The 56,392-nt window shown below is 66.6% G+C and carries 51 protein-coding genes and 1 other RNA gene (2 of these 52 running past the window's edge); 17 read left to right on the top strand and 35 right to left on the bottom strand.

Annotation, left to right across the window (positions count from 1 at the left end; genetic code table 11):
- Positions 1-285 carry the beginning of a bifunctional glutamate N-acetyltransferase/amino-acid acetyltransferase ArgJ gene (gene argJ, locus HMPREF9710_RS16670; protein WP_005668258.1) on the bottom strand. It extends 954 nt beyond the left edge of the window, so only the first 285 of its 1,239 coding nucleotides appear in the window; its start codon is at positions 283-285; its stop codon lies beyond the left edge, outside the window.
- A 139-nt stretch (positions 286-424) separates the two neighbouring features.
- Here argJ and HMPREF9710_RS16665 point away from each other — a divergent pair, with 139 nt between their 5' ends.
- The gene (locus tag HMPREF9710_RS16665; protein WP_005668255.1) at positions 425-1,495 is read left to right on the top strand and encodes an N-acetylmuramoyl-L-alanine amidase; all 1,071 of its coding nucleotides are present in this window, start codon (positions 425-427) and stop codon (positions 1,493-1,495) included.
- Positions 1,496-1,542: 47 nt separating this feature from the next.
- Here HMPREF9710_RS16665 and secA read toward each other — a convergent pair whose 3' ends face one another.
- Entirely contained in the window at positions 1,543-4,329 is a 2,787-nt protein-coding gene (secA, locus tag HMPREF9710_RS16660; protein ID WP_005668251.1) for a preprotein translocase subunit SecA, read from the bottom strand.
- A 248-nt stretch (positions 4,330-4,577) separates the two neighbouring features.
- Here secA and HMPREF9710_RS16655 point away from each other — a divergent pair, with 248 nt between their 5' ends.
- On the top strand, positions 4,578-5,069 hold the full coding sequence (locus tag HMPREF9710_RS16655; protein WP_005668249.1) for a DciA family protein: 492 nt from the start codon (positions 4,578-4,580) through the stop codon (positions 5,067-5,069).
- A gap of 79 nt (positions 5,070-5,148) precedes the next feature.
- Here HMPREF9710_RS16655 and lpxC read toward each other — a convergent pair whose 3' ends face one another.
- The 19 genes from lpxC to mraZ form a co-directional block, all read right to left on the bottom strand.
- Positions 5,149-6,084 (bottom strand): UDP-3-O-acyl-N-acetylglucosamine deacetylase, encoded by a 936-nt coding sequence (gene lpxC, locus HMPREF9710_RS16650; RefSeq protein ID WP_005668248.1) that lies wholly within the window; start codon positions 6,082-6,084, stop codon positions 5,149-5,151.
- Between the two features lie 93 nt (positions 6,085-6,177).
- The gene (locus HMPREF9710_RS16645; RefSeq protein ID WP_040777266.1) at positions 6,178-7,020 is read right to left on the bottom strand and encodes a DMT family transporter; all 843 of its coding nucleotides are present in this window, start codon (positions 7,018-7,020) and stop codon (positions 6,178-6,180) included.
- Positions 7,021-7,067: 47 nt separating this feature from the next.
- On the bottom strand, positions 7,068-7,517 hold the full coding sequence (locus HMPREF9710_RS16640) for a GNAT family N-acetyltransferase (RefSeq protein WP_005668246.1): 450 nt from the start codon (positions 7,515-7,517) through the stop codon (positions 7,068-7,070).
- A 52-nt stretch (positions 7,518-7,569) separates the two neighbouring features.
- Complete coding sequence (locus tag HMPREF9710_RS16635; RefSeq protein ID WP_005668245.1) at positions 7,570-8,073, bottom strand: peroxiredoxin; 504 nt, start codon at positions 8,071-8,073, stop codon at positions 7,570-7,572.
- 141 nt (positions 8,074-8,214) lie between these two features.
- Complete coding sequence (gene ftsZ / locus HMPREF9710_RS16630; protein ID WP_005668244.1) at positions 8,215-9,414, bottom strand: cell division protein FtsZ; 1,200 nt, start codon at positions 9,412-9,414, stop codon at positions 8,215-8,217.
- A gap of 143 nt (positions 9,415-9,557) precedes the next feature.
- The gene (gene ftsA, locus HMPREF9710_RS16625; protein WP_005668243.1) at positions 9,558-10,790 is read right to left on the bottom strand and encodes a cell division protein FtsA; all 1,233 of its coding nucleotides are present in this window, start codon (positions 10,788-10,790) and stop codon (positions 9,558-9,560) included.
- A 15-nt stretch (positions 10,791-10,805) separates the two neighbouring features.
- Positions 10,806-11,645: a cell division protein FtsQ/DivIB gene (locus HMPREF9710_RS16620; protein WP_005668242.1), complete on the bottom strand. Its 840-nt coding sequence runs from the start codon at positions 11,643-11,645 to the stop codon at positions 10,806-10,808.
- A 6-nt stretch (positions 11,646-11,651) separates the two neighbouring features.
- On the bottom strand, positions 11,652-12,623 hold the full coding sequence (locus HMPREF9710_RS16615; RefSeq protein ID WP_005668241.1) for a D-alanine--D-alanine ligase: 972 nt from the start codon (positions 12,621-12,623) through the stop codon (positions 11,652-11,654).
- The gene (murC, locus tag HMPREF9710_RS16610) at positions 12,620-14,029 is read right to left on the bottom strand and encodes a UDP-N-acetylmuramate--L-alanine ligase (RefSeq protein WP_005668240.1); all 1,410 of its coding nucleotides are present in this window, start codon (positions 14,027-14,029) and stop codon (positions 12,620-12,622) included. Before murC ends, HMPREF9710_RS16615 begins: the two co-directional genes overlap by 4 nt.
- Positions 14,029-15,120 (bottom strand): undecaprenyldiphospho-muramoylpentapeptide beta-N-acetylglucosaminyltransferase, encoded by a 1,092-nt coding sequence (gene murG / locus HMPREF9710_RS16605; protein ID WP_005668238.1) that lies wholly within the window; start codon positions 15,118-15,120, stop codon positions 14,029-14,031. Before murG ends, murC begins: the two co-directional genes overlap by 1 nt.
- On the bottom strand, positions 15,117-16,334 hold the full coding sequence (gene ftsW, locus HMPREF9710_RS16600; RefSeq protein WP_005668236.1) for a putative lipid II flippase FtsW: 1,218 nt from the start codon (positions 16,332-16,334) through the stop codon (positions 15,117-15,119). The genes murG and ftsW overlap by 4 nt, the downstream gene beginning before the upstream one ends.
- Positions 16,334-17,830, bottom strand: a complete 1,497-nt coding sequence (murD, locus tag HMPREF9710_RS16595; protein ID WP_005668234.1) for a UDP-N-acetylmuramoyl-L-alanine--D-glutamate ligase — start codon at positions 17,828-17,830, stop codon at positions 16,334-16,336. The genes ftsW and murD overlap by 1 nt, the downstream gene beginning before the upstream one ends.
- Position 17,831: 1 nt before the next feature.
- The gene (gene mraY / locus HMPREF9710_RS16590) at positions 17,832-19,001 is read right to left on the bottom strand and encodes a phospho-N-acetylmuramoyl-pentapeptide-transferase (protein ID WP_005668232.1); all 1,170 of its coding nucleotides are present in this window, start codon (positions 18,999-19,001) and stop codon (positions 17,832-17,834) included.
- A 1-nt stretch (position 19,002) separates the two neighbouring features.
- Complete coding sequence (locus HMPREF9710_RS16585) at positions 19,003-20,373, bottom strand: UDP-N-acetylmuramoyl-tripeptide--D-alanyl-D-alanine ligase (protein WP_005668230.1); 1,371 nt, start codon at positions 20,371-20,373, stop codon at positions 19,003-19,005.
- A complete protein-coding gene (locus tag HMPREF9710_RS16580) occupies positions 20,373-21,902 on the bottom strand; it encodes a UDP-N-acetylmuramoyl-L-alanyl-D-glutamate--2,6-diaminopimelate ligase (protein WP_005668229.1) in 1,530 nt (509 codons plus the stop codon). Before HMPREF9710_RS16580 ends, HMPREF9710_RS16585 begins: the two co-directional genes overlap by 1 nt.
- Positions 21,902-23,680: a peptidoglycan D,D-transpeptidase FtsI family protein gene (locus HMPREF9710_RS16575; protein ID WP_005668227.1), complete on the bottom strand. Its 1,779-nt coding sequence runs from the start codon at positions 23,678-23,680 to the stop codon at positions 21,902-21,904. The genes HMPREF9710_RS16580 and HMPREF9710_RS16575 overlap by 1 nt, the downstream gene beginning before the upstream one ends.
- Complete coding sequence (ftsL, locus tag HMPREF9710_RS16570) at positions 23,677-23,949, bottom strand: cell division protein FtsL (RefSeq protein WP_005668224.1); 273 nt, start codon at positions 23,947-23,949, stop codon at positions 23,677-23,679. Before ftsL ends, HMPREF9710_RS16575 begins: the two co-directional genes overlap by 4 nt.
- Positions 23,946-24,926 (bottom strand): 16S rRNA (cytosine(1402)-N(4))-methyltransferase RsmH, encoded by a 981-nt coding sequence (rsmH, locus tag HMPREF9710_RS16565; RefSeq protein ID WP_169331337.1) that lies wholly within the window; start codon positions 24,924-24,926, stop codon positions 23,946-23,948. Before rsmH ends, ftsL begins: the two co-directional genes overlap by 4 nt.
- Positions 24,913-25,341, bottom strand: coding sequence for a division/cell wall cluster transcriptional repressor MraZ (gene mraZ / locus HMPREF9710_RS16560; protein WP_040776953.1), 429 nt, complete (start codon positions 25,339-25,341; stop codon positions 24,913-24,915). The genes rsmH and mraZ overlap by 14 nt, the downstream gene beginning before the upstream one ends.
- A 631-nt stretch (positions 25,342-25,972) precedes the next feature.
- Here mraZ and HMPREF9710_RS16555 point away from each other — a divergent pair.
- The 9 genes from HMPREF9710_RS16555 (at position 25,973) to HMPREF9710_RS16515 (ending at position 33,220) form a co-directional block, all read left to right on the top strand.
- The gene (locus tag HMPREF9710_RS16555) at positions 25,973-26,599 is read left to right on the top strand and encodes a response regulator (protein WP_005668219.1); all 627 of its coding nucleotides are present in this window, start codon (positions 25,973-25,975) and stop codon (positions 26,597-26,599) included.
- 116 nt (positions 26,600-26,715) lie between these two features.
- On the top strand, positions 26,716-27,081 hold the full coding sequence (locus tag HMPREF9710_RS16550; RefSeq protein ID WP_005668217.1) for a response regulator transcription factor: 366 nt from the start codon (positions 26,716-26,718) through the stop codon (positions 27,079-27,081).
- A gap of 286 nt (positions 27,082-27,367) precedes the next feature.
- Positions 27,368-27,625: a hypothetical protein gene (locus HMPREF9710_RS16545; RefSeq protein ID WP_005668215.1), complete on the top strand. Its 258-nt coding sequence runs from the start codon at positions 27,368-27,370 to the stop codon at positions 27,623-27,625.
- Between the two features lie 70 nt (positions 27,626-27,695).
- Positions 27,696-28,727: an AraC family transcriptional regulator gene (locus tag HMPREF9710_RS16540; protein WP_005668213.1), complete on the top strand. Its 1,032-nt coding sequence runs from the start codon at positions 27,696-27,698 to the stop codon at positions 28,725-28,727.
- A 31-nt stretch (positions 28,728-28,758) separates the two neighbouring features.
- Positions 28,759-29,313 (top strand): carboxymuconolactone decarboxylase family protein, encoded by a 555-nt coding sequence (locus HMPREF9710_RS16535; RefSeq protein WP_005668211.1) that lies wholly within the window; start codon positions 28,759-28,761, stop codon positions 29,311-29,313.
- Positions 29,313-30,410, top strand: coding sequence for an acyl-CoA dehydrogenase family protein (locus tag HMPREF9710_RS16530; protein WP_005668210.1), 1,098 nt, complete (start codon positions 29,313-29,315; stop codon positions 30,408-30,410). The genes HMPREF9710_RS16535 and HMPREF9710_RS16530 overlap by 1 nt, the downstream gene beginning before the upstream one ends.
- Complete coding sequence (locus HMPREF9710_RS16525) at positions 30,407-31,180, top strand: ABC transporter ATP-binding protein (protein WP_005668208.1); 774 nt, start codon at positions 30,407-30,409, stop codon at positions 31,178-31,180. Before HMPREF9710_RS16530 ends, HMPREF9710_RS16525 begins: the two co-directional genes overlap by 4 nt.
- A gap of 43 nt (positions 31,181-31,223) precedes the next feature.
- A complete protein-coding gene (locus tag HMPREF9710_RS16520) occupies positions 31,224-32,450 on the top strand; it encodes an ABC transporter substrate-binding protein (RefSeq protein ID WP_005668206.1) in 1,227 nt (408 codons plus the stop codon).
- A 2-nt stretch (positions 32,451-32,452) separates the two neighbouring features.
- Positions 32,453-33,220, top strand: coding sequence for an ABC transporter permease (locus HMPREF9710_RS16515; RefSeq protein ID WP_005668205.1), 768 nt, complete (start codon positions 32,453-32,455; stop codon positions 33,218-33,220).
- A 51-nt stretch (positions 33,221-33,271) separates the two neighbouring features.
- Here the strand turns inward: HMPREF9710_RS16515 and HMPREF9710_RS16510 are convergent, their stop codons facing one another.
- The 10 genes from HMPREF9710_RS16510 to HMPREF9710_RS27225 form a co-directional block, all read right to left on the bottom strand.
- On the bottom strand, positions 33,272-34,240 hold the full coding sequence (locus tag HMPREF9710_RS16510) for an IS1595 family transposase (RefSeq protein ID WP_005668203.1): 969 nt from the start codon (positions 34,238-34,240) through the stop codon (positions 33,272-33,274).
- A 94-nt stretch (positions 34,241-34,334) separates the two neighbouring features.
- On the bottom strand, positions 34,335-35,348 hold the full coding sequence (locus tag HMPREF9710_RS16505) for a Csu type fimbrial protein (RefSeq protein ID WP_005668201.1): 1,014 nt from the start codon (positions 35,346-35,348) through the stop codon (positions 34,335-34,337).
- Positions 35,345-36,850, bottom strand: coding sequence for a fimbria/pilus outer membrane usher protein (locus HMPREF9710_RS26665; RefSeq protein WP_005668199.1), 1,506 nt, complete (start codon positions 36,848-36,850; stop codon positions 35,345-35,347). The genes HMPREF9710_RS16505 and HMPREF9710_RS26665 overlap by 4 nt, the downstream gene beginning before the upstream one ends.
- Positions 36,808-37,788: a fimbria/pilus outer membrane usher protein gene (locus HMPREF9710_RS27985; RefSeq protein ID WP_005668197.1), complete on the bottom strand. Its 981-nt coding sequence runs from the start codon at positions 37,786-37,788 to the stop codon at positions 36,808-36,810. The genes HMPREF9710_RS26665 and HMPREF9710_RS27985 overlap by 43 nt, the downstream gene beginning before the upstream one ends.
- A 14-nt stretch (positions 37,789-37,802) precedes the next feature.
- Positions 37,803-38,504: a fimbrial biogenesis chaperone gene (locus HMPREF9710_RS16495; protein WP_051205129.1), complete on the bottom strand. Its 702-nt coding sequence runs from the start codon at positions 38,502-38,504 to the stop codon at positions 37,803-37,805.
- A 66-nt stretch (positions 38,505-38,570) separates the two neighbouring features.
- A complete protein-coding gene (locus tag HMPREF9710_RS16490) occupies positions 38,571-39,080 on the bottom strand; it encodes a Csu type fimbrial protein (protein WP_005668194.1) in 510 nt (169 codons plus the stop codon).
- Between the two features lie 173 nt (positions 39,081-39,253).
- Positions 39,254-40,747, bottom strand: coding sequence for a glycerol kinase GlpK (glpK, locus tag HMPREF9710_RS16485; RefSeq protein WP_040777258.1), 1,494 nt, complete (start codon positions 40,745-40,747; stop codon positions 39,254-39,256).
- A 97-nt stretch (positions 40,748-40,844) separates the two neighbouring features.
- Positions 40,845-41,193, bottom strand: an RNA gene (gene rnpB, locus HMPREF9710_RS26685) — RNase P RNA component class A.
- 90 nt (positions 41,194-41,283) lie between these two features.
- Entirely contained in the window at positions 41,284-41,838 is a 555-nt protein-coding gene (locus HMPREF9710_RS16480; RefSeq protein ID WP_040777255.1) for a YajG family lipoprotein, read from the bottom strand.
- Positions 41,839-41,852: 14 nt separating this feature from the next.
- Positions 41,853-42,260: a hypothetical protein gene (locus HMPREF9710_RS27225; protein WP_081589948.1), complete on the bottom strand. Its 408-nt coding sequence runs from the start codon at positions 42,258-42,260 to the stop codon at positions 41,853-41,855.
- Positions 42,261-42,514: 254 nt separating this feature from the next.
- Here HMPREF9710_RS27225 and HMPREF9710_RS16475 point away from each other — a divergent pair, with 254 nt between their 5' ends.
- Positions 42,515-44,215: a thiamine pyrophosphate-binding protein gene (locus tag HMPREF9710_RS16475; protein ID WP_005668184.1), complete on the top strand. Its 1,701-nt coding sequence runs from the start codon at positions 42,515-42,517 to the stop codon at positions 44,213-44,215.
- Here HMPREF9710_RS16475 and HMPREF9710_RS16470 read toward each other — a convergent pair.
- A complete protein-coding gene (locus tag HMPREF9710_RS16470) occupies positions 44,212-45,354 on the bottom strand; it encodes a tryptophan 7-halogenase (protein WP_005668182.1) in 1,143 nt (380 codons plus the stop codon). The genes HMPREF9710_RS16475 and HMPREF9710_RS16470 overlap by 4 nt on opposite strands.
- A complete protein-coding gene (locus tag HMPREF9710_RS16465; RefSeq protein ID WP_005668180.1) occupies positions 45,354-48,293 on the bottom strand; it encodes a LodA/GoxA family CTQ-dependent oxidase in 2,940 nt (979 codons plus the stop codon). The genes HMPREF9710_RS16470 and HMPREF9710_RS16465 overlap by 1 nt, the downstream gene beginning before the upstream one ends.
- 441 nt (positions 48,294-48,734) lie before the next feature.
- Between HMPREF9710_RS16465 and ftsY the strand changes: the two genes are divergently transcribed.
- The 4 genes from ftsY (at position 48,735) to rpoH (ending at position 52,897) form a co-directional block, all read left to right on the top strand.
- Positions 48,735-49,835 carry a signal recognition particle-docking protein FtsY gene (ftsY, locus tag HMPREF9710_RS16460; RefSeq protein ID WP_005668178.1) on the top strand — a complete coding sequence of 367 codons (1,101 nt, stop codon included), beginning with the start codon at positions 48,735-48,737 and terminating at the stop codon, positions 49,833-49,835.
- Positions 49,836-49,849: 14 nt separating this feature from the next.
- Entirely contained in the window at positions 49,850-50,521 is a 672-nt protein-coding gene (locus HMPREF9710_RS16455) for a cell division ATP-binding protein FtsE (RefSeq protein ID WP_005668176.1), read from the top strand.
- Complete coding sequence (gene ftsX, locus HMPREF9710_RS16450) at positions 50,518-51,447, top strand: permease-like cell division protein FtsX (RefSeq protein ID WP_005668174.1); 930 nt, start codon at positions 50,518-50,520, stop codon at positions 51,445-51,447. Before HMPREF9710_RS16455 ends, ftsX begins: the two co-directional genes overlap by 4 nt.
- A 559-nt stretch (positions 51,448-52,006) precedes the next feature.
- Entirely contained in the window at positions 52,007-52,897 is an 891-nt protein-coding gene (gene rpoH, locus HMPREF9710_RS16445; RefSeq protein WP_005668172.1) for an RNA polymerase sigma factor RpoH, read from the top strand.
- A 66-nt stretch (positions 52,898-52,963) separates the two neighbouring features.
- Here rpoH and HMPREF9710_RS16440 read toward each other — a convergent pair whose 3' ends face one another.
- The gene (locus HMPREF9710_RS16440; RefSeq protein WP_005668170.1) at positions 52,964-54,571 is read right to left on the bottom strand and encodes a family 43 glycosylhydrolase; all 1,608 of its coding nucleotides are present in this window, start codon (positions 54,569-54,571) and stop codon (positions 52,964-52,966) included.
- Between the two features lie 208 nt (positions 54,572-54,779).
- On the opposite strand from HMPREF9710_RS16440, the gene yghU reads away from it, so the two are divergent.
- Positions 54,780-55,622 carry a glutathione-dependent disulfide-bond oxidoreductase gene (gene yghU / locus HMPREF9710_RS16435; protein WP_005668168.1) on the top strand — a complete coding sequence of 281 codons (843 nt, stop codon included), beginning with the start codon at positions 54,780-54,782 and terminating at the stop codon, positions 55,620-55,622.
- 3 nt (positions 55,623-55,625) lie between these two features.
- Here the strand turns inward: yghU and HMPREF9710_RS16430 are convergent, their stop codons facing one another.
- Positions 55,626-56,392, bottom strand: the 3' portion of a protein-coding gene (locus HMPREF9710_RS16430) for an endonuclease/exonuclease/phosphatase family protein (RefSeq protein WP_005668167.1). The gene runs 91 nt beyond the window's last position; only the last 767 of its 858 coding nucleotides appear in the window; its start codon lies off the right edge, out of view; it ends in the stop codon at positions 55,626-55,628.

Here is a 56,392-nt window from a genome sequence, read left to right as displayed (position 1 = left end):
CTGCTCGCCGGTGCCGGCATTGGCGTTGCCGGTATTGACCACCAGCGCGCGGATCGGCGCGCCGCCGTTCTTCACGGCCTCCAGGTTGGCCTTGCTGACCTGCACCGGCGCGGCGCAGAAGCGGTTCAGGGTGAACACGCCGGAGACGGTCGCGCCCTCGGCCAGCTTCATGATCAGGACATCCTTGCGGTTCGGCTTCTTGATGCCGGCTTCGGCAAAGCCGATCTCGACGCCGTTGACGGGCTTCAGGTCGGCAGCGACTGGCAGGGGGGAATTGACGGCCATGGTGATCTCGTTGGAAAAATTGTCGAATTCGTTATTGTAACGCCAGCGCCCTGGCCATGCTGCGAGGTTTCTGCTGCACATCAACGCGCTCGGATGCCGATAGGAAAAACATGCAGGAGCAGAACCGACGGGAGCCGCCATGTCAGCATCGAACCAGATCGCGTTGAGCGCCGCCGCGCGGCGTTGCCAGCAGCATTTCCAGGATGCCGCGCTTGAATTCGACGTGCCGCCGGCGCTGCTCGAAGCGGTCGCCTGGGCCGAGTCGCGCTGGCATCCGCCATCGCCGCAGGCGGCCTCGCACCACGGCCTGCCGCAGTCCTACGGCATCATGGGCTTGCGCGACGATCCGCATTTCGGCCGCTCGCTGCGCCTGGCCGCCGCCCTGCTCGGCATGCCGTCACGCCGGCTGGCGCTGGACACGCCCAGCAATATTCGTGGCGCTGCCGCCCTGCTCGCGCTGTATGGCGCAGGACTGACGCGCCAGTCGCCGCTGGAAGCCTGGGAAGACGCGCTGGCGCGCCTGTGCGGCATCGCGCAACGCGACGTCGCGCAAATCCACACCTACGACATCTATATGGCGATCCGAGAAGGACGCCAGGGACCGGATTTCGCGGTCACGCGCCTGCCGGTCGACCTCACGCGCATCTATGGCCAGGCCCGGCTGGACGTGCTGTCGGCACCGGCGCTGACCTTGGCCGACTACCCTGCAGCGACCTGGCTGCCGGCGGCCAGCTGCAATTACTCGAGCCGCACGCTGGCGGTCAGCCACGTGACCATCCACACGACCCAGGGCTCGTATGCGGGCGCCATCTCGTGGTTCCGCAACTGCAGCGCCGGCGTGAGCGCCCACTACCTGGTGCGCTCGTCGGATGGCCAGATCACGCAAATGGTGAAAGAAAGCGACAAGGCCTGGCATGCGGGCAGCGCCAACGGCCACACGGTCGGCATCGAGCACGAAGGCTTCGTCGAGCAGCCGGACGCCTGGTATTCGGAACCGATGCTGATGGCCTCGAGCGCCCTGGCGCGCGCCATCCTCGCGGCGCGCGGCATCGCGCCGCGGGTGTATGACGGCACTCGCGGCTGGAACGCGGTGCTGCCGGAGGCCGACTACAACTTGAAAGGCCACGTCAATCACGCCGGGCAGACGCATACCGATCCGGGCGCGGGCTGGGATTGGGAACGCTACCGGCGGATGGTGATGGACGAATGAAAACGGCCGGGTCGCCCCGGCCGTTTCGCATGCTGGCTAGTGGCTGGTTACGCCAGCTTGCCGTGGCACTGCTTGAACTTCTTGCCGCTGCCGCAAGGGCATGGATCGTTGCGGCCGACCTTCACGCCCATATAGCTGTTGTGGTCTTCGGCCGACACGGCTTCGCCGTCGCCGCTGCGGTTCGGGTTCGGATTGAGCAGCTCTTCCGGCGCGGCCGACGGGTTGAAGTCGGCGTGCTGGTAGTTGACGTTTTCCAGCTGCGCGGCCTGGGCCGCCATCGCCGCCTCGGCCGCCTCGACTTCTTCGCGCGACTGGATGCGCACGGTCATCACGGTGCGGATCACTTCGTTCTTGATCAGGTCCAGCATATTGCTGAACAGCTGGAACGCTTCGCGCTTGTATTCCTGCTTCGGATTCTTTTGCGCATAGCCGCGCAGGTGGATGCCCTGGCGCAGGTGGTCCAGCGCCGCCAGGTGCTCGCGCCAGTGGGTGTCCACGCTCTGCAGCATCACGTTGCGCTCGAAGCCGCCGAACGACTCCTTGCCCACCACGCCGACCTTGGACGCATACGAGGCGTCGGCCGCGGCCAGCACGCGCTCGAGGATGTCGTCGTCGTTCAGGTTGGGTTCGTCCTGCAGCATCTGCTGCAGCGGCACATCCAGGCTCCACTCGGACGACAGCGCGCTTTCCAGGCCCTTGACGTCCCACTGTTCCTCGACCGACTCGGCCGGCACGTAGTCGCGCACCAGGTCGGTGAACACGCCCACGCGCAGCGAGTTGATCATCTCGCTGATGTCGGTCGACTCCAGCAGTTCGTTACGCTGGGTGTAAATCACCTTGCGCTGGTCGTTGGCAACGTCGTCGTACTCGAGCAGCTGCTTGCGGATATCGAAGTTGCGGGCTTCGACCTTGCGCTGGGCCGACTCGATCGAGCGCGACACGATGCCCGCCTCGATCGGTTCTCCTTCCGGCATCTTGAGGCGGTCCATGATGGCGCGCACGCGGTCGCCGGCGAAGATGCGCAGCAGCGCGTCGTCCAGGCACAGGTAGAAGCGCGAGGAACCCGGGTCGCCCTGGCGGCCCGAACGGCCGCGCAGCTGGTTGTCGACGCGGCGCGATTCGTGGCGCTCGGTGCCGATGATGTGCAGGCCGCCGGCGTTCACCACGTGGTCGTGCAGCGACTGCCATTCGTCGCGCAGCTGCTGCGCCTGGGTGGCTTTCTGTTCCGGCGACAGGTTGCTGTCGGCTTCGATGATCTGGATCTGCTTGCCGACGTTGCCGCCCAGGACGATGTCGGTGCCGCGGCCGGCCATATTGGTGGCGATGGTGATCATCTTCGGACGGCCGGCCTGGGCCACGATCTCCGCTTCGCGCGCGTGCTGCTTCGCGTTCAGGACGTTGTGCGGCAGCTTGGCCTTGGTCAGGATGCCGGACAGCAGCTCCGAGTTCTCGATCGAGGTGGTGCCGACCAGCACCGGCTGGCCGCGCTCGTAGCAGTCGCGGATGTCGTTCAACATCGCGTTGTATTTTTCTTCCGAAGTCTTGTAGACCTGGTCCTGGCGGTCCTTGCGCTGCGAAGGACGGTTCGGCGGCACGACGACGGTTTCCAGGCCGTAGATTTCCTGGAATTCGAACGCTTCGGTGTCGGCGGTGCCGGTCATGCCCGCCAGCTTGGCGTACATGCGGAAGTAGTTCTGGAAGGTGATCGAGGCCAGGGTCTGGTTCTCGTTCTGGATGCGCACGCCTTCCTTGGCCTCGACCGCCTGGTGCAGGCCGTCCGACCAGCGGCGGCCCGTCATCAGGCGGCCGGTGAATTCGTCGACGATCACGACTTCGTTGTTCTGCACCACGTAGTGCTGGTCCTTGTGGTACAGGACGTGGGCGCGCAGCGCCGCATACAGGTGGTGGATCAGCGAGATATTGGCGGCGTCGTACAGCGACGCGCCTTCGGGCAGCAGGCCCATTTGCGTCAGGATCGCCTCGGCGCGCTCGTGGCCCTGCTCGGTGAGCAGCACGGTGTGCGCCTTCTCGTCCTTCAGGTAGTCGCCCGGGACCTCGATCTTGCCCTTGCCGTCCGGGGTTTCTTCGCCGATCTGCTGGGTCAGTTGCGGCGGCACTTCGTTCAGGCGGTGGTACAGGTCGGTGTGGTTCTCGGCCTGGCCGGAGATGATCAAGGGGGTGCGCGCCTCGTCGATCAGGATCGAGTCGACCTCGTCGACCACGGAGAAATTCAGGCTGCGCTGCACGCGTTCGCGCGCGTCGTAGACCATATTGTCGCGCAGGTAGTCGAACCCGAATTCGTTGTTGGTGCCGTAGGTGATGTCGGAACCGTAGGCCTTCTGCTTGCTGTCGTGGTCGAGCTGCGACAGGTTGACGCCGGTGCTCAGGCCCAGCCAGCCGTACAGCTGGCCCATCTGGTCCGCGTCGCGCTGGGCCAGGTAATCGTTGACGGTAATGACGTGCACGCCCTTGCCCGACAGACCGTTCAGGTAGACCGGCAAGGTCGCCATCAGGGTTTTGCCCTCACCGGTGCCCATTTCGGCGATCTTGCCCTGGTGCAGGACCATGCCGCCGATCAGCTGCACGTCGAAGTGGCGCATCTTGAGCACGCGCTTGGCCGCTTCGCGGCAGACGGCGAAGGCTTCGGGCAGGATATCGTCCAGGGTCTGGCCCTTGGCCAGGCGATCCTTGAATTCTGGCGTCTTGGCTTGCAGTTCGGCGTCCGAAAGCTGCTCCATTTGTGGCTCGAGCGCGTTGATCTGACGCACGGTCTTTTGGTACTGCTTGAGCAGACGCGAGTTACGGCTGCCGAAAATCTGGGTCAGGAATGACATGCTGTGTTCTAGAAAAATACGCCGCAAAAAGAAGCCAAGATGATATCAAAGCGATAAGCACCGTCGACAGAGTTAGGCAAATAACCACCGATTTTATCATGCGATCCGGCCACACTTGGGGATCGTAGGCAGGATAACAAGTCCTGCTGAGCCAGAAACGTTATCAAACTGGCTTCGATGGCGCTGCCACGGGGCCGGATCCGCCACCCGGTCCGCCCAAAGCGCGGGCGCTGTGGTATGTTCCAAGCATGCAGCAATCTCCTCCCAAGCGTCCCTTCCATATTTTCGGGACCAGCACCCGGCAGACCTCGCACGCCGCCACCGACTTCTTGCGCGCCAACGACCGCATGGCCAGCCTGCTGCCGGCCGTCGGCCGCATGGCGCGCCTGCAGGCCGACTGCGCGGCGGCGCTGCCGGCGATCTTTCACAATTGCGACGTGCTGTCGTTCCAGGAGGGCGTCCTGACCCTGGCCGTGCCCAGCTCGGCGCTGGCGGCCCGCCTCAAGCAGCTGCTGCCGAAACTGCAAGCCACCCTGCTGCAGAAAGGCTGGCAGGTGGAATCGACCCGGATCAAGCTGCAGGTGACGCGCGCCCTGCCCGACCGGCCCGAGATGCGCACGCTCGAGCTGCCGCCGCGCGCGGTGCAGGCCTTCGAGGAACTGGCGCAATCGCTGCCAGAGACGCAGCAGAACCGCGACCTGGTGGCGGCGCTCAGGGCGCTGGCGGCGAAGCGCAAATAATCCCGCACACCGGAAAGAACAATGGCTGCGGCCCTTGCAGGACCCGCAGCCATCGTGTATTCCGTGCAGGGCGACAGGCTCAGCTCTGCGCCCACTCCCGCGTCATCTGCCGCACATAGGACGGCGGCGCCGTGCCCAGGTCGTCGAAGGTGACGATCTCGTAGGAATCCGGCTGGGCCAGCAGCGCGCGCAGCAGGTCGTTGTTGAGCGCATGGCCCGATTTGTGCGCGGTATAGCTGGCCAGCAGCGGGTGGCCCACCAGGTACAGGTCGCCGATCGCGTCCAGAATCTTGTGGCGCACGAATTCGTCCTCGTAGCGCAGGCCGTCGGTGTTCAGGATGCGGTATTCGTCCATCACGATGGCGTTCTCGAACGAGCCGCCGCGCGCCAGGCCCATGCCGCGCAGGCTCTCGACGTCTTGCATGAAGCCGAAGGTGCGCGCGCGCGCCACGTCGCGCACATAGGTGATGTCGCCGAAATCTACGGTGGCGCGCTGCATCGTGCCATCGACCGCCGGGTGGTTGAATTCGATGAAGAAGTCGAGCTTGTAGCCGTCGTGCGGCGATAGGCGCGCCCACTTCTCGTTGGCGCCGCTCCCCTGGCGCACTTCGACGTCCTTGAGCACGCGGATGAACTTGCGCAGCGACGTTTGCTCTTCGACGCCGGCCTGCTGCAGCAGGAACACGAAGGACGATGCCGAACCGTCCATGATCGGGATTTCCTCGGCCGTGACGTCGATGTAGAGATTGTCGATGCCGAGGCCGGCGCAGGCCGACATCACGTGTTCGACGGTGGAGACGCGCACGCCGTCCTTCATCACGACCGAGGCCATGCGCGTGTCGCCCACCACGTCGGCGCTGCTCGGGATGGCCACGATCGGATCGACGTCGACGCGGCGGAAGATGATGCCGGTGTCGGGCGCGGCCGGACGCAGGGTGAGCTCGACCTTGCGGCCCGAGTGCAGGCCCACACCCGTGGTGCGGACCAGTTCCTTGATTGTTCGTTGTTTCAGCATGCGCCGATTATAGCCCAGCGTTTACAGCGGCGCTGCCGCCCCCCTCGATTGGCGGGGCCATGGTGGCGCGGTCGCGACAGCAGCCATGCGCACTTAGGGGTGTTCCGCCTCGGCATGGTCTTTTTCGTGGCGGATCAGATACAGGCCGCTGCCGATGATGATGGCCGCGCCCACGATGGTCCAGCCGTCGGGCAGCGCCCGCCACAGCAGCCAGTCCAGGCCCACGCCCCAGGCCAGGGCCGAATACTCGAACGGCGCCACGCTCGAGGCCTCGCCGCGCGAAAACGCCTCGGTGATCGCCAGCTGGCCGATGAAGCCCGACACCGCCAGGCCGCACAGCAGCGGAATCTCGCTGGCGGGCAGCGGCACCCAGTCCGGCGCCGCCAGCACTCCGGCGCCCGCCGCGATCATGACGATCAGCCAGAACACCGTGTGCTCGCTGCGGTCGGTGCGCGCCAGGACCCGCACCGTGATCGCCGACACCGCGTAGCAGGCGGCGGACCCCAGCACCGCCAGGCCGCCGATGGTGAGAAAGCCCGCGCCGCTGGGACGCAGCACCACCAGCACGCCGCACAATCCCACGCCGATGGCGAGCCAGCGCGCCAGGTCGACGCGCTCTTTCAGCAACAGCACCGACAGCGCGGTGATCAGGGCCGGCGCGATGAAGAAGATCGCATAGGCCTCGGCCAGCGACAGCTTCTTGAGGCCGAAGGCGAACAAGGCCAGCATCAGGATGCCCAGCAGGGCGCGCAGCAGGTGCATCGACCAGCGCACCTGGAACACGCCCGTGAAGGCGCCGCGCCAGGCCACGTAGGCGGCGACCAGCGGCAACGAACACATGGCGCGCAGCGCCGCCACCTGCAGCGCCGGATAGCGCGCCGCGAGCAGCTTCATCGCCGTGTCCATCAGGGCGAACATGAAGACGGCGAGCAGCATCGCCTGGATGCTGTACAGGTTGCGGCCGCGCGCCGTCGCCAACCCGGTCACAGGCGCTTCTCCATGAACAGGCTCAAGGGGTCGGGCCGGTAGCCGCCGAACGGCGCGCAGCGACTGAAGCCGAACCCTTCGTACAGCGCGATCGCGGCCGGCTGGTGGATGCCGGTTTCGAGCTTCAATTCGCCCAGGCCCGACATGCGGGCGAACATCGCCAGGTGTTCCAGGAGCTTCTTTCCCGTGCCCAGGCCGCGGCGCGCCTCGTCCACATACATGCGTTTGACTTCGCCATAGGCGCCGCGGTTGGCCAGGGCCGCGCAGCCGACCGCCGCGCCGTCGATGTCGCGCGCCACCAGGAACAGCACGTCGCCGGCCAGCAGCGCGTCGATGTCCAGCAGGTGGTTGCTCTCGGCCGGGTACAGCGCCGCGCAATAGGCGTCCAGCTTGCCCAGCATGGCCCGGACTTCTGGCTGGTCGGGGGTTTCGGTATTGATGATCATAAGTAGGAAACGGCGCCGCAGCGCCGTTCGTCAAGTGCGGATACGGCCGGGATCAGCCGAGTTTCTGCAGCATCGATTCGGCGCTCGACACGTCGACGCCCTTGGCGTCGATGTCCAGGCTCTTGACCACGCCATCCTCGACCAGCATCGCGTAACGCTTCGAGCGCGTGCCCATGCCGTGGGCCGAGAAGTCGTTGTCCAGGCCCAGGGCCTTGGTGAAGGTGGCGTTGCCGTCAGCCATCATGCGCACGATGCCGGTGGCCTTCTGGTCGCGGCCCCAGGCGCCCATCACGAAAGCGTCGTTGACCGAGATGCACCAGATTTCGTCGACGCCCTTGGCGCGGATCGCATCGGCGTGCTTGACGTAGCCCGGCACGTGCTGCACCGAGCAGCCTGGCGTGAAGGCGCCCGGCAGGCCGAAGATCACGATCTTCTTGCCTTTCACGAGGTCGGCCACCTGGAAGGTGTTCGGGCCGAGCGTGCAGCCCGCGGTCTCGTTCTCGATGAATTCCGCGAGGGTGCCTTCCGGCAGGCGGTCGCCGATCTGGATGGTCATGCTGTTCTCCTGTTGATGTTTTGTGAATCTTGCCATTATCGCCGATCCGGATCGGGCGTGCTGGTCTTGCGGCCGTTTCGCGGCGACGCAAACGAAAAGGCCAGCTTGCGCTGGCCTTTTCATCGCGAACGAGCGACCGAATCAGTCGGCCTGCTTGCGCAGGAACGCCGGAATATCGTAGGTCTCGACGCCGTTGCGCTGCATCGCCTGCACCTGCTCGGACGCCTGCTCGCGGCGCCACACGGCCGGCTGCTTCATGCCGCCCAGGGCGTCGGCGCTGGCCTTGCCCGCGGTCAGGCCGCCGGCGACGGCCGCGGCGCCCTGCATCACCGGCGCGTCGTAGGTGCCGGTGCGCAGCTGCTGCTGCGGTTGCACCAGCTGGATCGACTTCTTGTTCTTGCCCAGGCCCGTCGCGACCACGGTCACGCGGATTTCGTCGCCCATCGCGTCGTCGTAGGCGATGCCCTGGGCGATCGAGGCGTCCGGCGCCGCGAAGGCGCGCACGGCGGCCATGACTTCCTTGATCTCCTTGCCTTTGAGGCCGCGGCTGGCGGTCACGTTGACCAGCACGCCCTTGGCGCCCGACAGGTCGATGCCGTCCAGCAGCGGCGACGCCACGGCCTGCTCGGCGGCGATGCGCGCGCGGTCGACGCCGGCGGCGGTCGCGGTGCCCATCATGGCCTTGCCCTGCTCGCCCATGATGGTCTTGACGTCGTTGAAGTCGACGTTGATGTGGCCCGGCACGTTGATGATCTCGGCAATGCCGGCCACCGCGTTGTTGAGCACATCGTCGGCGTGCTTCATCCAGTCGAGCATCGATTCGTCTTCGTAGATGTCTTCGAGTTTTTCGTTGAGGATGACGATCAGGGAGTCGACATGCTTGGTCAGTTCTTCGAGGCCTTCCTCGGCCACGTCCATGCACTTCTGGCCTTCGTAGGAGAACGGCTTGGAGACCACGGCCACGGTCAGGGCGCCCATGGTCTTCGCCACTTCAGCCACGATCGGCGCGGCGCCGGTGCCGGTGCCGCCGCCCATGCCGGCGGCGATGAAGACCATGTGGGCGCCGCGCAGGGCATCCTCGATGCGCGAGCGCGACTGCTCGGCCAACTGGCGGCCGACCTCGGGACGCATCCCCGCGCCCAGGCCCGAATCGCCAATCTGGATGATGTTGTTGGCGCTGGAAACCGCCAGGGCCTGTGCGTCCGTGTTTGCGGCGATGAACTCGACACCGGACACACCTTTATTGATCATGTGCTGAACCGCGTTGCCGCCGGCGCCACCGACGCCAACGACCTTGATCACGGTTCCCAGTGCTGCGTTATCGACCATATCGAACTCCATGATGAACTCCCTAATTTTCAAAATGCGGTTCCAGGGAAGAGGCCTTGGCGTTGCTGGTTCGCTGCCTCAAACCGGTAACTGCGATTGTATTTAAAAACCTTGTACCCGTGACGAATTTTTACAACTGAATTTGTTACTAGAGTTTAGAAATTCCCGGCTATCCATTCCTTCATGCGCTGCCAGACCGCCTTCACCGACCCGTCCTGGCGCGTGACGATGTGTCCGCGCAGGTACTGCTTCTTCGCTTCGAGCAACAGGCCGAGCACTGTCGCGTAGCGCGGGCTGCGCACCACGTCGGCCAGCTGGCCCCGATAGTCGGGCGTGCCGAGGCGCGCGGGCTTGAGGAAGATGTCTTCCGCCATCTCGATCATGCCCGGCATGATCGAGCTGCCGCCCGTCAGCACGATGCCCGAGGACAGCACGCCTTCGTAGCCGGATTCGCGCACGGCCTGATGGACCATGGCGAACAGTTCTTCCACCCGGGGCTCGATCACGGCTGCGAGGGCCTGGCGCGACAATGCGCGTGGGCCGCGGTCGCCGAGACCTGGCACTTCGAGTGTCTCGCCCGGATCGGCCAATACCTGCTTGGCCACGCCGTAGCGGATCTTGATGTCCTCCGCCTCGCCGGTCGGCGTGCGCAGGGCCATTGCGATATCACTGGTGATCTGGTCGCCGGCGATCGGAATGACCGCCGTGTGGCGAATCGCGCCGTCCGAAAACACCGCGATGTCGGTGGTGCCGCCGCCGATGTCGATCAGGACCACGCCCAGTTCTTTTTCGTCGACCGTCAGCACCGCGTCGGCGGACGCCATCGGCTGCAGGATCAGGTCCGAGACCTCGAGCCCGCAACGGCGCACGCACTTTACAATATTTTGCACCGCGGACACCGCACCGGTGACGATGTGCACCCGCACTTCCAGTCGAATGCCGCTCATGCCGATCGGCTCGCGCACGTCTTCCTGGTTGTCGACGATGAATTCCTGCGGCACCGTGTGCAGCAGTTGCTGGTCGGTCGGGATGTTGACCGCCTTGGCGGTCTCGATCACGCGCGCCACGTCGGTGGCCGTCACTTCCTTGTCCTTGATCGCCACCATCCCGCTCGAATTGAACGAGCGGATATGGCTGCCGGCGATGCCAGCGTAGACGTTGCGGATCTTGCAATCCGCCATCAGCTCGGCTTCCTCGAGCGCGCGCTGGATCGATTCGACCGTGGCCTCGATGTTGACGACCACGCCCTTCTTCAATCCCTTCGACTCGTGCTGACCCAGCCCGATCACCTCGTGGCGTCCGTCGGACATCACCTCGGCGACCACGGCCACCACTTTGGAGGTGCCGATGTCGAGGCCGACGATCAGGTTTTTCGCGTCTTTTGTCATTGCTGTTCGCCTGCTTCAGATTTGCTTGGTTGTTTTATTGGGTGTTGCATGTTTGGGTGACTCTTTGGGCTTCTTTGCCGCCTTGACCGGCTTCGTCGCATCCACCGGCACCGTGAGCGCCGCCGACGACAGGGCCAGACCGTTCGGATAGCGCATGTCGATCGTGTCGATACGGCCTTCCTGTAGCCGGGCGACCAGCTGCGGATAGACGCCGACCAGGCGCTGCACGCGCTTCTTGAGCGTGTTGCGATCCTGCTCGCGTCCCAGTGCGACGCTCATGCCGTTGTCCAGCTTCACGGTCCAGGCATACCGGTTGGACAGCGACAGCTCCTGCGGCACCAGCTGCACGGGAGCGAACGCCGTGCGCAGTTCGTTGAAGCGGGCCAGCACTTCCTTCTCGCTGCCGACCGGACCGTCGAAGGCCGGCAGCGCCTGCTCATCCTCGGTCTCGGCCACGTTGGCGGTGAACACGTCGCCCTTCACCGACAACAGGCGGCCATCCTCGCCCCAGGTGCCGAGCGCTTCGTGCTCCTCGACCTCGACCACCAGCGCATTGGGCCACTCGCGGCGCACGGTGGCGCGGCGCACCCAGGGCACGGTCTCGAAGGTGGCGCGCACCTGTTCCAGGTCGGCGGTGAAGAAGTTGCCGCGAATCTTGCCGAGCACGCCGTTGCGCACGGTGAGTTCGTTTACGTGCTTCAACTCGATTCCGTACATGCTCTCCACCGTCACCGAACCGAGCGCGAACATCGGGCGCTGCGACAGCCACCACACGCCCGAGATCAAGGCGGCGAGCACCGTCACCGCCGTCAGGAAACTGGCGGTCGCGTTGAGGGCCCGGACGTCATGCCACATCTGCTTTTATCCTTTTGCCTTCTGGCCCATCTTGAGCCGCGCCGAACGCAGGATCTCGACGCACAGGTCTTCGTAGCCGATGCCGACCGCGCGCGCCGCCATCGGCACCAGCGAGTGGGTCGTCATGCCGGGCGAGGTGTTCACCTCCAGCAGGAAGGGACGCATATCGCTTTCGCGCACCAGCACGTCGACCCGGCCCCAGCCCTCGCAGCCCAGGGCGCGGTAGGCGTTCACCGCGTGGCGCTGGATCTCGTGGGTCAGCTCCTCCGGGAGCGGCGCCGGGCAGTGATATTGCGTGTCGTCGGTGAAGTACTTGTTCTGGTAGTCGTACTTGCCTTCCGGCGCCACGATCTCGACGATCGGCAGCGCGCGCGCCGAGGCGCCATGGCCCAGCACGGCCACGGTGAACTCGCGGCCGGTGACGAACTCCTCGGCCAGCACCGACTCGTCCATGCTGGTCACCAGCGCCACCGCCTCCTTCAGCTGGTCGGCTTGCGTGACCTTGGTGATGCCGATGCTCGAGCCTTCGAGCGGCGGCTTGACGATCAGCGGCAGGCCCAGGTCGGCCACCACCGCATCCAGGTCGGTATCCGCATCGATCCTCACGTAGCGCGGGGTCGGCACGCTCTCCTGCAGCCAGATCTTCTTGGTGGTGATCTTGTCCATGCCAACGCTGGACGCCATCACGCCGCTGCCGGTGTAAGGGATACCCAGCAGTTCGAGGGCGCCCTGCAGGCTGCCGTCTTCGCCGTAGCGGCCGTGCAGCGCGATGAACACGCGATCGAATCGTTGCGCGGCCAGCTCGGCCAGGCTTTGCGTGCCGGGGTCGAAGGCATGGGCGTCGATGCCGCGGCCCTGCAGCGCCGCCAGGACGCCGGCGCCGGAAATGAGCGAGATCTCGCGTTCGGCGGAGCGTCCGCCGAACAGCACGCCGACCTTGCCGAAAGCCGCTGCGTCAAGAGTTGGGGTGGTGGTCACGGTTCAGGCCTCGCATTGATGATAGATTCGTTAGTGAGTTGGTTCGGCACGCCGCTGATCGAGCCGGCGCCCATGGTCAGCACGACGTCGCCGTCGCGCGCCACATTCAGGATGGCGGCCGGCATGTCGGCGATCGTCTCCACGAAGATCGGCTCAAGCTTGCCCGAGGTGCGCAGCGCGCGCGCCAGCGCGCGGCCGTCGGCGGCCACGATCGGCGCTTCGCCGGCCGGGTAGACCTCGGCCAGCAGCAGAACATCGGGCGTGGCCAGCACCTTGACGAAATCCTCGAACAGGTCGCGCGTGCGGCTGTAACGGTGCGGCTGGAAGGCCAGCACCAGGCGCCGGCCCGGATAGGCGGCGCGCGCCGCGGCCAGCGTCACCTCGGTCTCGACCGGGTGGTGGCCGAAGTCGTCGACCAGGGTAAAGCTGCCGCCGGCGGGCAGCGCCACTTCGCCATAGCGCGTGAAGCGGCGGCCGACGCCACGGAATTCCAGCAGGCCCTGGGCGGTGGCGGCGTCCTCGATGCCGATCTCGCGCGCGATCGCGATCGCCGAGCAGGCATTGAGCACATTGTGCATGCCGGGCTGGTTCAGCACGAACTTGGTGTCCGGATAGCCTTCCTGGCGCACCGTGAAATGCATCTGCGTGCCTTCGGCATAGGCGTCCAGCGCACGCACCTCGGCTTCCTCGCAGAAGCCATAGGTGGTGACCGGCTTGGTCACCTGCGGCAGGATCGAGCGCACGTGCGGGTCGTCGATGCACAGCATCACGCGGCCGTAGAACGGCATGCGGTGCGTAAAGTTCACGAACGCGGCCTTCAGCTTCTCGAAGTCGTGCTCGTAGGTGTCCATGTGGTCGGCGTCGATGTTCGTGATCACTTCGATCATCGGCGACAGGTTCAGGAACGAGGCATCCGACTCGTCGGCCTCGGCCACGATGTATTCGCCGCTGCCCAGGGCCGCGTTGGCGCCGGCCGCCGTCAGGCGTCCGCCGATGACGAAGGTCGGATCGAGTCCGCCGGCGGCCAGCACCGACGCCACCAGGCTGGTGGTGGTGGTCTTGCCGTGGGTGCCGGCGATCGCGATGCCGCGCTTCAGGCGCATCAGTTCGCCCAGCATGATCGCGCGCGGCACGATGGGCGTCTTGTTGGCGCGCGCGGCGACCACTTCGGGATTCGCCTCGTTGACGGCGGTCGAGGTCACGACGACGTCGGCGCCGCTCACGTTCTCGGCCTGGTGGCCGAGGTGGACGGTCACGCCCAGGCCGGCCAGGCGCTGGGTAGCGGCATTGCTGCCCAGGTCCGAGCCCGACACCTGATAGCCGAGATTGTGCAGCACCTCGGCGATGCCGCTCATGCCGCTGCCGCCGATGCCCACGAAGTGGATGTTCTTGATCTTGTGTTTCATTAAAGCTGCCCTGCCAATTGTTCGAGTTCGCGCGCGATCGCCTCATTGGCGTCGCGCTTGCCCACGCCATGCGCCGCCTGCGCCATCGCCAGGCAACGCTCGCGCGTCGTGTCTTGCAGCAGGCTCGCCAGCCGCTGCGGATTGAGTTCGCCCTGCGCCAGATGCACCGCCGCGCCTTGCTTGTCCATCCACACCGCGTTGTCGCGCTGGTGGCTGGTGGTGCTGGCGACGAACGGCACCAGCACGCTGGCCACGCCGGCCGCCGTCAGCTCGGACACCGTGATCGCGCCGGCGCGGCAGATCACCAGGTCGGCGTTCGCGTAGGCAGCGGCCATGTCATCAATGAAGTCGACCACGTTTGCGTTGACACCGGCCTGCAAATAAGACGCGCGCAGCGCATCGATATTCTTCTTGCCCGACTGGTGGGTCACGATCGGGCGCAGGGCCGGGTCGATCAGGGCCAGGGCCGCCGGCACGCTGTCGTTCAGGACTTTCGCCCCCAGGCTGCCGCCCACCACCAGCACGCGCAGCGGACCGCTGCGGCCGGCGAAGCGCGCGGAAGGCAGAGGCAGGTCGAGGATCTGCTGGCGCACCGGGTTCCCGGTGACCACCGCCTTGTCGGCCGCCTTGCCGAAGTCCGCCGGGAAGCCGAACAGCACACGCTGCGCCACCGGCGCCAGCGTCTTGTTCGACAACAGCAGCGCGGCGTCGGCGTTCACCAGCGCCAGCGGAATGCCGCGCGAACGCGCGGTCAATCCGCCCGGAACCGTGACGTAGCCGCCCATGCCCAGCACCACGTCGGGACGACGGCTGCCGAGATAGCGGCGGCAGGTGAGGAAGCTCGCCGCCATCTTGAAGGCGCCCTTGACGGTGTGGCCCAGGCCCTTGCCGCGCAGGCCGGCGAAGTCGATGGTGTCCATCGGGATGCCGGCCTTGGGCACCAGGTCGGTTTCCATGCCGTGGGCGGTGCCGAGCCAGCTCACTTCCCAGCCGCGCGCGCGCATGGTCTGCGCGATCGCGATGCCGGGGAAGATATGGCCGCCCGTTCCTGCAGCCATGATCATCAAACGCTTAGTGTTTCTGACCTTCATGTGCGGCCTCCGCGCATCCGCACCCGGTTCTCGTAATCGATCCGCAGCAGGATCGCGAGGCCAATGCAGTTGAACATGACGCCCGAACCACCAAAGCTCATCAGGGGCAGGGTCAGGCCCTTGGTCGGCAACAGGCCCAGGTTCACGCCCATATTGATGAAGGTCTGCACGCCGATCCAGATGCCGATGCCCTTCGCGGCCAGGCCGGCGAAGGTCTGGTCGAGGGCGATCGCCTGGCGGCCGATGTCGAAGGCGCGCTTGACCAGCCAGTAGAACATCGCCACCACCACCAGCACGCCGACCAGGCCCAGCTCTTCGCCGATCACGGCCATGATGAAGTCGGTGTGCGCTTCCGGCAGGTAGTGCAGCTTCTCGACCGAGGCGCCCAGGCCCACGCCGAAGAATTCGCCGCGCCCGAAGGCGATCAGCGAGTGCGTCAATTGATAAGCCTTGTCCAGCGCATTGCCCTCTTCCCATGGATCGAGGTAGGCGAACATGCGCGCGCGCCGGAACGGCGACAGCGCGATGATCGCGCTGAAGATCACCACCAGCAGCGCGCCGATGCCGCCGAACCAGACGATATTGATCCCGCCCAGGAACAGGATGCCCATGGCGATGCAGACGATCACGCCGAAGGCGCCGAGGTCGGGCTCGAGCAGCAGCAAGGCGCCGACCAGGCCGATCGCGACCATCATCGGCAGGAAGCCCTTGGTGAGCTTGTGCATGTACTCCTGCTTGCGCACCGTGAAGTCGGCCGCGTACAGCACCACCGCGATCTTCATGATCTCGGATGGCTGCAGGTTGAAGACCTTCAGCGACAGCCAGCGCCGCGCGCCGTTGACCGACACGCCCAGGCCCGGGATCAGCACCAGCACCAGCAACACCAGGGTGCCGATGAACATCATCGGCGCGTATTTTTGCCATACCGCGATCGGCACCCGGAACACCACCGCGGCCGCAACCATCGAGACGATGATGTAGATCGCCTGGCGGTACAGGAAGTATTCGTTGCGGTCTTCCAGGTAGCGGAACTTGGGCGAATCGGGCAAGGCGATCGAGGCCGAGTACACCATCACCATCCCGAGCAGCATCAGCAGCAGCGTGACCCAGACCAGCGGCTGGTCGTAGTCCATCATCTTCGACGGCTTGCTGCGGCCGTCGACCGTGGCGTCGGAGGCGGTTCCGGAGAACTTGAACGGAATCTGGAAGGCCATCAGATCTCCTGTCCCTTGTCCAGCGCGATCTCGCGCACCGTGTCGACGAACACCTGGGCGCGGTGCGCGTAATTGGTGAACATGTCGAGGCTGGCGCAGGCCGGCGACAGCAGCACGGCGTCACCGGGACGCGCCAGGCCCGCGGCGCGGCGCACCGCCTGCGGCAGGTCATCCAGGTCGAAGGCCGGCACGCCGGTCGGCTCGACCGCGGCGCGTACCGCGGGCGCATCGCGGCCGATCAGCAGCACGGCGCGCACGTGATCGGCGACCGGTTGCGCCAGCGGCGCGAAGTCCTGGCCCTTGCCGTCGCCGCCGGCGATCAGGAGGATCTGCTGGTCGGCGCCGGTGAAGGCCTTGCCCAGGCCGGTCAGGGCAGCCACGGTGGCGCCGACATTGGTGCCCTTGCTGTCGTCGTAGTAATCGACGCCGTCGATGGTGGCGACCAGTTCCACGCGATGCGGCTCGCCCGCGTATTCGCGCAAGCCATGCAGCAGCGGCGCCAGCGGCAGGCCGCAGGCGCGGCACAGGGCCAGCGCGGCCAGCGCGTTCGAGGCATTGTGCAGGCCGCGGATTTTCAAGGCATCGGCCGGCATCAGGCGGTTGACGATGGCCTCGACCGGCTCCGGCGCCTCGTTTTTCTTGCGCTTCTTTTCGACTTCCTCGCCCGCGACCGCATTGGCCAGCCACAGCACGCCGCGCTCTTCGAGCAGGCCGAAGCTGTCGGCCTCGACCGGCTCATCGGTGCCGAAGGTATAAGCCGGGGTGTCGACCGCCGCCATGCGCATCACGCGCGCATCGTCGCGATTGAGCACGCGGATGGTAGCCGCGCCGAAGATGCGCGCCTTGTCGGCCGCATAGGCGTCCATGCTGCCGTGCCAGTCCAGGTGGTCCTGGCTCAGGTTCAGCACCGTCGCGGCGTCGGCCTGCAGGCTGAAGGTGGTGTGCAGCTGGAAGCTGGACAGTTCCAGCACCCAGGCCTGCGGCAGGTCATTCGCATCGATCGTTTCGCGCAGCACGTCCAGCGCGGCCGGGCTGATGTTGCCGGCCACGCGCGTGCTGAGGCCCGCGCGGCGGCACAGCAGGCCGGTCAGGCTGGTCACCGTGGTCTTGCCGTTGGTGCCGGTAATGGCGATGACCTTTGGCGTGTAGCCGCTCGTCTCGCGCAGGTGCGCCAGCGCCTGCGCGAACAGCTCGATCTCGCCCCACACCGGAATGCGGCGCTCGGCGGCGGCGGGCACGATCTCGGCCAGTTCGCGATGCGGCGCCAGGCCCGGGCTGACGGCGACGAAGTCGACGCCGTCGAGCAGCGCGACATTGAAATCGCCCGCGATGAATTCGGCGTCAGGCGCCGCGGCGCGCAGCGCTTCCAGGCGCTGGGGTGCATCGCGCGTATCGGCCGCGCGCACGCGTGCGCCGGCCCGCGCCAGCCAGAGCGCCATCGCCAGCCCGGATTCGCCCAGGCCCAGCACCAATGCGTGTTTGCCGTCGTAGTTCATTTCAGCGCAGTTTCAACGTCGACAGGCCGACCAGGATCAGCACCATGGTCACGATCCAGAAGCGGACCACGACCTTGGTCTCCTTCCAGCCCTTTTGTTCGAAATGGTGGTGCAGCGGCGCCATCAGGAACACGCGGCGTCCGGTGCCGTAGCGCTTCTTCGTATATTTGAACCAGCTGACCTGGATGATCACCGACAGGGTCTCGGCCACGAAGATGCCGCCCATGATGAACAGCACGATTTCCTGGCGCACGATGACGGCGATGGTGCCCAGCGCGCCGCCCAGCGCCAGCGCGCCGACGTCGCCCATGAACATCTGGGCCGGGTGCGCGTTAAACCACAGGAAGGCCAGGCCCGCGCCGGCCATCGCGCCGCAGAAGATCAGGAGCTCGCCCGCGCCCGGGATGTACGGGATCAGAAGGTATTTCGAATAGGTCACGCTGCCGGTGAGGTAGGCGAACAGGCCCAGCGCGCCGCCCACCATCACGGTCGGCATGATGGCCAGGCCATCGAGGCCGTCGGTGAAGTTCACCGCGTTCGAGGCGCCCACGATCACGCAATAGGTCAGCGCGATGAAGCCCCACACGCCCAGCGGATAGCTGATGGTCTTGAAGAAGGGGACGATCAGGTCGGCCTTCGGCGGCAGGTCCATCGAGAAGCCGGACTGCACCCAGGCGTAGAACAGCTGCGCCACTTCCCACGGATTGGCGGCCGAGACCGAGAACGCGAGGTACAGGGCCGAGGCGATGCCGATCAGCGACATCCAGAAGTATTTTTCGCCCGAGCGCATGCCTTCCGGGTCCTTGTAGACGACCTTGCGGTAGTCGTCGACCCAGCCGACGGCGCCGAAGCCGAAGGTCACCACCAGCACCGGCCAGATCAGGCGGTTCGACAGGTCGCACCACAGCAGGGTCGAGACGCCGATCGCGATCAGCACCAGCACGCCGCCCATGGTCGGGGTGCCGTGCTTGGTCAGGTGGCTTTGCGGGCCATAGGTGCGCACCGCCTGGCCGACCTTCAGTTCGGTCAGCTTGCGGATGACGATCGGGCCTGCGACCAGGCCGATCGTGATGGCGGTGATGGTGGCGAACACCGCGCGGAAGGTGATGTAGTTGAACACGCGCAGCGGACCGATATAGTCCTGGAAGTATTGTGCGAGCCAGAGAAGCATATTAGTGGGCGCCCTTGCCAATGGTGGTTGATCCGGTCAGGTGCTGGACCACGCGCTCCATCTTCATGAAGCGCGAGCCCTTCACCAGCACAGTCGCTTTGGTATTGCCGCCCAGTTTTTCATCCAGTGCTGCCAATAATTCGTCGAACTGCTCGTAATGTCGTGCTCCCGACGCGACCAGGTGGCGCGCCAGCTCGCCTGTCGCGAGCACGGTCTCGATGCCACGCGAAGCTGCGTAGGCGCCGATTTCTTCGTGAAACTCTTTTCCTTGCGCGCCGACTTCGCCCATGTCGCCCACGACCAGGATGCGCGGCGCCGGACAGGCGGCCAGCACGTCGATCGCGGCCCGCATCGAATCGGGGTTCGCGTTATAGGTGTCGTCGATGACGGTCGCGCCGTTGCCGGCCTGCTTGCGCTGCAGGCGGCCGCCGACCGGGGCGAATGCCTCCAGGCCGCGCACGATGGCCGCCTGGTCGACGCCGGCGCCGAGCGCGCAGGCGACTGCGGCCAGCGCATTGCGCACATTGTGTTCGCCGGCCGCGGCCAGCTTGATGCCGAACTGCGCACCGGGCGCCAGGACGTGCAGCTCGCTGCCGAAATCGCCGGCGGCATGGGTCGCGCGCACGTCGCAGGCCTCCGACAGGCCGAAGGTCAGCGCCTTGCAGCCAGCCAGGCCGCGCCACAGGTCGGTGTAGGTATCGTCGCCCGGGAACACGGCCACGCCGTCCGCTGCCAACGCCTGCAGCACCGAACCGTTCTCGCGCGCCACCGCTTCCACGGTGTGCATGAATTCCTGGTGCTCGCGCTGGGCGTTGTTCACCAGGCCCACGGTCGGCGTCGCGATCGCGCTCAGGCGGCCGATCTCGCCCGGATGGTTCATGCCCAGCTCCACCACCGCGGCGCGGTGCGAAGCGTCGAGACGGAACAGGGTCAGCGGCACGCCGATCTCGTTGTTCAGGTTGCCCTGGGTCGCCAGGCGCGCGTCCTCGCCGACGGCCGCCGCCAGGATGGAGGCGATCATTTCCTTGACCGTCGTCTTGCCGTTGCTGCCGGTGACGCCGATGACCGGGATGTCGAACTGCGCGCGCCAGGCGTGGGCGATGCGCCCCAGCGCCACCAGCGTGTCCGGCACCACGATCGCGGGCAGGGTCCAGCCTTGCGGCAGGCGCGACACGACGACCGCCGCCACGCCCTGCCCCGCGACCTGGTCCAGGAAGTCATGGGCATCGAAGGTCTCGCCGACCAGCGCGACGAACAGCGCGCCCGCTCCCACCTTGCGGCTGTCGGTCGATACGCCCTCGAAGGACGCATCCGGCCCGACCAGGCGCGCGCCCGGGATGGCGTCGGCCAGCTGTTGCAACGATCCGCGCATCAATGCGTCCTCAACATGGTTAGCCGCGCCGTCAATGCCAGCGAAGCGTGGTCCGCATCCGAGAACGGCATCTTGCGACCCTTGATTTCCTGATAGGGCTCATGGCCCTTCCCTGCCAGCAGGATCACGTCCTGCTTGGCGGCCTGCTTTACCGCCAGCAGGATGGCGGCCGCGCGGTCTTCGACCGTCTGCACGCGCGCGGCCTGCGAGGTGTCCATGCCGGCCACGATCTGGGCGATGATGCTCGCCGGCTCTTCGCTGCGCGGATTATCGCTGGTGACCAGCACCTGGTCGGCGCCCTGCGCGATGCGGCCCATCTGCGGGCGCTTGCCCGGATCGCGGTCGCCGCCGCAGCCGAACACGCACCACAGCTGGCCGCCGCGATCGAGCGCCACCTGGCGCAGCGCGTCGAGGGTTTTTTCCAGCGCGTCCGGCGTGTGCGCGTAGTCGATCACGACCATCGGCGCGTCCGACCCGCCCATCTGCTGCATGCGGCCCGGCGCCGGGACCAGGGTCTCGATCGCATCGACCGCGGACTTGAGCGCCACGCCTTTCGCCAGCAGCGCGCCCAGCACCGCCAGCGTATTGCTGACGTTGTAGTTGCCCACCAACTGGGTGCGCACGGTCGCATTGCCTTGCGCGGTCTCCACCTGGAACTCGGTGCCGGCGTTCTTGCTGCGCATGCCGCCGGCGCGCAGCACGGCCACGCCTTCGGGAGCTTGCGCGGCGGCGAGCGTGTAGCCGGTGACGGCCAGCGCAGGGAACTTCGCGCGCAGGTGCGCCACCAGGCGCTGCCCGGCCTGGTCGTCGAGGTTGACCACCGCGTGTTTCAGGCCATCCCATTCGAACAGCCTGACCTTGGCCGCCTCGTAGCTTTCCATGTCGCCGTGGAAGTCGAGATGGTCGCGCGTCAGGTTGGTGAAGATCGCGACGTCGACGTGCATGCCGGCGGTGCGCTCCTGCACCAGGCCGATCGACGAGGCTTCGATGGCCAGCGCGCTGGCGCCCGCTTGTTTCAGGTCGGCCAGCGTCGAGGCCAGCAGCACCGCGTCCGGCGTGGTGTAGCCGGTGACGTCGAACTGCGGTTCAGTCGCGGCCTTGCCCTTGATCAGGCCCACGCCCAGCGTGCCGATCACGGCGGCGGCTTCGCCCAGGCGCGCCAGGGTTTGCGCGGTCCACAGCGCGCACGAGGTCTTGCCGTTGGTGCCGGTGACGGCCACGGTGAACATGGCGCGGTCCGGATAGTCCAGCACCGCGTGCGCGATCGGGCCGGCGTTCTTTTTCAGGTCGTTCACGGCAAGATGGGGCAATGCAGTATCGAAATTCCAGGCGAAACCGGCGGCCTCGAAGACCACGGCGGCGGCGCCGGCTTCGATGGCGGCTTCGATGTAGCGACGACCGTCGGCGGCTTCGCCCGGATAGGCGAAGAACACGTCGCCGGGCTTGACGCGGCGCGAGTCGGAAACGAGACGGCCGCCTTGGGCGGCGGCGCGAATCCATTCGATGGTGTCGTGCAGGCTCGGGGCCATCACATGCTCTCCTCTAGAGGAACTTCCGGAATGATGATGTCCGTGATCGATGAATCGGGCGGCACGTTGGCGGCCCGCAGCGCATTGGAAAACAGGTCCGCGGCGGTCGGCGCGGCGACGAAGCCGCCGGTGCGGAATGGACCGCTCGGATCGTCGACCATCACCGCGATGATGAAGCGCGGCTTCGACATCGGCCCGATGCCGGCGAAGTAGCCGATATTGTTGGTGCGCGAGTAGCGGCCGTTGACGATCTTCTCGGCGGTGCCGGTCTTGCCGCCGATGCGGTAGCCGGCGACCTGGGCGCGCGAGGCGGTGCCGCCCGGGCCGACCACCGATTCGAGCATGGTGCGCACCTGGGCCGCGGTCTTGGCCGAGATCACCTGCTGGCCCACCGGCTGCTCGTCCACCTTCACGAACGACAGCGGGATGATGTCGCCGTTGCGGGCGAAGATCATGTAGGAGCGCGCCATCTGCAGCAGCGACACCGACAGGCCGTGGCCGAAGGCCATGTTGGCGTACTCCACCGGCTTCCAGGTCTTGTAGGGCCGCACGCGGCCGGCGGCGGCGCCAGGGAAGCCGAAGCGCGGCGCCTGGCCGTAGCCGACCTTGGTGTACAGCTCCCACATCTCCTGCTGCGGGATCATCTGGGCGATCTTGACCACGCCGAGGTTCGACGATTTCTGGATGATGCCGCTGACGGTCTGCACGCCATAGTTGTGGAAGTCGCGGATGCGGCGACCGGTCACCATCATATAGCCCGGATTGTTGTCGAACACGGTGTCGGGCGTGATACGGCCGGTTTCCAGGCCGAGCGCCACGGTGAGCGGCTTGATCGTCGAACCCGGCTCGAAGGTGTCGGTGATGACGCGGTTGCGCAGCTGCTCGCCGGTCAGCTTGGAGCGGTCGTTCGGGTTATAGGTCGGGTAGTTGGCCAGGGCCAGCACTTCGCCCGTTTGCACGTCGAGCACCACGGCGGCGCCGGCCTTGGCCTGGAACTTCTCGACCGCGTTCTTGATGCTGGTGAAGGCGATGTACTGCAGCTTGCTGTCGACCGACAGGGTCAGGTCGCGGCCCTGGTGCGGCTCGCGGAACATGCCCAGGTCTTCGGCGATGTGGCCGAGGCGGTCCTTGATCACGCGGCGGCTGCCCGGCACGCCCATCAGGGTCTTCTGGTGCTGCAGCTCCATCCCTTCCTGGCCCTTGTCCTCGACGTTGGTGAAGCCCACCAGGTGGGTCATCACTTCGCCCTGCGGATAGAAGCGCTTGTATTCCTTGCGCGTGTCGATGCCGTCGATCTTGAGCGCCAGGATCTGGTCGACGATCGGCATCTCGACCTGGCGCTTCAGATAGACGAAGCTGCGGTCGGAGTCGAGCTTCTTGCGCAGCTCGGATTCCGGCATCTCGAGCAGGTTCGCCAGGGCGCGCAGCTTTTCCGGCGGCGCCTGCAGCACGTCTTCGGGAATGCCCCAGATCGCGCGCACCGGCAGCGAGGTGGCCAGCACCGCGCCGTTGCGGTCGAGGATGCGGCCGCGCGTGGCCGGCAGCTCGAGCGTGCGCTCGTAGCGGCTCTTGCCCTGCTTTTGCAGGAACTGGTTCGACACGCCCTGCAGCCAGACCGCGCGCACGGCCAAGGCGGCGAAGGCCGCGAACAGGACGAACAGCACCAGGCGCGAACGCCAGTCGGGCAGGCGCACCGCCAGCACCGGGCTCTTCGAAAAGGCCACGCCCTTCGATGCGGCCACCCGCGCATTGCTGTTCTTCGCGGCGCCACGCATCATGGGGCGCCCTCGGTCAGGTACTGGGTCCGGGCCGGGCTCAATGGCGCCATCTCGAGCTGCGAACGGGCGATCTGCTCGATGCGCTCGTTCTTGGCCAGGCGCGACTGGTCGAGCTGGAGCTGGTCCCAGTCGATGTCGAGCTGGCGCGCGTGCTGCTGCAGGCGCTCGAGCTCGATGAGCAGGTGGCGCGCCTGGTAGCGGGCGTTGACGACCGATAGCGCGCAGCCCACCAGCAAGGCGGTGAGCAAGACGTTCAGCTTGACGCTCATGCAGCCGTCCCCAGGCGTTCGGCCACGCGCAGCACCGCCGAGCGGGCGCGCGGGTTCTCCTGCACCTCGGTGTCGCTCGGCTTGATCTTGTCGATCAGCCGCATCTCGGGCTGCGGCAGGTCGACGGCGCGGATCGGCAGGCGGCGGTCGGGTTGTTCGACCTTGGCCTTGGAGGCGAGGAACTGCTTGACCATGCGGTCTTCCAGCGAGTGGAAGGAAATCACGGACATGCGCGCGCCCGGCGCCAGCATGCCGTAGGCGGCCGTCAGTCCTGCCTCGAGGTCCTCAAGCTCCTTATTGATGAAAATCCGGATAGCCTGAAAGGTCCTGGTTGCCGGGTCCTTGCCTTTTTCGCGGCCCTTGACCGCGCTTGCCACGATTGCGGCAAGCTGTCGTGTGCCTGAAATCGGTTCGACTGCGCGGCGAGCAACAATCGCCTTTGCAATCTGAAAAGCATACCGCTCTTCTCCATAATCGCGTATCACCTTTTCCAATTGAAGTTGCTCCGCGCTCGCTATCCACTCGGCCGCCGACATGCCGCGCGTGGTGTCCATGCGCATGTCGAGCGGGCCATCGTTGCGGAAGCTGAAGCCGCGGCTGGCGTCGTCCACCTGGGGCGACGAGATGCCCAGGTCGAGCAGGATGCCGTCGACCCGGGGGATGCCGCGCGCGGCCAGCGCGTCGTGCATCGTTGCAAAGCTGTCGTGGACGATCGCGAAGCGCGGATCGTCGATGTGTGATGCTGTGGCAATCGCTTGCGGATCCTTGTCGAACGCGATCAGGCGCCCTTGCGGGCCCAGGCGCGACAACAACAGGCGGCTGTGACCGCCCCGTCCGAAAGTGCCATCTATATAGATGCCGTCAGCGCGTGCGCCCGCGAGGTTGAGCGCATCGACCGCTTCGTCAAGCAGCACCGTTCGATGCTGGTACATAGGCACCGTCAAGGAATCCGTCATCGGCGCCTCAGAAAGAGAAATTGGAAAGAACATCGGGCATGCCACCGGCGACGGCCTCGGCCTCGTCCTCGGCCAGCTTGGCGGCATTCCAGATTTCGAAGTGGGTGCCCATGCCGAGCATCATCACTTCCTTCTCGAGCCCGACCGCGGCACGCAGTTCGGGCGAGATCAGCACGCGGCCGGCGCTGTCGAGCTCGACATCGACGGCGTTGCCGAGGAAAATGCGCTGCCACGCGCGGGCCGACATGGGCCAGGCAGCGATCTGTTTGCGGTGCTCTTCCCATACCGGGCGCGGGAAAAAGAGGAGGCAACCATGGGGGTGTTTGGTCAAGGTCATGCGGCCCTCGCACTGAAGCGTAAGGGCGTCACGGTGCTTGGCCGGAATCGACATTCGGCCTTTTGCATCGAGATTGATCGCGGACGCGCCCTGGAACACGTATTTACCTAGCTTTGGAGAGTTATTTGCCGATGTTTGTCGGGCGCCGGGAGCCGAAGGAATTACCCCACAACCCTCCCACAAATCGACACTTTTTCACACCGTTTCCCACTTTAGTGGAAGCAATGTTGACGGTCAAGCGAATTCACGATTGACGAAATCGACTTTTTCCAATGAAACCAAGGACTTAGGCGCAGGTGCAGCGCACACAACGCAACAAAATGTCCCGTAAAATTAGGGACTTAGCCGTAGGAGTGAAGGAAAGGCCTGAGTTGTAAAGACGATGTTTACGTTTGAGCAACGTCAAATAGAAGAAAAATATTGACGTAAAGAAACAACTGTTGAGGTCGACCGACTGCTGTATGGGCATCCAGTCATTGGCGAGGATCGCGCTTTTCAGTGCATTCCCACGCGCGGCCCCGGCCGGCGCGGTCCGGTACAGGGCCTGCAACAGCGCTGCGCCGTCGCCGACGCTGACCAGCAGCGACTTGCCACCTTAGCAGAAGCGCCGCGCGGATGACCCACGCCTGCGCGCGCCCGGCATGCAGATGCTTACAAATGTTGCGCACTACGCACTATCCACAGTTAACTATTTTGACTTTGGGAAACTAAAAACGTAATATCGGAAAATATGAACACCCCAACCGACCTGCAGCCGGCAGCGACCTACAATGCCGCGGACTATTGCTCGACCAAGGAGGCCGCGGCCACCCTGGGCGTCTCGCACCGCACGGTGCAGCTGTGGGTGGAAAACGGCACGCTGCAGGCCTGGCGCACTGCCGGCGGCCATCGCCGCATCACGGTGGAATCGGTGAACCGCCTGGTCGACGGCCGCCGCATCGCCATCGGCGCCCCGCCGGCGCCGGCCAGCGCGCCGGCGCCGGGCAAGCCGCGCGTGCTGGTGGTCGACGACGATCCCCTGATGCTGCGCCTGTACGAACTCGAGATGGCGGGCTGGGGCCTGGACCTCGAAGTGGTCAAGGCGAACAACGGCTTCGAAGCCCTGATCCGCATCGGCGAGCAGCGCCCCGACCTCCTGGTGAGCGACCTGAACATGCCGGGCATGGACGGCTTCCGCATGATCCGCACCCTGCGCGAAGACAGCGGCACGGCCGGCATGAACATGATCGTCGTCAGCGGCCTGGACCGTGCGACGATCAAGGCCATGGGCCTGCCCGCCGACATCCCGGTGTTTCCCAAGCCGGTGCCGTTCGGCGAACTGCGCGGCGCCGTCGAGAACGGCCTGGTGCGCGCGTAAGCTGCTATGCTGACCCACCGGCGCGGCGCGCGTCCGGCCTGTCAGGGAGCTGTCATGTCCGCATTCCCGTCGCTGCAAGCAACCACCCCGCCGCCCTTCGCGGCGCGAACAAGACCATGAGCAGGACGATTCTCGTCGTCGACGACCAGGACGAGCTGCGCCTGCTGATCTCGCTCACCCTGCAATCCCTCGGACGCATCGTCGAAGCGGCCAATGCCGAGCAGGCCCTGGCCCGGCTCGCCGACGAAGGTCCCGACCTGGTCGTGCTCGACATCTGGCTCGGCCCCGGCGCCAGCGGCCTCGACGTGTGCGCCGAGCTGCGGCGCGATCCGCGCCATGCGGCAACCAAGGTCATCCTGTTGTCGGCCTGCGGCCAGCAAAGCGATATCGCGGCCGGCATGGCGGCCGGGGCCGACCTGTACGTGGTCAAGCCGTTCAGTCCGCTGGAATTGCTCGACGCGGTGCGCAGCCTGCTCGCCTGAATCGCGCCATGATGTTGACGTAAAGAAACAGAAGTTTCTTTTAGAGACAACTCTCTAATTCTTCCGTCGATTCTGCAAATCCGAACAATTCTGACAACGCAATGAGACTCAGGGACACCCCTGGGTCTGCCCATCACGGTCGGGCGCCCCGGCAATCCCGCAAAACCAAAAAACCGCCTGCGGCGACGAGCTGACCGATTCCGACAGCACCGCGCGCAAGCCGCCAGTAAAGCCGCTATGATGAATTCATCGCATATTTATCCGGTAATGTTCGGCTTTGTTCATCATGTTGCGCGCATCCCGTCTTCTCGCGGCCAGCCTGGCCGCCGTCACCCTGGCCCTGCCGGCCGTGGCGGACGCGCGCATCGCATCGGCCAGCTTCGAAGCGCGCTTCGAGATCGTCGCCACCTGCTCGGTGCGTGTCACCGGCGCGGTCGACGTCGCCTGCGCCAGCCCGAGCACGCCCTACCTGCTCGACGCCCAGGGCGCGCCTTCGCAACGCAGCGCCGACCCCGACGCCCGTCGCGTGACGGTGTACTTCTAAGACGTTTTTCTTATTTGCATATCAGCTTTTGTTCGTAGGCCCCTGGACGGGCGCCGTCGATAATGGCTGAGTGAATCATTCCGCCTCTACTTCCGACACCCACGCAGCCACCGACAATGCCGACCGCCTGGTGCACTGGCTGATCGACAGCGTGCAGCTCGAAGCGACGGTCTTTCACCTCGGCCAGTACTGCGGCCGCTGGCAGGCGTCCACCGCCGGTCGCGGCCTGGGCAGCTTTCACCTGGTGCTGCATGGCGAGTGCTACCTGCACGTCGCGGGCCGCGCGCCGGTGCGCCTGGGCGCGCGCGACGGCGTGTTCCTGCTGCGCGACACGCCGCACTTCCTGAGTCCCGATCCCGACCCGGCCAGCGCCCGTTCCGGCATGCCGATGCAGCAGCTCGGCCAGGCGGCGCCGGACGCCACCGCCCTCGCCTGCGGCTTCTTCCACTTTCGCAGTGCGCTCAGCACGCTGATCGCCGATTCCTTCCCGGACAGCCTGGTGCTGCGCGCCGACGACCCGTCGCTGCAGGCCCTGAACGCGCTGTTCGAACTGATCCTGCTGGAGCCGCCGCGCGACCCCGACGCGCCGTCGCCGCTGGTGGCGCGCCTGGCCGAGCTGATGTTCTTCTATGTCATTCGCCACGTGGCGCGCCAGCAGGACATCGCCACCGGCCTGCTGGCCGTGGCCAGCCGGCCCGAGTTCTCGCCCCTGCTCGACCGCATGATGCAGGAGCCCGGCCAGGACTGGTCGACCGAGAACATGGCGCGCGCGGCCCATATGTCGCGTTCGAGCTTCTATAAACACTTCAGCGAGGCCAGCGGCCAGGCGCCGGCGCAGTTCCTGTTGCTGCTGCGCATGAAGATCGCGGCCCAGCGCCTGCACGGCGGCGAGACGGTCGAGCGCACCGCCGGCCACGTCGGCTACAGCTCGTACGCCGCCTTTTCGCGCGCCTTCCACAAGGTGATGGGCGAGCATCCGGGCACCTTCCGGCGCGGCCGGCACATCCACGTCAAGACACCGGATGCCGGGCCGATTCGGACGATCGAGCAGAAAACAAGGACGGGCGTGTCCAAACGTGTTTTTCAATCGCCGCTAAAATAACGGACCCAACGCTTTGATAGAGAGATCCGCCATGTCCCGCCTGACCCTGCATACCCAAGAAACCGCGCCTGAAGGCAGCCGTCCTTTCGTGGACAAGGCCGTCGCCAACAACGGCTTCCTGCCGAACCTGATCGGCGTGCTGGCCAATTCGCCGCAAGCGCTGCAGACCTATATGACGGTGTCCGGCATCAATGCCGAGACCAGCCTCACCCTGCCGGAACGCGAAGTGGTGCAGATCACCGCCGCCCGCATCCACGGCTGCGACTTCTGCATCGCCGGCCACACCGCCATCGCCCTCAAGAAAGCCCAGCTGCCGGTCGAGACCGTCCGCGCCATGCAGCAAGGCCAGGATACCGGCGACGCCAGGCTCGACGCCGTGCGCCGCTTCTCGGAAGCCGTCATCGCCACCCGCGGCGGCGTGAGCGACGACGCCCTGGCCGCCTTCAAGGCCGCCGGCTACAACGACCAGCAGGCGCTGGAAGTCGTGCTGGGCATCAGCCTGGCCACCCTGTGCAACTTCGCCAACACCCTGGCCGGCAGCGCGATCAACCCGCAGCTGCAGCCCTTCGCCAGCGGAGCCATCTGATGTCGGTCGGCGAACAAACGACACGCTCTGCCGTGACTCTGCCCGCGGAGCTGACTGACTGGCTGCAGGCCAACGCCGACCAGCTCGACAGCACGCCCGAGCTGGCGAGCGAAGTCGTGCCGCGCCTGGCCGGCGCCGGCCTGTTCGCCGTGGGCGTACCGCAGGAACTGGGCGGCAGCGGCGGCGCCACGATCGATGCGATCGACGCCATCGCCGCCGTGGCCGAATATTCGGTCACCGCGGCCTTCGTGTTCTGGGGCCAGCGCACCTTCATCGAGTACCTGCTGCAAAGCCCGAACGAGGCCATGCGCGCACGCTGGATCGGCCCGCTGATGCGCGGCGAATTCGCCGGCGCGACCGGCCTGTCAAACGCGATGAAATTCCTGTCCGGGATCGAGTCGCTGCAGATCACGGCCACCCCCAACGAACAAGGCTGGCAGCTCGACGGTTCGCTGGCCTGGATCACCAACCTGCGCAAGGAAGGCTTCATCGCCGCCGCCGCCGTCAACTCCGCCGGCGAGCTGCCGCCCGCGGTGGTCGCCTTCGTCAGCGACGGCGCCGGCGTCACGCGCAGCCCCGACCTCGAACTGATGGCCCTGCGCGGCAGCAATACCGCCGCCGTCAAGATCGAGGGCGTGCAGATCGGCGAAGGCGAAGTGCTGCATCCGAACGCGCGCGCCTGGCTGCCGGGCGTGCGTCCGTCCTTCCTGGGCCTGCAGTGCGGCCTGTCGATCGGCCTGGCGCGCGCCAGCCTGCGCGCGGCGCACAGCCTGTCGACCGCCATGCGCGGCCCCCTGCTCGAGCGTATCGTGGGCCAGCAGGTGGCATTGGAAGACCTGGTCACGCAGCTGAAGGATGGCGTGGCCGACGGCCGCTTCAAGACCGCCGCGGCGCCGATGTTCAGGCTGCGCATCGCGCTGGCCGAAAGCGTCCAGCAAGCCGTGATGCTCGAGCTGCAAGCCAGCGGCGGCCGCGCCTACCTGGTCGACCGCGACCGCAGCTTCGCGCGCCGCTGGCGCGAATCAGCCTTCATCCCGATCGTCACCCCGAGCCTGACCCAGCTGCAGGTCGAACTCGCGAAGCACGCCGCGGCATGACGGCGCCCGTGCTCGAACCAGGCGCGACCGCGCTGTCGGCCTCCGGCCTGCGCATCGGCTACGGCGGCAAGACCGTGGTCGACAATATCTCTCTCACCATCGACAGGCGCGAGATCGTGTGCCTGCTGGGCGGCAGCGGCTGCGGCAAATCGACCCTGCTGCGCGGCCTGGCCGGCCTCAGCCCGGCCCAGGCCGGACAGGTCAGCTTTTTGGGCGAACCGCTCCTGGCCCCGCATCCGCGCGCGGCGCTGGTGTTCCAGCAACCGAGCCTGCTGCCCTGGCTGAGCGTCGAAGGCAATGTGGGCTTCGGCCTGGACTTCGCGCGCCAGCCGGCGATCTCCCGCGACGCGCGCAAGCAGCGGGTGGTCGACGCCATCGAGGCGGTCGGCCTGGCGGCGCGCGCGCATGCCTATCCGGCCCAGCTGTCCGGCGGCCAGGCCCAGCGCGTGGCGCTGGCGCGCGCCCTCGCGCGCCAGCCCGAGCTATTGTTCGCCGACGAGCCGTTCTCGGCCCTGGACGCGATCACGCGCGCCGAGATGCAGGCCCTGCTGGTCGACCTGGTGCACCGCTGGCATACCGCCGCCCTGCTGGTGACCCACGATATCGACGAGGCGATCCTGGTCGCCGACCGCATCCTGCTGATGGCCGGCCAGCCCGGACGCATCGTGCGCGAGTGGAAGGTCGACCTGCCGCGGCCGCGCCACGAACACGCCGACGGCGTGGTCGGGCTGCGGCTGGACATCATCAAGGCGCTGCGCGAAGGCGCCTGAACGCCGCGGCGCGAACCACGAACACGAACAACAAGGAAAACCCATGAGCAACCCGATCCACATCTGCGCTTCTTCCGACTGCGATTGCGGCATGACCCGGCGCGACTTCCTGCGCATGTCGGCCCTGACCGGCGCCGCGGCGGCGTCGCCGCTGCTGTTCGCGGGCGACGCGATGGCGCAGAACTTCAAGGGCGACGACCAGCCGGTGAAAATCGGCTACCTGCCGATCACCGACGCCGCCCCGCTGCTGGTGGCGCACGGCCGCAAGCTGTTCGAGCAACAAGGCCTGAAGGTCGAGACGCCGCGCCTGTTCCGCAGCTGGGCCCAGATCGTCGAGGCCTTCGTGGCCGGCCAGGTCAACGTGATCCACCTGCTGTCGCCGGCGACCCTGTGGGTGCGCTACGGTTCGAAATTCCCGGCCAAGGTGGTGGCCTGGAACCACATCAACGGCTCCGCCCTGACGGTGCAGAACGAGATCAACTCGGTGGCCGACCTCGGCGGCAAGACGATCGCGATCCCGTTCTGGTACTCGATCCACAACATCCTGCTGCAGAAGATCCTGACCGCGAACAAGCTGAGCGTGGTCACCCGCGCGCGCGGCGCCGCGCTCAAGCCAAATGAAGTTAACCTCATCGTGCTGGCGCCGTCCGAGATGGTCTCGGCGCTGGCGACCAAGTCGATCGCCGGCTACATCGTGGCCGAGCCGTTCAATGCGGTGGCCGAAAATGCGAAGATCGGCAAGGTGCTGCGCTTCTCGGGCGACGTCTGGAAGAACCACGCCTGCTGCGTGACCTTCCTGGCCGAGCGCGACCTGAACGACAAGCCGGAATGGTCGCAGCGCGTGGCCAACGCGATCGTCAATGCCCAGCTGTGGTCGCGCTCGAACCAGGTCGAGACGGCCAAGCTGCTGGCCGCCACCGGTCCCAACAAGTACACCCCGCACAACCTGCAGGCGCTGACCAAGGTGCTGGCCACCACCGATTATTCGGACTACGAAAAGCGCCGCATCGTCGCCCACCCGGCCTGGCAGCAGCGCCGCATCGACTTCCAGCCGTTCCCGTTCGCTTCGTACACCGAGGAACTGGTGCGCGCGATTGGCCAGACCAAGGTCGAGGGCGACACCAGCTTCCTGGCCAAACTCGATCCGAAGTTCGTGGCGAAAGACCTGGTCGACGACCGCTTCGTGCGCAAGTCGATCGCCGCCGTGGGCGGGCCTGCCAAGTTCGGCCTGCCGGCCAACCTGCTGCGCACTGAGACGATCGCGGTCTGATCATGCTGGGACGTTTCTTGTGGCCGGTCGCCGGCTTCGCGATCGCGCTGCTGCTGTGGGCCTGGGGCGCCAAGGGCCTCGAAGAGAGCACGCCGATCGCGGCCATGTTCGCCCCGATGGAGACCTTCGAGGCCTTGCGCGCGATGGTGCTGGGCCCCGACATCTGGGTGCACGTGGCCACCAGCCTGAAGCGCGTGGCCGTGGGCCTGGGCTTCGCCATCCTGTTCGGCGTGCCGCTCGGGATCCTGGTCGGCATGTCGAAGGCCTTCAGCCAGGCCAGCACGCCGCTGTTCCAGCTGCTGCGCATGGTCTCGCCGCTGTCGTGGATGCCGCTGGCGGTGATGGTGCTGGGCGTCGGCGACGCGCCGGTCTACTTCCTGCTGGCCTTCGCCGCCGTGTGGCCGCTGATGCTGAGCACCGCCGCCGGCGTGGCCCAGCTCGACCCCAACTGGATGCTGCTGGCGCGCTCGCTGTCGGCCACCAAATGGGAAGTGATCTGGCGCCTGGTGCTGCCGGGGATCACGGCGCAGATCCTGACCGGCGTGCGCCTGGCGATCGGCATCATCTGGATCGTGCTGGTGCCGGCCGAGATGCTGGGCGTGTCCGCCGGCCTGGGTTACTTCATCCTCGATACGCGCGACCGCCTGGCGTATTCGGAACTGACGGCCGCCATCATCCTGATCGGCCTGCTGGGTTACGCGCTCGACTACGCGGCGCGCTTCGTGCACGCGCGCTGGCTGCACTCGGTGCCGTCCGATCCGCTGCGCTGATCGCCTGTCCATCCCCGCCCGGTGCGGGGATTTTTTTTGGCGCTATCATCGTTAGCTGTTGATGACTCCGAATGCGATGCGCAGCAATTGCTCGACAGAATTGACTCGCCCGCCGTCAAGCGCCCAGTGCCAGCCTAGGTAATTGGGTAGCCAGCGCGACGCCACGCCATGGAAATGCGCCAGCCATTCCTTGAAACGTCGATGGTAGGCGTTTACATTCTGCACATGGATGGCGCCCGCATCGCCCTTACGGACTCGTTCTCCGGCGCTGAGATTGACAGCCTGGTGGGCGACGCCATGGGCACGGGCGAAAGCGGGATAGGCGGTGTTGGCGTCGGTGACCAGCAGCGCCTGGGCATGGAGTTTCGGCAGCAGGTGAGTGACCAGCTGGGCCACCTTCAGGGCGCCGCGGCCGGTGACGGCGTCGATGGTTTGTCCGCCGCGGTCGCGCGCCACCAGGATGCAGTCGAGGTGATGCGAAATGCCGCGCAGTGCGGCCCGGCCGCCGCGCTTTCGCGGCGGGCGATCGAGCTTGCGTGAACCCTTCTGCGATTCGAGCAGGAACATCTCGTCGGCCTCGACGATGCCGACAAGGTGGTCGGGCCGGTCGTCCTTGACCCGGTCGAGGACGCGATGGCGCCAGCGGAAGGTCGTGTTGCGGTGCACGCCGATACGCTTGGCCGCGGAGCGGACCGTGCGGGAATCGAGCACAGTGTCGAGATACTCGAGCCATTTCCCCTTGTGCCTGAGCCGCGCCAGCGGCGTGCCGGTCAGGTCGTTGAAGGTGCGCCCGCATGCGCAGCAGCGATAGCGTTGCAGGTCGTTGGCCTGGCCATGCCGGTGGCATCGATCACAGGCGCAGTCGGGGCACCGCCGCCCCTTTGACCGGATTTCGCCGATGAGTGCGACCACCCGGTCGAGCCCGGCTGCCGGATGCAGGGCGACGAGCACCTGCCGGTGCTGTGGCTGGTTCAGCAGTGCCAGCTGGGCAAACAGCTTCTCGAACTGCGGCGCTTTCATGGCGCGCTCCCGATCGATGACGACGGGGATTGGACCGCCGGTCAGCTCAGCAGTTCAATGCTCATCCATATCTAACGGGTACAGCGCCATTTTTTTAGAACGTCAGCTGCACCGTGATCGTGTCGCGGTAATCTCCCGGCGTCGGCGCACGCTGGCGCGGCACCAGGCCGTGCATCATGACGCTCTGCGTCGCGCCGGTCCCGGTGCCGGTGTACACCACGGTGCCGCCGGTGCCGTCGCCCCAGATCGCGCCGTCCGGCGTGGACGAGATCCGGTAGCCCAGGGTTTCGCCGGTCAGGCTGTTCTTCATGGTGCGCGCCGCCGGGTTGCCGGACTGGCCGCCGTTCATCGAGATCTGGTAGCTGCTGTTGGCGGTGCAGGTCACGCTCAGGGGCGCGCTGGCGCGCCGCTCGCTCAAGGGGCTGCCCGCACCGAACACCAGGTTGCTGGCGCTGATCAGGCAGTTGTTGGTCACGGTGGCGCGCGCCTGGAAGGCGAAGGATTCGGTGGCGCCGGCGGTGCACGACTTGCCGGCCCCGAACGAATACTGCAGCGTGCCGTGGCCGGCGAAACTGGCCGTGTACAGGGTGTCGGTATTGCCCGAGGTGCCGACCCCGGCCAGGCTGGACGCCGGGATGCGGCCATAGATCGTCACGCTCTGGGTCACCCCGCCCAGCGACAGCAGGCCGACCATGGTACCGGTGATCGGCTTGGCGCCGATGGTGCTGGTGTTGCTGCCCCACAGCGATGCCGCCGAATAGGAAGGATCGGCATACAGGTTGAAGCCGAGGCGCCGCGAACCGCTGGTCATGTAGCGCGGGTCGCCCGTGCCGCCGCCGCTGCCCGGCCCCAGGTTGACGCAGACGTTGGCGGCCGGCAGCAGCAGCGCCGACTGGCCCACCAGCAGGGTCCAGTAGCAGGTCACGTTCAGGGTGCCGCGCGCCGTGTAGTCGGTGTTGGCGATCGGGCTGACCACGCCGAAGTCGATGTCGGTCATGGTGACGGTACAGTTATCGGCGCGCGCGCCGGGAATGGCCAGCAGCCACAGCAGCGTCGCTGCGCACAGTGCGCGCAGCAGCCGGACATTCATGGTCGTCATCTTCATCATGGTCGTTTTCCTTGCACGGGCTGGCACACCAGCGGTCCGATGGTCGGCAACTCGCCCTCCACCGGCTTGTAGTCGAAGCGCACCTCGCAGGCATCCGCCCCGGTCCCGACCGTCACCCGGTTCGAGGCGCGCAATCCTTCCACGAACAGCACGCCATCGTAACCGACGACCGCGCCGGCCGCGCCGCGGCTCGCGCCATCTTCCAGGCGCGCGGGGGTGCCGACCTCGGGCGGCGTGCCGTCCGGCCTGAGCACCATCAGCGCCGTCGCCGCATAGCGTTCGATGTCGAAGCGCGCCACCACGCCGGCGTACTCGCGCGGCACCACGTCCTGGCTGCTGCCGGCGATGCGGGTGTCGGGCGGCAGCGAGGATGGATCGATCGCGATCCGGTTGGCGGCATATGGCTGCAGGTCGGGCACCAGCAGGCGGCCCTTGCTGTCGGTGCGGCCGATCACGCGGTTGTCCTGCAACACCGGCAGGTCCGGCGCGCCGGCCGAGACCAGCGCGAAGCCGTTGCCGACCTGGCGCGCGGCGACCAGCGCGCCATCCATCGCCACCAGCGCGCCGCTGATGTCCAGGCTGGTATTGCTGCCGCCATTCACATGTTGCGTGGAGATGGCGGCGCGGCCGTGCGAGCCGAGGTACTGGACCTGCGCCTGGTGGTAGCGCTGGGCGCCGGCCATGCCGGACTGCAGCGCCCAGCCCAGGCCGCCCTCGAAGTCCGGCGCGCGTCCCAGCGACACCGTGGCCGCCGTGTCGCCGCGCTGGCGGCCGGCATTGGTGTTGAACGAGATGCGCGAATCGAAGGCCATGCTGAAGGTGAACGTGATGCCGCGGTCGGCGCGCTGCTTCAGGTCCTGGAAGGCGCTGACGCTCAGGTTGCCGCGCCGCCCCACGCTGCGCGACCAGGCCAGCGACACGTTGCGCGTGACGCCCGGCGTCTCTTCGACCGGGCCGATCGGGGTGCCGCCGCCGGCGCCGGGGCCCAGCGGATCCGGCGCCAGGCCCAGGCCGTTCTCGGACGGCAGGCGCAGCTGGATCAGGCTCACGCTCAGGCCATTGCCGCGGTACGAGGTGCTGAGCGTCGCGCGGTCGGTGGCGCGCGGCACCGGCACGCCCTCGAGCACGCCCAGGTCGCCATAGTCGCGGCTGGCGCGCACCGACTGCACCTCGAAGGCGAAGCGCGGCGACACGTATTGATAGCCGAGGCTGGCCTGGCCGCCGCGATGGCGGCCGCCGCTCGCGGCCAGCGCGGCGCTGAACACGCCCGCGTTCGGGACGCGTTTCAACACCCCGGCGCCGGCCAGCACCAGGCCGCTGCCGGCCTCGGCATGCCCCTCGAGCGTCATGCTGTCGCTCCAGCCGTGGCGCCAGGACGCCAGCGCCGCCGCGCTGCCGTAGCGGAAGGAATGCAGCCCGTAGTCGCGCCGCAGCGCGCCGACCGAGACCGCGAAATCGCTCAGGCCGCGCGCCAGCAGGCGGGTGTCGACGTACAGCGGCAAGGTGGTGGCGACTTCGCGCCCGAGGCGTCGCGGGTGACCACGGTGGCCTGGCCGGCGCCGTTCAGGCCCGTCACCTGGTCGACCACGAAGGGGCCGGTGGGCACGGCGGCGCTGAACTGGCGCACCCCGTTCACGTACAGGTCGACGCTGCTGGGCACCACGGCCGAGCCGGCGACCGAGGCCACCGGATAGGTCACGAGGTCGGGCCGCAATTCGAAATTGCGGCGCCATTCGATGCCGCCCAGGCGCATGGCGCGGGTCCAGCTGAGCGCCGGCGCGACGGTGTCGCCCACCTGCCAGGTCGAGAGATTGTCCTGCGACGAGCGCACCCAGCTGGTGTCATAGCGGGTATACCCCTGCCCCGGGCCGCGCAGGATGGCGGCGCCGGTGCTGTTCAGCGTTCCATGGCGGTCGAAATAACGCAGGTCGAGGGTGCCGGCCAGCGCGCGCGAGCTGCTCTGGCCGAACAGGTTGTAGTTGAGCAGCATGCCGCGGCTGGCCTGGGCGGGTCCGGCCTGGCGCACCGTGCGCGCGCTCAGCACGCGCTGCTCGCGCAGGGCATCGGTCAGGGTCAGGGCCAGGGCCTGCTTCGCGGGGTCGTAGGCCCAGCGCATGCCGCTTACCTCGTCCAGCGAAAAATCGCTGCGCCCGGCCACGCCGAAGCGTGCCGGGTCCAGGCCCAGTTCGCGCAGGGACTCGACCGTCATGCGCAAGGTGGAGCCGAGCTGGATGACGGGCACGATCTGGCCGGTGGGCTGGCCGTCGATGCTGGTGTCGAGGAAGAGTTCGACCGCTTGCCCGGCCGCCGCGGATGCGGACGCAGGCGCTGACTGGGCCACCTCGGCCACTTGCGCCACCGCGGCGGCGATCGGCGTCAGGCTCAGGGCCAGCAGGCACGACGAATGCAGCGCCCGCCATGGCCGGCGGCTGATCAACATTGCTGCACGAGGACTCAGTCCCTGGCGACGGCGGCGCTGGCGGACTGGGGCCGGGTATTCACCGTGGCCTGGATCCCCAGGGACGCCGGCATGCCGGCTGCGACGTCGGGCGGCAAAGCCCATTCGCGGGCGCGGCCCGGCAACGCATAGCCCAGCAAGCCCTTGGAGAGTTCCACGTCGCGCTCGCCGATGCGCACGCTGGTGGCGCCGATCTGGGCGTGCAGGGTGCCGGCGTTGAAGGCGCGCAGGTGCCAGGCGCCACCGCGCTGGAAGGTGCTCCATTCGAGCCTGGGCGCGGCCTGGCCGTCGGCCGGCAGCACGAAGGCCGGTACCGAATACTGGAGGCGGATCGCGACGTTGCCCTGCTGGCTGTCGCCACGCGGGAGTTCGTCGATGAGGATGCGGTAGGTCTGTTCGGCGGCGCCGGCGGCGGCCGCGCCCTGCGCACCCGGGCGGCGCACCAGGCGGATGGTCTGGGTGCTGTTGGGGGCGACTTCGATCACCGGCGGGCTGGCCACCAGCTGGGTGGTCGGGGTCAGGTCGTCGACGCCGTTACGCTGGTCCCATGCGTACACCCTCACCTGGCCGTACAGGGGCGTATCGCCATTGTTCTGGAGCTGGATGCCGGCCGCGTTCTGGCCCGGCTGGAAGCTGATCGAGACCGGCGAAATCTGCAGGTTGGCGCCATGCGCCAGCTGGCCGGCCGCCAGGACCATGGACAAGGCTGTAAAGCGGACCGCAGCGATTGCGGCGCAGCGAAGACTCCGCATGCACACTCCAGTTTAGAAATACACGGATGCCGTGATCGACGATTTGTAGTTGTCCGGCGTCGGCGCATTCTGCACCGGGATCTCGCCGTACACGGTCAAGGTCTGCTTGTCGCCGTTTCCAGTTCCGGCGAGCGTGTCGGTGCCCTGGGTGTTGCCCCACAGGCCCGCGCCCGGCGCACGGTACAGGTTGAACTTCACGGTGTCGGTATTGGTGCCGCTGCTGCCCGACAGGTAACGCGTCGTGCCGCTCGAACCGGCGCCGGTACCGGCATCCAGGCCCACATTGTAAGGCGTAGTGTTGGTGCATGTCACAGTCAAGTTCGATTGACCGTTCTTGGCCGTGGTGATCAGGCCGGTCTGGCCGAAATCGAGGCTGGTCGCGGTGACGGTGCAGTCGGCAACGACGCTCATCGTCACGTCGAATTTCGCGGTGGCCGGGCTGGCGGCGTACACGCTGGTGAAAGGCATGACGGCAGCCAGGACAGCAGCCAATACGCGGTTACGGTTCGAGGTCGACATCATTTTCTTTTCTCCAGGTGTTGAGGGCGCGATCACCATGACGCACACGAAATTGCTCAACTCGGAAAATATGATACCTCGTTTCCGTACGGAATCAAATGCTTTTCATCACTTTTGCTGACTATTTCAATTTTGCTGGTTTTATGCAACAGCGTGGTGAAATTGCTACACCGACCTCACTCTTCCGGCGTGGCCCAGGAACGCGCATGCGCGACCGCCCGCGCCCAGCGCGCCAGCAGTTCGGCGCGGCGGCCGGCGTCCATGCCTGGCGTGTAGCGGCGCTCGACCTGCCATTGCGCCTCGATCGCCTCCAGCGATTCCCAGTAGCCGCAGGCCAGGCCGGCCAGGTAGGCCGCGCCCAGGGCCGTGGTTTCGGTGACGCGCGGACGCACCACCTCGACGCCGAGCAGGTCGGCCTGGAATTGCATCAGCAAGTCGTTGCGGGCGGCGCCGCCGTCGGCGCGCAGCTCGGTGACGGCGCAGGCGGCGTCCTTCTGCATGGCCGCCAGCAGCTCGGCGCTCTGGTAGGCGATGGCCTCGACCGCGGCGCGCGCGATGTGGGCGGCGCCCGTGCCGCGCGTCATGCCGAGAATGGTGCCGCGCGCATACGGATCCCAGTGCGGCGCGCCGAGGCCGGTGAAGGCCGGCACCAGCATCACGCCACCGCTGTCGGGCACGCTGGTGGCGAGGGCCTCCACCTCGTGCGACTGGCGGATGATGCCCAGGCCGTCGCGCAGCCATTGCACGGTGGCGCCGCCCATGAAGACGCTGCCCTCGAGCAGGTAGTCGGTGCGGCCCGCGACCGTCCAGCCGACCGTCGCCAGCAGGCGCTTGCGCGAGACCGGCGCGGAATCACCTGCATGCATCAGCATGAAACAGCCGGTGCCGTAGGTATTCTTGACCAGGCCCTTGCGGTGGCAGGCCTGGCCGAAGGTGGCGGCCTGCTGGTCGCCGGCGATGCCGGCGATCGGGATCGCGTGGCCGAACCACTCCTCGGCGGCCAGCCCGACGACGCCGGCGCTGGGAACGACCTCGGGCAGCAGCGCGCGCGGAATGTCGAACAGCGCCAGCAAGTCGTCGTCCCAGGCCAGCGCATGGATGTTGAACAGCATCGTGCGCGCGGCATTGCTGGTATCGGTGACGTGGCGGCCACACAGGCGCCAGACCAGCCAGCTGTCGACGGTGCCGAAGGCCAGCTCGCCCTTCTCGGCCCGGCTGCGCGCGCCAGGAACATGGTTCAGCAGCCATTGCAATTTGGTGGCGGAAAAATAGGCGTCGAGCTCGAGGCCCGAGCGTTGCTGGATGAAGGCGGCCTTGCCCGCCTCGCGCAGGCGGTCGCAGGCGCCGGCGGTACGCCGGTCCTGCCACACGATGGCGTTGGCCACCGGCTCGCCGCTAACGCGGTCCCACAGGAGCGTGGTCTCGCGCTGGTTGGCGATGCCGATCGCGGCGAGCTGCGCGGCCTGGATGCCGGCTTGCGCCAATGCTTCGCGCGCGCAGGCGAGCTGGCTGTGCCAGATGTCGAGCGGGTCGTGCTCGACCCAGCCGGGCTGGGGAAAATATTGGGGGTACTCTCGCTGGCAGCTGGCCACCGGCAGGCCGGCGCGGTCGAACAGGATGGCGCGCGAGCTGGTCGTGCCCTGGTCGAGGGCAAGGATGTATTGGGTCAAAGGCGTCTCCGGACTCTGGCCGGCGCGGAACGCCAGGGCAAAGCGGTCCGGGACGACCGTCAACAAGGCGCGTGGATCACGCGCCTCGGGGAATTATAAGTAAAGCAGGCCGATAGGCCGGATTCTGTGTAACGCCACCTTGCGGCGGCGCATGGACAGCCATTCCTCTAGGCGCTGGATTACTCCAGCGCTCAAGCTTCCTACCCGCACGCTCCGCGAGCAACATCAACGCGTGCCTATTTGGAATTGCTCCAGGTGGAGGTTACCGCGTTTCACCGTAACTGAATACGCTCGTCTCTGTGGCCCTATTCCTCGCCTTATACCGCTGGCTTGCGCCAGACGGCTTTCAGCGGACGGCCGTTAACCGTCACCCCGCTCTGTGGAGTCCGGACCTTCCTCCCGTCCACGACCTTGCGGCGTGGACCAGCGACTGTCTGGCCTGCTTCACGGGCGGTATTGTACTCGCTCGCCGCTGTCGGTAGGGGCCTGCAGCACAGATTAAGTCCTCTCCCCTGAAGCGGGAGAGGTTCTTCCGCTCAATTCAAGGCTATCTTGTCAACGTTTAAAGCAAACAACTCTTCGATCAGCTTTGTGATGTTGGCTCGCACTGCACCCTCGTTTGCGATTCGCAAACGCTCTGTGCCAGCAAATGCAGCACTGAACGAAGCGGTATACGGGACGCTGATACGGCGGGTCAGGATTTCCTTGCCAGTCGTTCGCTCGATCACGGAGTACATTACGCCAACAGTGACAGTCATATCAAACCCTGCCATTGGCTGATCTACGCGCTCCAAATGCGCTATTAGCAGGTACTTCCCTGCCTGCTTACCGTTTGCTAGCAGGCCTGCATCACGCAGTGATCCCTCCAAAGCTTGCTCGAATTCACTATTGCCAACATTCGATACCCACATTGGGTTCGTTTCTTTTCCGCCGGTTACATCCTTTACAGCAACATTTGAACGAAGTGGCGTCTGTCCGATTCGCTGTTGCGGCGTTGCGTGGGCGGTCATCTGATCAATACGTGCCGGGGCGGCGCAACCAGTGAGCAGGAGTGTCAAGACGAGCGGTGCGGCAATGACGACGTTTTTCAAGTTGTCTGTTCTCATCAGAGTCCCGTTTGAGTAGAAGTAACAACCGGGGAGTTGCCAGGCGCTGCAACGGCACCTGAGCATTTTTTCAGGATCGCAGCCTGATGGCTGGCATCGTATTCGCCGCGCAGTCTTGCATAGTCAGCTTCTTGCTGCTTCGTCCCGCCCAATGCGAACAACGCAGGCCAGAACAGAACAATACCCACTCCTGCAATGGCTTTATCATTCGATGCTGCCTCGTCCAAGCGTCCACCCAGTTGAACGACACGAGACTGGATTCTTTGTATCTCACTGCTCAGCTGTTCACAGTCATAGGCTTGGTATTGCATTGGCGAAACGTATGCGACCGGGACATCCTTAGAGGCAGTCGCGCATCCGGTCAACGTCATACACGCTGCCAAAGTTATTGCTATGGTCTTTTTCATACGAATATTCCCTAGTAAATATTATATTTTTTAGCAACATAAATTGCCTCAGTAAATATAAATACTGGAAAACATCAGTGTCAATCTGAAAACATAAATTTCCTAATTGCTATTCTGTATGCATATCCACGTCGCATTCCAGCAACTAATAGCGCTAAAAGAAATCTGAAATTTAGTGTCGCCATTTCAAAAGCCGACACGGGCGTGCTCACATAGAATGCCGAAGATGCCAAAACCTCAAGGATGACCTCTCCATGACCCACCCTTCCCGCACCGGCGGCCAGCTCCTGGTCGATGCGCTCCACGTCCACGGCGTCGACACCGCCTTCGGCGTCCCCGGCGAAAGCTACCTGGACGTGCTCGATGCGCTGCACGACTCGAACATCCGCTTCGTGATCAACCGCCAGGAAGGGGGCGCGGCATTCATGGCCGAGGCCTACGGCAAGATGACGGGCAAACCCGGCATCTGCTTTGTCACCCGCGGTCCCGGCGCCACCAACGCCTCGATCGGCGTGCACACCGCCTATCAGGACTCCACCCCGATGATCCTGTTCATCGGCCAGGTCGGCAACGACTTCGTCGACCGCGAAGCCTTCCAGGAAATCGACTATCGCCGCATGTATGGCCAGATGGTGAAATGGGTGGCCCAGATCGATCGCGCCGACCGCATCCCGGAATATTTGGCGCGCGCCTTCCAGGTGGCCACCAGCGGCCGTCCCGGCCCGGTGGTGCTGGCGCTGCCGGAAGACATGCTGGTGTCGACGGCGGCAGTAGCCGACACCCGTCCCTACCAGCCGTCGCACGGCGCGCCAACGGGCGAGCAGATCGCCCGCCTGCGCGCCATGCTGCAAGACGCCCGGCGTCCGATCGTGCTGCTGGGTGGCGGCACCTGGAACGCGCAGGCCTGCGCCGACCTGGCCCGCTTCGCCGAAGCAAACCGCTTGCCGGTGGGCTGCACCTTCCGCTTCCAGGACCTGCTCGACAACGCGCACCCAAATTACGCCGGCGACGTCGGCATCGGCATCAACCCCAAGCTGGCCGCGCGCGTCAAAGAAGCCGACCTGGTGATCGCCATCGGCCCGCGCCTGGGCGAGATGACGACCGGCGGCTACACGCTGCTCGATTCGCCGGTGCCGCGCCAGCGCCTGGTCCACATCCACCCGGACCCGGAAGAGCTGGGCAGCGTCTACCAGGGCGAACTCATGATCGCCAGCGGCATGCCGCAAGCCTGCGCCATGCTGGCCGCGATGGAGCCGGTCGACGCCACCGCCTGGCAGGACAGCGTGGCCGAGGCCAAGGCCGATCTGGCCGCCTGGCAGGCGCAGCCGGCGCTGCTCAAGGAAGGCGTGCCGCTCGACCTGTGGCAGGTGGTGCAGGACTTGATGGATCAACTGCCGCGCGACGCCGTCATCACCAACGGCGCCGGCAACTACGCCTCGTGGGCGCACCGCTTCTATCGCTACGGCGGCATGCGCACCCAGCTGGCGCCGACCAATGGCGCGATGGGTTACGCCGTGCCGGCCGGCGTGGCCGCCAAGATCGTGTGGCCGGAGCGCGCCGTGGTGACCTTCGCCGGTGACGGCGAATTCATGATGACGGGCCAGGAACTGGCGACCGCCGTCCAGTACGGCGCCGGCGTGGTAATCCTGGTGTTCAACAACAATATGTTCGGCACCATCCGCATGCACCAGGAACGCACCTACCCGGGCCGCGTGTCGGGCACCGGCCTGCACAATCCGGACTTCGCCGCGCTGGCGCGCGCCTACGGCGGCCATGGAGAAGTCGTCGACAAGACCGGGGATTTCGCGCCGGCGCTGCGGCGCGCGCTCGAGCATGCGGAACAGCACCAGCTGCCGGCCGTGATCGAGCTGCGCTACGACGGCAACCTGATCACCCCGAACGCCACCCTGGAGACGATCCGCCGGCAGGCGGAAAGCGCCAGGGCTGCCCGCTAGGCCGGCACGGCCGACGGCGCCGCGTCCAGGCGCCGGCGCCAGAACGCGTGGCCGGGCCAGCGGGTTTCCATCCGATACCACGCGTCCAGGTGGCGGCGGTAGGCCAGGTCGATGCGGGCGGTCTCGCCGCCGTAGTCCTCCAGCGCGCCGGCCTCTCCTTCCAGATACCGATGCGCCGCCTCGGCGCCGGCGAGTCCGGTGTACAGGGCATTGAACAGGCCCTGGGACGACAGGGGATCGAAGGCGAGCGCGGCGTCGCCGACCGCGAGCCAGCCATCGCCCCAGGGACGATCCAGCGCGGCGCCGTGAGCGGCGCAAAAACCGTGTCCGTCCTCGGGATCGAAGCGCGCACCGGCCAGGCTGGCGCGCAGCGCCGGCGTGCGCGCCAGCCGTGCCAGCAAGGCCGGGCCGGTATGCGCGCAACGCGCCGCCGGGAGGTCGGCATCGGTGTAGAAGGCCAGCAGGCGTCTCTGTTCAGGCAACGACGCCGTGTACCACCAGCCGTCCTCCTCGGCGTGCAGCTCGCTGGCGCCGGTCGCGGCGCCGTCGTCGCGGCCGAACAGCCAGCCGCAGACCAGCTTGCCCCGCGCCTGGCGCCGCGCGCCGACGTGGCGCGCCAGCACCCCATCCCTGCCGCTCGCGTCGACCACCAGGCCGGCCCGGATCTGCAAGGGTTGGCCATGGCGCCGCACTTCGAGCTGCCAGCGCGCTCCCCCGTCGTCGATGCGGCGCAGCCCGGCCAGGCGCGTCCCGGCCAGCAGGGCGGCGCCGCGCGTGCGCGCCACGTCGGCCAGCCAGGCATCGAAGCGCGCGCGGTCCAGGTGCCAGCCCGGCCCATCGAGATTGCGCAAGGCATCCTGCTCCACCAGGGCGGACGAGCCCCAGCAGGAGCGCGTCACGTGACAGGCGGCATGCCCCTGCGCCAGGAAGTCGCGCTCGAGACGCATGTCGCGCAGCAGCCGGCCGGCGGCGGCCGGCAGCGCCTCGCCCACGCGGCGCGGCGCCGGGCCGCCCTTGTCGAGCACCAGCACCCGCCTGAAGGGCGCCAGGTTGAGCGCCAGCGCGCACCCGGCCGGCCCGGCGCCCAGCACGACGACGTCGGCATCGATGCCGACGTCGAGCGCGTCCCCGGCCGGCATCAGCCCGGCAGCCCGTGCGGGAAGCGCCGCACCTTCTCGATGGTGCCCGGCTCGGGCTCGCGCCGCTGCGCGCTGCTGCGGGCGCCGATGCGCAGCCCCGGCTGCGCCGCATCGTGCGACCGGTGGGCGTCGGGCGCCGCCATGTCCTTGATCTTCGGATGCTGGTCCTCGACCTCGATCAGCGCCGGGAAGTGCGCGCGGTCGGATGGCCCCGGATGCGACTCGACCACGCCGAGCTTGTCGAAGTGATGGATCATGTTGTTGATCTTGTCCGTGTAGCTCGTGTTCGCGTCGCCCAGCGGGTCGCTCCAGCCCGCGCGGTCGGCGAAGGCGGCGAGCCGCTCGCCCAGCGGCTTGCGCTCGTCCATGACGATCCTGTAGTTCTCCCTGGTGAGCACCTCGTTGGGCACGCGCGCCGGCCAGAAGGTCGGAATATACGGGTCGTACTCCGGCACGTAGCCCGACTTGCAGCTGGCCGTGTCCGTATGCCAGGGCACCGCCATCCAGCGCGTGATGCCGCCCGGCTGCTGGCCGGCGAAGGGGCCGTCGGTGATCTGCATCGCTTCCGGGGTCAGGACCTGCGCCGGTTGCGGCGCGATCCAGCCGTCCAGGGCGTGGGCGAAGCGGAACGGTTCCATGTACATGCTCGGCTGGCGCGTGACCCAGGTCATTTCGCAGCCGGGGTGGAAGGCGTCGGCCAGCGCGAATTCGAGCGCCGCCCGCGTCAGCGTATCGCCCTGCTCGGCCAGCGGCACCTCGTCCAGGCTGGCCGGCCAGCGCCGCTCGGGGTCGTAGTCCTCGATGAAGTCGCCCGCCGCCCACTGCGCCAGCATCTGCATCTGCGTGCCGGACAGCGAGGCGTTCTGGCGCGGCGTGGCGGCCGGCGGCACGTTCATCGCGTCGCCGTACAGCCAGGGCCAGGGCTTGGGCGAGGCGCCGTCGACGGCGTCGTCGCGGAACTGGTTCGCGACCAGGTGCCGCAGTTCGGCGCTGGCGCCGCCGCCATCGGACAGGCGCGCGAGCGCTTCGGCGCTGGTGAGGTCGTTCGCGCCCTTCCAGCCGAATCCCGACGCGAAGCCGGCATTGACCCACTGCAGCCCGGCCATCCGCTCGAAGATCGGCAGGATGTCGAAGGTGAAACTGGGCCGCCTGGGCCGCGGCAGCATGCCGGCGTTGATGGCCACGTCGCGCATCAGGTCCCACATGGTGCGCACCGACTGCCGCTGCGGGCCGTAGTTCGGCGGCGCCACGACCACCCACGCCGGCACGACGTTCAGGCGCATGCCCTGGTATTCCACGTCGGCGCTCACCGGACCGTCGGCGACGTCGTCATGCCAGGCCTCGTTGTTGGCGAAGGTGACCGCGCGGCTGCCGTCGTACGAGGCGGCGGCGCCGTGCCCGCCCAGCACGATCAGGCGTCCCTGGTCGTCGGTGAAGATCTCGCCCAGGTAGACCGGCTTGTCCATGAAGCGGCCGTCGTCGAAGCGGCGCGGGGCGGCGTCGCGTCCCGTCACCGTGCGCGCCGCCGGCGTGATCGCCAGCCTGTCGCGCTCGGCGACGCCGGGATTGCGCAGCGTCGTCGGCGGCGCCCAGGCGGCTTCGGGAATGTCCAGCGCCAGCTGGAAGCCGTACCAGGCCGACTTGGTGTTGGCCAGCTGGACCTTCCACTCGATCTTCGCGTCGTCCGGCGTCAGTTCGCGCACGATATGGCCCTTGGCGTTGACGCCGTAGACGCGGAAGCGCACCGCCTGGCGCTTGAGCTTGTGATGCGCGTCGCGATAGAAGCCGGGCGGCTGGGCCGGCGGATTGCGCACTTCCGGGCCCAGGAACCATTCGTCCTCGCTCGACCCCACGCGCGCGATGCCGATCGCCGGATGGATCACCGCCTGGACGATGCAGGTGTCGGCGTCGGGCGCCGGCCGGCCCGCCGAGAACGGACAGCTCGCGCGCGGCTGGCGCGGCTCTTCCTGCGGCTGGCCGTTGGCCTCGCGCCGCGCGTGCGCGCTGGCCGCGTAGGCGATCTTGCGCGCTTCGGCGATCGAGCCGACCGGCGTCTGCTCCGGCGGCACGCGCCAGATGTTGAAGGACAGCGCGTCGCCATATTCGGCCTGGCCGCGGGTGCAGATGTCCTGCTGCGGCAGGATCAGGGTCGCCACCTGCACGAACGGGCTGGTCTTTTCGCTCCATTCGACGGTCGCCTGGTCGAGCGGCATGTTGTCGGGGTCGGTGCGGCGCTGGACCATGAAGCGGAACCGGTATTCGCGCCGCGCCAGGCGGCGCGCCATGTCGGTGCCCAGGTAATCGTTGCCGCTGCCGGCGATCCGGTCGGACTCGGTTTCCGGTTCCAGCCGGTACTTGACGAACTGCTCGCCCGCCCTGAACGGCAGGATCGCCCAGTAGGTGGCCGTCAGCACGCTCGACTCGACCTTCGCCATGCGGTCGAACAGGCGGGACATGCGCTCATGCTTGGCCAGGTAGCCGTCGTCGTCCTTGGCGATCAAGCTCGCATAAGTGAAGTCGAGCATCTCCGCGCAATCGTCGGCGAAGAACACCGGGAAGTTCTGCATGATGAAGTCGGCGGTATCGCCTTCCTCGCCCAGCCCGTTCGGGCCGGCGACGCCGAACAGCTTGATGCCGACGCCGACCGTCGAACGCAGGTCGGGATCGGTGGGCTTGATGTCGCTCGAAAAACGCATCCATGCGTCCAGCCGCGCATGGCGGAACACGCCGACCTTCAGGTCGGCCGGAATCGACGGCAAGACTTCCAGCCGGCCGCTGGCCACGCCATGCTGCTTGCGGAACACCGCGCGCCGCGCGGGTCCGGGGTCGTTCTCGATGTGCCGCTTCTGGGAAACGTCGACGAACAGTTCGGTCAGGCGTTGCGCGGACTGGTCCGGCTGCGTGAAACAGGGAGGCGCTGCGTCGTTCGGTTTGGTCATGGCGGAATCCAATTGGGGTTGCAGGGCATCGCATCGGTGGCGATGGTGGTCCGGCTGGTGAGACGACCGCGGTGCTGCATTGGAACGGGTGCTGGACTACGAAGAGGACGAGGTGTTCATACCCTGTCGAGAGGGCAATTTATTGCGAAAAAATACTACTGCAGTATTTTTCGAAAATCTACTCGTAGTTTTCATCTTTACCGGTTCTTGTATGCGCCCGCGCAACGATCGAGCGGCATCCGATGCGCCGCAGCGACACCGGGCATGCCGCCAGCATGAACGATTGGATTCCGGCAAGGCTTCAGGAAGGCGATACTGGCGTGCAAGCGTGGTGTCGCTCGCGTGCAATGCAAGACCGTATTGCTGCTCTGGTAAAATATTCGCTAGTTTTTTCATCGCCGGCCACGCCGGCGTCCGCACGCAGTCCCGCCACCAGACACTATGTTTAGCTTCTTCAAAAGAAAAAAAGCGCCTGACACACCGGCGCCGGAACCGGTCGTGCCGGCCGCGCCGCCTGCGCCCGCCCCCGCTTCGGCCCCGGCGCCCATCGCCGCGGCCCCGATCGCCGCCGAAGCCAGCGTCCTGCACGAAGGCGCCAACCTGTTCCCCGAAACCGCCGAACGCCCGACCACCGAGCTTGAAAAGAAGACCTCGTGGATGGCGCGCCTGAAGGCCGGCCTGTCCAAGACCTCGAGCAACCTGTCGCTGCTGTTCGTCGGCGCCCGCATCGACGAAGACCTGTACGAGGAACTCGAGGCGGCGCTGCTGATGTCGGACGCCGGCATGGACGCCACCGAACATCTGCTGGGCGAACTGCGGCGCAAGGTCAAGGAAGACAAGCTGCTGGACGCCGCCGCCGTCAAGGCCGCGCTCAAGGCGCTGATGATCGAGCTGCTGCAACCGTTGCAGAAGCCGCTGGAGCTGGGCCGCCACGAACCGCTGGTGATGATGATCTCGGGCGTCAACGGCGCCGGCAAGACCACCACCATCGGCAAGCTGGCCAAGCATATGCAAAGCTTCGACCAGTCGGTGCTGCTGGCCGCCGGCGACACCTTCCGCGCCGCCGCACGCGAGCAATTGATGGTCTGGGGCCAGCGCAACAACGTCACCGTGATCTCGCAGCAGTCGGGCGATCCGGCCGCCGTCGCCTTCGACGCGGTGCAGTCGGGCAAGGCACGCGGCACCGACGTCGTCATGATCGACACCGCCGGCCGCCTGCCGACCCAGCTGCACCTGATGGAAGAGCTCAAGAAGATCAAGCGCGTGATCGGCAAGGGCATGGACGGCGCCCCGCACGAGACCCTGCTCGTCATCGACGGCAATACCGGCCAGAACGCGCTGGCCCAGGTGAAGGCCTTCGACGACGCCCTGCAGCTCACGGGCCTGGTCGTGACCAAGCTGGACGGCACCGCCAAGGGCGGCGTGCTGGCGGCGATCGCCCGCACCCGTCCGATCCCCGTGTACTTCATCGGCGTCGGCGAGAAGCTGGAAGACCTGCAGCCGTTCAACGCCGAAGAATTCGTCGAAGCGCTGCTCGGCTGACGGAACGGGGACCCATGATCGCATTCCAGTCGGTATCCAAACAGTACACCCACGGCGATGCGCGCGGCGCCTATGCGCTGCACGACGTCTCGCTCGACATCGCCAAGGGCGAGCTGGTCTACCTGGCCGGCCCATCGGGCGCCGGCAAGTCGACCCTCATGAAGATGGTGGCGGCGGTCGAGCGCCCCAGCAGCGGCAAGGTGATCGTCAACGGCCAGGACATCGGCCGCATCAAGCCGGCCGGGATTCCGTTCCTGCGCCGGAACATCGGCATCGTCTTCCAGCAGCAGCGCCTGCTCAACGACCGCAACATCCTGGCCAACACCATGCTGCCCCTCCTCGTCACGGGCGCCCGCACCGCGGACGCGGCGCAGCGCGCCCGCGCCGCGCTCGACCGGGTCGGCCTGCTCGACCGCGCCAGGGCGATGCCGCTCGAACTGTCGGGCGGCGAACAGCAGCGAGTGGCGGTCGCGCGCGCGATCGTCAACCGGCCGCAGATCATCCTGGCCGACGAGCCGACCGCCAATCTCGACCGCGTGGCGGCCGACAAGGTGCTCGACGCGCTGCGCGCCTTCCACGCCGCCGGCGTCACCTGCGTCATTTCGACCCATGACGAGCAGGTGCTGGCAGGCAGCACGCGGGTGATCCGCCTCGAGCAGGGCCAGCTGGTCGGAGGTGCGGCATGAGCCCGTGGCTGCGCCAGCACCGCTTCGCCCTCGGGGCCGCGCTGTCGACGGTGCGCAAGTCGCCCGGCAGCTTCCTGTTCAACGTGCTGGTGGTCGCGCTCGCGCTGACCCTGCCGTTCGCGGGCATCACCCTGCTCGACAATGTGCGTCCGCTGTCCGAGCAATTGTCGGTCGATCCCGAGATCAGCCTGTTCATGCGCGACGACGCCAGCCGCGCCGATGCCGAAGCGCTGGCGCCGCGCATCCGCCAGATCGTCGCGCCGCAGGGTGGACAAGAGGCGGAAATCGCCTTCGTGCCGCGCGAGCAGGCGCTCGCTTCGCTCAAGGAGCGTAGCGGCCTGGGCGACGTGCTGGAAACCCTGGGCGATAACCCCTTGCCCGACAGCTACGTAATGAAGCTGGAAGGCTTCGCCAGCGCCGGCGCCGCCGCCCAGGTAGACCTGATTACCGAGCGCCTGGGCGAACTGCCGGGCGTGGCGACGGTGCAGGTCGACTCAAGCTGGGTCAAGCGCCTGGCCGCGATGCTGGCCATCTTGCGCCTGGCGCTGCTGCTGCTGGCGGCCACGTTGGGCATCGTCGTGATCGCGGTCGTGTTCAATACGATCCGCCTGCAGGTGCTGACCCAGAAAGAAGAAATCTCGGTCTCGACACTGCTGGGCGCGACCAACGATTTCATCCACCGTCCGTTCTTCTACACCGGCGCCCTGCTCGGCCTGTGCGCCGGCGCGGTGGCGCTGGGCGCGGTGACCCTGGCCCTGCGCCCGCTGAACGGCGCGATCGGGGAGTTCGCCCGGCTGTACGGCTCGAATTTCCAGCTGATGCCGCTGGGTGGACTCGAAATCGCCGGCCTGCTGGCGATCAGCGCCGGGCTGGGCCTGGTCGGCGCCCTGCTGTCGGTGCGGCGTCACCTGGCGCGCCAGCGTTGAACGCGGTCCTACAAAGTTGCATTGAAAAAAACTGTCGAGATGGTATTGAAAACGCGATAAGCGTCACCATCTGGTGTAGCAGGGCTAGGCGGCCCTCCTGTGTGGCTGCCTGCCCCTTTACCGGACAAGACCGCGTCGCATGACACCGCAGTGAATCCTACGGCCTAGCTGCCATCCCCTACGCTTCCACGCGCATAAGTCCTACAGGCTGCGCCGTGGGTACGTGCGCCATTCAACAGAATACGTGCCGCTGCGGCCGTAATCTGTGTCTAACGTTATTCCAGTCATTCCTGGCTCACTTTTGAGCCGAATCAACTGGACAAGCAATACCTGCTCTACAGTGGAACCGTCGGCAATTCGATTCCCGAGAGCAATACTTTGAACAATCTTAAGCGCCGGGACCACTTCTAGCACTCACCTCGGGGGAGTGCTAATATATGGTCCAAGGCAATCGAAATTCAAGTCACGCATCCAGGTAACAAGCCGTAACAGCAGTGCCGCAAGGCAATAAGTTATGGCACATTAAGGATGTAGCAAGATTACTACGAGGGAAATGAATATGTCCGCACAATCCGCATTGGTTCCGACCGGCAGTCGTGCTCTGGGACTGGGTTTCACCGGCAATCTGGGCAATATCGACGCCTATATCTCGGCCGTCAACCGCCTGCCGATGCTCACGCACGAAGAAGAGGTATCGCTGGCAAAGCGGCTGCGCGACGACCACGATCTCGACGCCGCGCAAAAGCTGGTGCTGTCGCACCTGCGCCTGGTGGTATCGATCGCGCGCGGCTACCTGGGCTATGGCCTGCCGCACGCCGACCTGATCCAGGAAGGCAATATCGGCCTGATGAAGGCGGTCAAGCGCTTCGACCCGAACCAGGGCGTGCGCCTGGTGTCGTACGCCATGCACTGGATCAAGGCCGAGATGCATGAATACATCCTCAAGAACTGGCGCCTGGTGAAGGTCGCCACGACCAAGGCCCAGCGCAAGCTGTTCTTCAACTTGCGCAGCAACAAGACCGGCCTGGACGCGATGTCGCCGGGCCAGGTCGACGACCTCGCCAAGCTGCTGGGCGTCAAGCGCGAAGAAGTGATCGAGATGGAAACCCGCCTGTCGGGCCGCGACATCGCGCTGGAGTCGCCGACCGACGACGAAGACGACAAGTTCTCGCCGATCGCCTACCTGTCGTCGGACCAGCAGGAACCGACCAAGGTGCTCGAGGCCGAGCAGGTCACCCGCCTGCAGTCCGAAGGCCTGGAAACGGCGCTGGGCAAGCTCGACCCGCGTTCGCGCCGCATCATCGAGGCGCGCTGGCTGGCCAACGACGACGGCTCGGGCGCCACGCTGCATACGCTGGCCGAAGAGTTCAGCGTGTCGGCCGAGCGCATCCGCCAGATCGAATCGGCCGCGCTCAAGAAGATGAAAGGCGCGCTGGCGGCTTACGTGTAAGCCTGCCCTGCCCCATCGGGAACCCCGCTTAGGCGGGGTTTTTCTTTGGCGCTGTCAGTCCCGCACTCACAGCGCCCGGTAGCGGAAATCGCCGAGCGTTACCGCGCCGGCGCCGGCGCAATAGACGCCGACCTTCAGGCTCAGGAAGCCACCGAACACATTGTGGTGGATGCCCGATACTTCCATCCGCGTGCCGTGCAGGGTCCAGGTCTTGCCGCCGTCGTGCGAGTAGCGCCAGGTGACGACGTGCTCGTCGTTCGTCATCCGCACCCTTACCGAGGACGTCTTGCGCTTGCCCCGCGCCCAGCCCTGTTCTTCGGCGTACTGGAAGGTCTTGACCTCGTCGCGCGTGAACCCGATGCCGACGAAGGCTTTCTGGCTGTAGAACAGCAGCAGGCCGGCTTCGGCCTCTCCCTCCAGGGTGAGCGTCACCTCCACCTCGTAGGCGCGGTCGCCGACGCCGCAGGTCAGCGGCCGGCTGTCGGCCGGCGACGCGCCGCGACCGGCGATCCGCAGGCCCTTGTCGATGTAACGCGCGCGGCGCATCTCGTCCAGCGCCGGATCGTGGAAGGCCCACTGCACGCCGAAACGGTCGCGCCTGAAATCGTCGGACAGCGCCTGGCCGGCCGGGCCGGCCTTCCCTCCCTTCGGCATCGGCAATGGCCGCGACAGGTCGCCGCCCATGGCGTGGAACCAGCCATCATCCGTCCACTCGATCGGCTCCAGCAGCGTCTGCCGCCCCAGGGTGCGGTAGACGTTCTCGTAGCCGTGATAGATCATCCACCAGTCGCCGGCCGGCCCCTCGACCAGGGTCGCATGGCCGCGCGACCACCACGGTTCGGCCGTGCCCAGCGAACGCACCAGCGGGTTGTGCGGACAGTGTTCCCATGGTCCATGCACCGAGGTCGAGCGCGCCGCGATCACCATATGGCCGGTGACCGGGCCGGCGGTGCCGCCGACCGCCGTCACCAGATAGAACCATTTGCCGCGCCGCAGCAGCTTCGGCCCTTCGGGCGCGAAGTTCTCGACGATCCAGTCGGCCGGATAGCGCCAGGGTTCATAGGCCTTCTCGAGGCGGCCATCAGTGGCCAGGCCATCGTCGGCGAGCCGAATCTTGCGGATGCCGTTGACGAACAGGTAGCGCTTGCCGTCCTCGCCCACCACGTGGCCGGGATCGATGCAGTCGGCAATCCTGAGGTCGACCGGATCGCTCCACGGCCCCTCGATGCGGTCGGCCCAGATCGCGTAGATCGACCACGGCTTGCCGTCCGGCGCGGCCGGGATGTAGATGAAATAGCGGCCATCGTGCTTGCACAGGTCGACGGCCCAGATCGTCCCCAGGGGTTTGCTCAGCGCCGGCGCGACCGGGCGCCAGTTGACCAGGTCGGTCGAATGCCAGATCACCAGGCCAGGGTAGGAATAGAAGGAAGAATACGTGAGGTAGTAGTCCTTGCCGTCCTTGAGCACGGTGGGGTCGGGATGGTCTCCGGCGATGATGGGATTCAGGTAGGTGCCGTCGCCCTGGTCGGCCCGGCGCTGGCCTTCGATGCCGCGGCGCCAGGCCTGCCCGCCTGCCTGGCAATCAATCGATGCCGCTGCCGCCATGGGCAGCGCCGGCAGGCTGGCGCCCGCCAGCAGGATCTTGAAGGCGTCGCGACGCGAGGGTTTCGTCATGTCCTGGTCTTTCTCGTGGTGGACGGGACAGGATAGGAAATCCCGCGCGCCGAAGCCAGCGCCAGCAGCCTTTTCTCCCGGGGGATTGCGGAAAATTGTACGAATCTTGCAGCAAATGGCAGGCCGCCCGCCCCTTTTCGGGGGCGCGCCAACGCGTTTCTCTCCCATTGGCTAGAATGATTTCTTTGACCAGGTTCAAGGAGACCCCATGGCTGACCAAGCATCCTACGTCCCACCGAAAGTCTGGACCCCGCCCGCTTCGTCGGGCGGAACCTTCGCCAGCATCAACCGCCCGGTCGCAGGCCCGACCCACGACAAGGAACTCCCGGTCGGCCAGCATCCGCTGCAGCTGTATTCGCTGGCCACGCCGAACGGCGTGAAGGTGACGATCCTGCTGGAAGAATTGCTGGCGGCCGGCCACAGCGGCGCCGAGTACGATGCCTGGCTCATCCGCATCAACGAAGGCATGCAGTTCTCGAGCGGTTTCGTCGAGGCCAACCCCAATTCGAAGATTCCGGCCCTGGTCGACCGCAGTGGCGCAGAACCCGTGCGCGTGTTCGAATCCGGCTCGATCCTGGTCTACCTGGCCGAAAAATTCGGCGCCTTCCTGCCGAAGGACGGCCTGGCGCGCGCCGAGACCATGAACTGGCTGTTCTGGCAGATGGGTTCGGCTCCTTTTGTCGGCGGCGGTTTCGGTCACTTCTATGCCTATGCGCCGGAAAAGCTGCAGTACCCGATCGACCGCTACGCGATGGAAACCAAGCGCCAGCTCGACGTGCTCGACCGCCATCTGGCCGACAAGCGCTTCGTCGCGGGCGAGGAGTACACGATCGCCGACATGGCGATCTGGCCCTGGTATGGCGGGCTGGTGCTGGGCCAGCTGTACGAGGCGGCCGAATTCCTCTCCGTGCACGAATACAGACATGTCAAACGCTGGGCCGACGAGATCGCCGCGCGGCCGGCCGTCATCCGTGGACGCAAGGTCAACCGCTCGTTCGGCCCCGAAGCCGACCAGGTGCACGAGCGACACGACGCGGCCGACCTCGACTGAGCGCTACCTGAACTGCACCCGCGCGACCACCGGATGGTGGTCGGACGGATAGCGGCCGTGGAGCGAATCGCCCAGGGCCGCGTACTTGAGCACCTCGAAGTGGCGGTCGACGTAGATGTAGTCGATGCGGTCGCGCATGGGCGCATCGAGCCGGAAGCCGTTATAGGTGCCGACCGGCCCGTACGGCGGCGTGCGGCTGACCTGGTAGGCGTCGCGCATCGTCGTCGCCATCGCCCGCATCTGCGGGGTGTCGGGCGTCGAATTGAAGTCGCCCGTGCAGATGGCCGGCTCGCCGCGGCCGATCTCGGCGATCTTGCGCAGCAACAGCTCGCTCGATGCACGGCGCGCGACAACGCCTTCATGGTCGAAGTGCGCCGAGAACACGTACAACACCCGGCCGCTGGCGCGTTCGCGCAGCCTGGCCCACGAGACGATGCGATGGCAGCAGGTCGCATCCCAGCCCAGCGAGGGCCGGTCGGGCGTTTCGCTGAGCCAGAAATCGCCCTTGTCCAGCAGCGCGAAGCGGCTCTTGCGGAAGAAGATGGCCGAATGCTCGCCGGCCTGTTTGCCATCGTCGCGGCCGACGCCGACGTGGTCGAATTCTTCCATCTGCGCCAGGTCGGCGACCTGGCCGGCGAGTCCCTCCTGGGTGCCGACGATGTCGAATTCGTGATGGCGGATCAGCGCCTTGACCATCTCCCTGCGCGCCGGCCAGGCGTTGGGGCCATCCTGGGGATTGTCATAGCGCAGGTTGAAGCTGGCGACGTTCA

Origin of the sequence: Massilia timonae CCUG 45783, assembly GCF_000315425.1 — a bacterium.
GTDB lineage: Bacteria > Pseudomonadota > Gammaproteobacteria > Burkholderiales > Burkholderiaceae_D > Telluria > Telluria timonae.
The sequence above is the reverse complement of the archived record's forward strand: the minus strand, read 5'-3'. Positions and strand labels throughout refer to the sequence as shown.

What these genes read in the sequence shown, in the direction of transcription:
- HMPREF9710_RS16635 (WP_005668245.1), bottom strand. Translation starts at nt 8,073, where the DNA reads ATGACCATCCAGATCGGCGACCGCCTGCCGGAAGGCACCCTCGCGGAA.
- HMPREF9710_RS16575 (WP_005668227.1), bottom strand. Translation starts at nt 23,680, where the DNA reads ATGATGCGTGGCGCCGCGAAGAACAGCAATGCGCGGGTGGCCGCATCG.
- HMPREF9710_RS16550 (WP_005668217.1), top strand. Translation starts at nt 26,716, where the DNA reads ATGAGCAGGACGATTCTCGTCGTCGACGACCAGGACGAGCTGCGCCTG.
- HMPREF9710_RS16515 (WP_005668205.1), top strand. Translation starts at nt 32,453, where the DNA reads ATGCTGGGACGTTTCTTGTGGCCGGTCGCCGGCTTCGCGATCGCGCTG.
- HMPREF9710_RS16645 (WP_040777266.1), bottom strand. Translation starts at nt 7,020, where the DNA reads ATGCTGCTCGCCGTCTTCATGTTCGCCCTGATGGACACGGCGATGAAG.
- HMPREF9710_RS16580 (WP_005668229.1), bottom strand. Translation starts at nt 21,902, where the DNA reads ATGGCCCCGAGCCTGCACGACACCATCGAATGGATTCGCGCCGCCGCC.
- ftsL (WP_005668224.1), bottom strand. Translation starts at nt 23,949, where the DNA reads ATGAGCGTCAAGCTGAACGTCTTGCTCACCGCCTTGCTGGTGGGCTGC.
- HMPREF9710_RS16525 (WP_005668208.1), top strand. Translation starts at nt 30,407, where the DNA reads ATGACGGCGCCCGTGCTCGAACCAGGCGCGACCGCGCTGTCGGCCTCC.
- HMPREF9710_RS16455 (WP_005668176.1), top strand. Translation starts at nt 49,850, where the DNA reads ATGATCGCATTCCAGTCGGTATCCAAACAGTACACCCACGGCGATGCG.
- HMPREF9710_RS16545 (WP_005668215.1), top strand. Translation starts at nt 27,368, where the DNA reads ATGTTGCGCGCATCCCGTCTTCTCGCGGCCAGCCTGGCCGCCGTCACC.
- murD (WP_005668234.1), bottom strand. Translation starts at nt 17,830, where the DNA reads ATGAACTACGACGGCAAACACGCATTGGTGCTGGGCCTGGGCGAATCC.
- HMPREF9710_RS16495 (WP_051205129.1), bottom strand. Translation starts at nt 38,504, where the DNA reads ATGGTCCTGGCGGCCGGCCAGCTGGCGCATGGCGCCAACCTGCAGATT.
- HMPREF9710_RS16620 (WP_005668242.1), bottom strand. Translation starts at nt 11,645, where the DNA reads ATGTGGCATGACGTCCGGGCCCTCAACGCGACCGCCAGTTTCCTGACG.
- ftsY (WP_005668178.1), top strand. Translation starts at nt 48,735, where the DNA reads ATGTTTAGCTTCTTCAAAAGAAAAAAAGCGCCTGACACACCGGCGCCG.
- HMPREF9710_RS16510 (WP_005668203.1), bottom strand. Translation starts at nt 34,240, where the DNA reads ATGAAAGCGCCGCAGTTCGAGAAGCTGTTTGCCCAGCTGGCACTGCTG.
- murG (WP_005668238.1), bottom strand. Translation starts at nt 15,120, where the DNA reads ATGAAGGTCAGAAACACTAAGCGTTTGATGATCATGGCTGCAGGAACG.
- HMPREF9710_RS16665 (WP_005668255.1), top strand. Translation starts at nt 425, where the DNA reads ATGTCAGCATCGAACCAGATCGCGTTGAGCGCCGCCGCGCGGCGTTGC.
- HMPREF9710_RS16475 (WP_005668184.1), top strand. Translation starts at nt 42,515, where the DNA reads ATGACCCACCCTTCCCGCACCGGCGGCCAGCTCCTGGTCGATGCGCTC.
- ftsA (WP_005668243.1), bottom strand. Translation starts at nt 10,790, where the DNA reads ATGACAAAAGACGCGAAAAACCTGATCGTCGGCCTCGACATCGGCACC.
- HMPREF9710_RS16490 (WP_005668194.1), bottom strand. Translation starts at nt 39,080, where the DNA reads ATGATGTCGACCTCGAACCGTAACCGCGTATTGGCTGCTGTCCTGGCT.
- murC (WP_005668240.1), bottom strand. Translation starts at nt 14,029, where the DNA reads ATGAAACACAAGATCAAGAACATCCACTTCGTGGGCATCGGCGGCAGC.
- rpoH (WP_005668172.1), top strand. Translation starts at nt 52,007, where the DNA reads ATGTCCGCACAATCCGCATTGGTTCCGACCGGCAGTCGTGCTCTGGGA.
- HMPREF9710_RS16585 (WP_005668230.1), bottom strand. Translation starts at nt 20,373, where the DNA reads ATGCGCGGATCGTTGCAACAGCTGGCCGACGCCATCCCGGGCGCGCGC.
- ftsW (WP_005668236.1), bottom strand. Translation starts at nt 16,334, where the DNA reads ATGGCCTTCCAGATTCCGTTCAAGTTCTCCGGAACCGCCTCCGACGCC.
- ftsZ (WP_005668244.1), bottom strand. Translation starts at nt 9,414, where the DNA reads ATGGAGTTCGATATGGTCGATAACGCAGCACTGGGAACCGTGATCAAG.
- HMPREF9710_RS27985 (WP_005668197.1), bottom strand. Translation starts at nt 37,788, where the DNA reads ATGTTGATCAGCCGCCGGCCATGGCGGGCGCTGCATTCGTCGTGCCTG.
- HMPREF9710_RS16555 (WP_005668219.1), top strand. Translation starts at nt 25,973, where the DNA reads ATGAACACCCCAACCGACCTGCAGCCGGCAGCGACCTACAATGCCGCG.
- secA (WP_005668251.1), bottom strand. Translation starts at nt 4,329, where the DNA reads ATGTCATTCCTGACCCAGATTTTCGGCAGCCGTAACTCGCGTCTGCTC.
- HMPREF9710_RS16505 (WP_005668201.1), bottom strand. Translation starts at nt 35,348, where the DNA reads ATGATGAAGATGACGACCATGAATGTCCGGCTGCTGCGCGCACTGTGC.
- HMPREF9710_RS16465 (WP_005668180.1), bottom strand. Translation starts at nt 48,293, where the DNA reads ATGACCAAACCGAACGACGCAGCGCCTCCCTGTTTCACGCAGCCGGAC.
- HMPREF9710_RS27225 (WP_081589948.1), bottom strand. Translation starts at nt 42,260, where the DNA reads ATGAAAAAGACCATAGCAATAACTTTGGCAGCGTGTATGACGTTGACC.
- lpxC (WP_005668248.1), bottom strand. Translation starts at nt 6,084, where the DNA reads ATGCTGAAACAACGAACAATCAAGGAACTGGTCCGCACCACGGGTGTG.
- HMPREF9710_RS16470 (WP_005668182.1), bottom strand. Translation starts at nt 45,354, where the DNA reads ATGCCGGCCGGGGACGCGCTCGACGTCGGCATCGATGCCGACGTCGTC.
- HMPREF9710_RS16440 (WP_005668170.1), bottom strand. Translation starts at nt 54,571, where the DNA reads ATGACGAAACCCTCGCGTCGCGACGCCTTCAAGATCCTGCTGGCGGGC.
- HMPREF9710_RS16530 (WP_005668210.1), top strand. Translation starts at nt 29,313, where the DNA reads ATGTCGGTCGGCGAACAAACGACACGCTCTGCCGTGACTCTGCCCGCG.
- yghU (WP_005668168.1), top strand. Translation starts at nt 54,780, where the DNA reads ATGGCTGACCAAGCATCCTACGTCCCACCGAAAGTCTGGACCCCGCCC.
- HMPREF9710_RS16520 (WP_005668206.1), top strand. Translation starts at nt 31,224, where the DNA reads ATGAGCAACCCGATCCACATCTGCGCTTCTTCCGACTGCGATTGCGGC.
- ftsX (WP_005668174.1), top strand. Translation starts at nt 50,518, where the DNA reads ATGAGCCCGTGGCTGCGCCAGCACCGCTTCGCCCTCGGGGCCGCGCTG.
- HMPREF9710_RS16655 (WP_005668249.1), top strand. Translation starts at nt 4,578, where the DNA reads ATGCAGCAATCTCCTCCCAAGCGTCCCTTCCATATTTTCGGGACCAGC.
- HMPREF9710_RS16535 (WP_005668211.1), top strand. Translation starts at nt 28,759, where the DNA reads ATGTCCCGCCTGACCCTGCATACCCAAGAAACCGCGCCTGAAGGCAGC.
- HMPREF9710_RS16640 (WP_005668246.1), bottom strand. Translation starts at nt 7,517, where the DNA reads ATGATCATCAATACCGAAACCCCCGACCAGCCAGAAGTCCGGGCCATG.
- mraY (WP_005668232.1), bottom strand. Translation starts at nt 19,001, where the DNA reads ATGCTTCTCTGGCTCGCACAATACTTCCAGGACTATATCGGTCCGCTG.